The sequence below is a fragment of the Lysobacter sp. Soil_N_23 genome (genome assembly GCF_057656135.1).
Genome location: NZ_JBDGKY010000012.1, coordinates 1 through 57671, shown reverse-complemented (window position 1 = coordinate 57671; position 57671 = coordinate 1). Strand labels below are relative to the sequence as shown.

Sequence of the window (57671 nt, the reverse complement as noted above, 5' to 3'; positions counted from 1 at the left end):
TCTACTGGTGCCACATGCACGCGGACGCCGTCCCGGGCCGTCGCGCCTGCTTCTCGATGGACCTGGTCGACGACATCATCCAGTACCAGCGTGGCCTGGCTGATCGCTTTCGCGCCGCCGCAGGCAGCACCCTGCCGCACGTGGTCCTGGCCTCCGATGCCGATGCCTTCAACCTCGGCGGCGACCTGGACCTGTTCTGCCGCCTGATCCGTGCCGGCGACCGCGACGGCCTGCTGACCTACGCCCGCCAATGCGTGCGCGGCGTGCACGCCTTCCACGACGGACTGGGCGCCGGCGCGCACAGCATCGCCCTGCTCCAGGGTGACGCGCTGGGCGGTGGCTTCGAAGCTGCGTTGAGCTGCCACACCATCGTTGCCGAAGAAGATGTGCTGATGGGCCTGCCGGAAGTCCTGTTCGATCTGTTCCCGGGCATGGGCGCCTATTCGTTCCTGTGCAAGCGCGTCACCCCGCACGTGGCCGAGAAGCTGATGCTGGAAGGCAACATGTTCAGCAGCCAGGAAATGCACAAGATGGGCCTGGTCGACGTGCTGGTCCCGCGCGGTGAAGGCGTAGCGGCAGTCGAAGACGTGATCCGCGCCAACCGTCGCATCCCGCACGCACGCGCCGCCATGCACCAGGTGCGCCAGATGACCCAGGCGGTAACCCTGGACGAGATGATGCGCATTACCGAAGTCTGGGTGGACACCGCGCTGCAACTGGGCGACAAGTCGCTGCGAACGATGGACCGGCTGGTGCGTGCGCAGGAGCGGCGTGCCGCGAATGGGGCCGCCTGAGCCCGGACAAGCAAGCCGCACGGCAATGACTGACTGGGGAAATGCAGGAGCATCAGGCATGCCCGCACCCGCCTGACGAGTAATACCGCAAAACCAAGGGGAACCAGCGCCCGCAGGAGGGGAAATCCGGCGGGCCGGATCCGCATTGAGCCCAGCTCCCTCTCCCCTGGAGTTGGAGGCAGTTCCGTGCCGACCAGGCGCGACTGCGCAACGAACGGGACAGTCGCCGGGCAGCAGCCCGCAATGGACGTCCGGATTCGTCAGTTCGCGCGCCCCTTGGTCCGCGACTCGGGTAGGACAGATGCTGAGGAGCGCGTAGTTGCGACCCCGTTTGCATGTAAGTGCCTTGTGGACAATGAACGTCGCGTGCTGCAATCACCCGAGCCATCAAAGGTCTCAAGGACGACGTGGGAACGAAGCAACCGATGCTCCTTGTCGCAATCGCGGCATCGGCACTCCTGGCAACCTGGTTCTACCACCTGCCGCCCCATGCGGGCTCTGAACAGGACGAGGTAGTACAAGCAACCAGTCCTGTATCGATGCCCGGTGCGCCGGTCGTCGCCACTCGCCACAGTGCGACCTTGCGGACTGCATCGATTCCAACAGGACGCGAGCTCCTGCCTGATCAGTTTGCTCATTCCAGCGACCTGTACGGATTCGTCTCGAACCTCCATGGGTTGTCGCAACAAGGAAACGGTGAAGCCACCCGCTGGATTGCGCGGGCGTACTCCGAGTGCTGGACCTACGCTCTCGATCCCGAGGGCTTCAGGAACTCCGCCCAGGCCTTTGTGAAGGACGCGGGAAGTGATGCTGCCGACGTTGTCGCTGCGTTTGACCGCGTGTCATTCCGTTGTCGGCGCTTTGCGGGCGACAGCATTGGCCCCCAGGCGATCATGGAGCTGAAGGTCAAAGCCGCGTCACAGGGCGATCTGGCTTCAGAGATTGAAGTTTTCGCACAAGCCGCCCCCACTCATCTCGACAGCCCTTCGTTCTCAAATGAACGAATAACCCTTCTCATGCAACGTGCGCTGGCTTCAGGCGACCCTGCCGTAATCGCCGCGCTGGCGTCGCTCATGGGGCCAGCCGCTCGCCCCGGTTCCGCGGGGACGATGCCTTCCGGCTCGGTACGTTCTGAGGCGGCGTGGAACCTGGCCGCCTGCCAGTTGGGCATGGACTGCGGCCCCACCAGCAATCTGGTTGTGTATGCCTGCGCATTCGGCGGCATCTGCGGGTTCAACAGTGTCCGGGACCTCTATGTCCGCGGACTCCTTCCGCCGAGTGATATCCCGTACCTCGACAAAGAGATTTCCTTGATCGTGAATGGAGCTGGACAACATGGGGTTGAGCAATGAAGTCAGTCTGGACTGGAAGCGCAAGAACGTTCTTGCCATAGGTCTCGCGATCGCCAGCGGAATCGCAATCGCCGGAGCGATTGTCATCGATGGAGGTGCGGCACCCTACAAAGACTTGAGCAATGTCAACGGAACCACCATTAACGCGATGGCGGCGATCCGAATGGCAGGTATGACGCAAGCCGCTGCCAAATATCGTCAGCTCAACGGCAGGAGTACGCTGCCTGCCAACAGCACATTCACCATGAAATGGGCCGACGGTTCGTCTGAGGGAGCGTACGTCACTTCGCCCGCTTCATCCGTTGGCGCAGGTCCGCTTCCAGGCACGCAACGCGCGCGTGGCGGGTCCTTGGATTGCAAGAAGTGCCACAACCCGGCTGGTTCGTGGTGATGATGCACGCGAGCCGAATCCCAACTTGATCACAGACGGTACTGATACCGGCCGAACAGGTCGGTATCAGCCGGGCTTCCGACCAACTCAAGGCATCCGGACCCTCGACTTGATTACGGAGAACGCTCACCTTCTCCGCGCGAGGTCCGCTGCCGCTCGCGCGCGTCGAGCGCGGCCTTGCCCTGCGCCATGCGTTCGCCGAGGCCGTTGAGCCGGGCCTGCCATTCGCGTGCCAGCTGCCAGTCCGGCAGCCGCATGATCTCGCCGCTGACCGCGGCCAGCTTGTTCAGGCCCAGGTTGCTGGCCACGCCCTTGAGCGCGTGTGCCTGCTCGCGGGCATGCTCCCAGTCGGCCTGCTCGCCGGCCTGGCGCAACTCGACCATGCAGCCATCGGCATCGCGCAGGCACTGGGCGATGAACTCGCGCTCGAAGCCGGCGCCCATGCCGAGCGCACCGAGCTCGTCCAGCACCGAGCTGTCGAAGGTGCCATCACCCGTGGGCAGTTCGCTGCGCAGCGCGACCAGCGGCGCGCCAAAGCGGGCGTTGGCCGCGATTTCGGCCAGGGTGTCGAGCAGCCGCACCGTCGACACCGGCTTGGCCAGGAAGGCGCGCGCGCCGGCCTGTTCGCAGGCGCGAATGGATTCCGGAGTGACGTCGGCGCTGAGGATCAGCACCGGCGTACGGCGCCCGCCGCCGGCCTCCATGACCCGCAACTGGCGCAGCAGGTCCAGGCCGCTGACGTCGGGCATGTGCAGATCGGCAATGACCGCATCGTAATCGGAGCCGGAAACCGCATCGAGTGCATCGCCGCCGCCATCGACGCAGGTGACGCGATGGCCGGCTTTCTGCAGCAGCCGCTGCAGCACCATCCGGTTGGCGACGTGATCGTCGGCGACCAGGATGCCCAGGCTGCGCACGCGGGCACGGTGGCGCAGGAACGGGTCGGAGAAGGCAATGACGTTAGCGGAGTTGGCACCCTCCCCGTCGGCCTGCACGCCGCCATCCAGCGCGACCGCCCCGGCCATGGTCGCTTCATCGACGACGCGTTCGAACGGCAGCTCTACCCAGAAGCGGCTGCCGCGCTGCTCCACGCTCTCGAAGCCGATGCTGCCACCCATCGCCTCGGTCAAGCCCTTGGCAATGGTGGTGCCCAAGCCGGTGCCGCCATAGCGACGCGCAAGGCTGACATCGGCCTGTTCGAAGGCCTCGAACAGGCGCTGGCGCATCGCCAGCGGCACGCCGATGCCGGTGTCGGTCACGGCAAAGCGCAGTCGCACCTGGGCCGAACCCTGGTCGACGACGGTCACGTCGAGGCGGACCGAGCCCTTGTCGGTGAACTTGATGGCGTTGCCGGCCAGGTTGATCAGCACCTGGCGCAGGTGCACAACGTCGCCGCACAGGCTGCCGGGTACGTCGGCGGCGATCGCCGCCTCGTAGCGCAGCTCCTTGGCGCGTGCCTGCGGCTGCAGGATCAGGCCGATGCTGTCGACCAGTTCCTGCGGGATGAACTCGACCAGGTCCAGCTTGACCTTGCCGGCCTCGATCGCGGAGATGTCGAGCACGTCCTCGACCAGCGCCAGCAGGCTGCGCGTGGAGGCCTGGATGGTACTCAGGCACTCGCGCTGTTCGGCGTCCAGTCGCGTGGTCGCCAGCAACTCGCTCATGCCGGCCAGGCCGTTGAGCGGCGTGCGGAACTCGTGGCTCATGTTGGCCAGGAAGCGGCTCTTGGCCTCGTTGGCCTTGCGCGCATCGTCGACCGCCCGGGTCAGGGCGTTGAGCAGCGAGTCGAAGTACAGCGGCACCGCGCCCAGGCCCAGCAGCAGGCCCCAGGCCAGGTACGGGTTGCTGCGCCAGTACGGCGAGATCAGGGTCACCGCCAGGAACGAAGCGGTGGCCAGTGCCGTGGCGATGCGCAGGTAACGGCTGCCATAGCGCATGCCGTTGCCGATCGTCACCCACAGGTACACGGCATACAGCGGCGCGGCGGGCTCGCCCTGCAGGCACATGATCGCGCCCATCGCCGTGTAGTCGGTGAGCATGCCGATCCAGCGCCGCACGTGCGACACGCCGGGCTCGAGCAGGATCGCGGCCATCAGGCCCAGTGCCACCAGCAGCTCGCCGAGCAGGATCATCCACGTCAGCGGCAGGGTGTTGTCGGCGCCGTCCAGGTGCAGGAAGCGCCACCCCAGGTAGGTCGAGAACAGCGCCGTGATGACGATGCGGACCAGGTCCTGGGCGTGTTCGCTGTCGGGCCGTGCGGCCAGGCGCGTCTTCAGCTTGTTCAGGACCGAAACCATGGCTACTCCATGCCGGGGCGTGCGGAAACCGTCGAAAAGCGGTTGCAGATGTCCTCGAGCCGCTCGCGACTGCGGATCAGGGCGTCGACGCAGCGCGGGTCGAACAAGCGTCCGCGCTGCGCGTACAGGTAGCCAAGCGCCGCATCCGCGTCCCAGGCCTTCTTGTACGGCCGTGGCGAGATCAGCGCATCGAAGACATCCGCGACGGCCACTATCCTGGCTTCCAACGGAATTTCCTCGCCTATCAGGCCGTCAGGATAGCCGCTGCCGTCGTAACGTTCGTGATGGCGCAGGGCGATCAGCGCGCCGGCCTGGATGAAACGGTTCTGGCTGCCGCTGAGCAGTTCGTAGCCGATGCGCGGGTGACGGCGCATGACCGCGGTCTCGTCTTCCGTCAGCGGTCCGGATTTCATCAGCACCGCATCGGGGATGGCGATCTTGCCGATGTCGTGCAGCGGCGCGGCCATTTCGATGACGCGCACTTCGTCCTCGAACATGCCCAGCTGTTCGGCGATCAGGCCGGCGACATGGGCCATGCGCTCCAGGTACGCGCTGGTGCCGGCATCGCGGTACTCGATCGCGCGCGCCAGTCGCGACAGCGTCTCGCGCTCGCGCTCCTCGACCTCGTGCATGCTCGACAGCAGGCGCTGTTCCAGTGACAGCGCACGCTGCTTGACGTTCTCCGACTGCTGGCGCAACTGCAGCAGGTTGCGGCAACGCGCGCGCAGTTCGCGCGGGCGCACCGGCTTGACCAGGAAATCGATGACGCCCGCTTCCAGCGCGGCTTGCCGTACCGGCTCGTCGCCGACCACGGTCACCAGGATGATCGGGATGTCGCGGTGCATCGGCAGGCGCCGGAAACGCCGGGCGAACTCGAGCCCGTCCAGGGCCGGCATGCGGTAGTCGAGCAGCAACAGGTCGGGCTGGTTGCTCTCGCACCAACCCAGGGCAGCTTCGGGATCTCCGAAGTCCGAAACCCTCAGTTCCGAGGAGATGTCCTCAATGATGTGGCGCAGCATGGTGCGCGCAGAGGTTTGATCATCAACGATGACGACGTTCACACCGGACATCCATTAGAGCCGCCACCCCCTGTGGTGGCCTCGGCACCGAGGATACCCCGCGGCGCGCTTGTCCGCAGGGTCCTGTGCACCGGGCCGGTAAGCCGGCGTTGTCGGTTCAGGCTCAGCCGCCCGTCTCGGGACGCATGTACGGGAACAGCAGCACGTCGCGGATCGAGGTCGAACCGGTCATCAGCATCACCAGGCGGTCGATGCCGATGCCCAGCCCGCCGGTGGGCGGCAGGCCGACCTCCAGGGCGCGGATGTAGTCGGCATCGAAGTGCATGGCCTCGTCGTCACCGCCCTCCTTGGCCTCGACCTGGGCGCGGAAGCGCTCGGCCTGGTCTTCGGGGTCGTTGAGCTCGGAGAAGCCGTTGGCCAGCTCCTTGCCGTTGATGAACAGCTCGAAGCGGTCGGTCAGTTCCGGGTCGCGGTCGCTGGCACGGGCCAGCGGGCTGACCTCGACCGGGTGGTCGACGATGAAGGTCGGCTGCACCAGGGTGTGCTCGACGGTCTTCTCGAAGATGTCCAGCAGCAGCTTGCCCCAGCCGTTGCCCGGCTTGGCCGGGATGCCCAGGCGGGCGCAATGCGCACGCATCTTCGCGACATCGCGCAGGTCCTCGCGGGCGATCTCCGGGTTGTGCTCGAGCACGGCGTCGGTCATCGACCAGCGGCGGAAGGCCGGGCCGACGTCGATGTCGTGGCCTTCCCAGTGCAACTGCGTGGTGCCCAGCACGCTCTGGGCGACGTCGCGGATCACGCCTTCGGTGAGGTCCATGATCTCGGTGTAGGTGGCATAGGCCTCGTACAGCTCGAGCATCGTGAACTCGGGGTTGTGCCGGGTCGACACGCCCTCGTTGCGGAAGTTGCGGTTGATCTCGTAGACGCGCTCCAGCCCGCCGACGACCAGGCGCTTGAGGTACAGCTCCGGCGCCACGCGCAGGAACAGTTGCAGGTCGAGCGCGTTGTGGTGGGTGACGAATGGTTTTGCCGCGGCGCCGCCGGGGATGTAATGCATCATCGGCGTCTCGACCTCGAGGAAGCGTCGGGCGTCGAGCCAGGCGCGCATCGCGCGGATGATCTTGGAGCGCTTGACGAAGACGTCGCGCGCCTCGGGCGTCACGATCAGATCGACGTAACGCTGGCGGTAGCGCTGCTCGACGTCGGCCATGCCATGGAACTTGTCCGGCAGCGGCCGCAGCGCCTTGGTCAGCAGCCGCAGGCTTTCGGCCTTGAGCGACAGCTCGCCGGTACGGGTGCGGGTGAGCTCGCCCTCGGCGGACACGATGTCGCCCAGGTCCAGGTCCTTGAACACCTCGTAGGCGTCGCCCAGCAGGTCCTTCTTCAGCCACAACTGCAGGCGGCCCGACTCGTCCTGGATCTGCGCGAAACCGGCCTTGCCCATGTCGCGCTTGAGCAGCACGCGGCCGGCGACGGCGACGCGGTGACGCTTGCCGTCCAGCACCTCGGCCGTCCACTGCCCGGCATCGGCGTAGGCATCCTGCAGGTCGCCGACGAAATCGGCACGGCGGAAATCGTTGGGGAACGCGATGCCCTGCCCGCGCAGCGCCGTGAGTTTGGCGCGACGCTCGGCGATGAGCCGGTTCTCGTCCGGGTGGCTCTCGTCGGTGGGCGTCTGCGGGGCTTGGGTCTGGTCGGTCATGGCTTGGCGTTGATTGGAAACTGAGGGGTCAACCCGTCATTCCCGCGAAGGCGGGAACCCAGTGTCTTTGTTCTCATGGGTGAAAGCAAAAGTCGCAGGGTTCCCGCCTTCGCGGGAATGACGGTTCATGGTGATCGGATGCCAATGCCCGGTTCCCGCCTGCGCGGGAACGACGGGCAAAGAATTCCGGTTCCCGCTTGCGCGGGGAACCGGTCGATCAAACTGCGTCGGCGCGCTTGGAGCCAGCTTCCAGCCCCGATTTCAGGCTCGCTTCGACGAACTCGTCGAGGTCGCCGTCGAGGACCTTCTGCGTGTCGCTGCGCTCGATGCCGGTGCGCAGGTCCTTGATGCGGCTCTGGTCGAGCACGTAGTTGCGGATCTGGCTGCCCCAGCCGATGTCGGACTTGGTCGCCTCGACCGCATCGCGCTCGGCGTTGCGCTTCTGGATCTCGAGTTCGTACAGCTTGGCGGCCAGCATCTTCATCGCGTTGTCGCGGTTCTGGTGCTGGCTGCGACCGGTCTGGCAGGCCACGACAATGCCGGACGGAATGTGCGTGATGCGCACCGCCGATTCGGTCTTGTTGACGTGCTGACCACCGGCGCCGGAGGAGCGGTAGACGTCGGTGCGCAGATCGGCCGGGTTGATGTCGATGTCGATGTTGTCGTCGACTTCCGGCGACACGAACACCGAAGTGAAGCTGGTGTGGCGGCGGTTGTCGGAGTCGAACGGCGACTTGCGCACCAGGCGGTGCACGCCGGTCTCGGTCTTGAGCCAGCCATAGGCGAAATCGCCCTCGACGCGCAGCGTGGCCGACTTGATGCCGGCGACGTCGCCGCCGCTGACTTCCATCAGCTCGGTCTTCCAGCCGCGCGACTCGCACCAGCGCAGGTACATGCGCAGCAGGATTTCGGCCCAGTCCTGGGCTTCGGTGCCACCGGCGCCGGCCTGGATGTCGACGAAGGCGTTGGCCGCGTCCATCTTGCCGGAGAACATGCGGCGGAACTCGAGCTTCTCGACTTCCTTGGCATAGCGTTCGACGTCGTCGACCACCGCCAATGCGGTGCCCTCGTCGTCTTCCATTTCCGCCAGCTCCAGCAGCTCGCCCGCGCCATTGAGGCCGTCGGTGAGGTTGCGGATGCCATCGACGACCTTTTCCAGGGAGGAGCGCTCACGGCCCAGGCCCTGGGCACGCTCGGAGTCGTTCCAGATGTCGGGGCTTTCGAGTTCGCGGTTCACTTCTTCGAGACGTTCGACTTTGCTGTCGTAGTCAAAGATACCCCCTAAGCGAATCCAGCCGACCGGTGAGGTCGGCGATGCGCTGGCGGACGGGATTGAGTTCGATCATGTCCGTGCGGTGCGGTCAAAGGAACCGCAAATTGTAGCAGCCGCGGGGCCGCCGGGGCCTGCCGGGACCCGCGCCCCTGCCCCCTGCCCCTGTGCAACGTGACCAGCGGTCAGCGGAACTTGAACGGTCCGGGGCGCCAGCTGTTGTCCGTGTAACGGCTGACCGGGCTGCCGTAGCCGCTGCTGGAGCCGTAGCCCTGGCCGAAGCCGCGGCCGGAATCGCGCCCGCGACGGCGATGCATGCGCTCCTGGAGCTCGTCGCGACGTCCCTGCAGCCAGTCGGCACGACCGACGGTTTCGGGCTTCAGGCCGCGCCGTTCGGCCTCGCGCTCGCGGAACTCGCAGAAGTCGTCGTAGGCCTCGATCTCGTGCGACAACTTGCGCGCGCACAGCTCGATCATGACCGCGTCGTCGAGGAAGCCGAACACCGGGATGTCATCGGGGATGATGTCGACCGGAGCTGCCAGATAGTTCAGGGCGGCACGCACCCGCAGAGCATCCTCGTCCGACAATGCCCAGGCATCGTCGCGCAGCATCGCAATCAGCGTGCCCAGGGCCGGCAGGCGCTGCTTGACGAAGGCCGGCGGATTGCCCTGCTGTGCCTTTTCAAGCAGCACGGTGGCGGCCGCCACGATCTCGTCGTTGCTTTTGCTGCCCGCGTCCTTTTTGGCGGATTCGATCTGGCTGGTGAACCTCTCCAGGTCCTCGTCCGACAGGTCGATCGTGAGGGTCAACGACATGGCTTGCTCCGTGGTCGGTGAAGGCGATCCACTCAGCCTAGGGACTTGTTTGTTGAATCCGCGTCAATGCCGGTCCCAGCGGTGGCCGGCCCGCGGCCGACTGCCCCCCTGCTCCGCCGTCGGCGGGAAGAGGCCTGAGCGGCAAGGCTGCCAGGCCATCCGTCGCCCGCCACGCCGGGTACGGGGCGCTGTCCGACTGCGCCGGCGGCCGGTGCTCGTGGTGCTGCCTGTACTCGCCGCCTGCCGGACAGTCCTATGCAGGTTCGCGGTGCACTACCACCAATTGCACGGCATCACCGCCACGGTAGTCATCGGGCTCGAGGCGATAGGCGATACGCAGGCGACCCGGCGGCGCATGGCCGAGCCAGCCGCCGAACTCGATTGCATTGAGTTGCACGCCGGCAAAGCCAAGCACCAGCTTGAGGTGGCGTTCGCCGACCACGCGCCAGCTCACCACGTCGAACTCGCCATCGAACTGTGGCTCCGCGAAGCCCTGTCCCCACGGACCGCCATCGCGCAGCACCTCGGCGCTCGCGCGATTGAAATCGGCAACGCCCAGCTCACCATCGCTGAGCACGTCGGCCTGCAACAACTCCGGGGTCAGCGCCGCTTGTGCGACCTGCTCGAAAGCGCTGGCGAATGCAGGATAAGCTTCGACGCGCAGGGACAGGCCTGCCGCCATTGCGTGGCCGCCGAAGCGTTCGATCAGCGTCGGATGGCGCGCCGCGACATCGGCCAGCGCATCGCGGATATGGAAGCCCGGGATCGATCGCGCCGAACCGCGCAGCGTGTCGCTCCCCGGTTCGGCCGGAGCGAACGCGATTATGGGACGATGCAGCCGCTCCTTCATCTTCGACGCCACCAGCCCGACCACGCCGGGATGCCACTGCGCGTCGTACAGGCAGACCGCACTGCGCGCGCTTTGCTCGATCACGCTCACGCGCGCCAGCGCCTGTTCGGCTTCGTCGGTCATCTGCTGCTGCACGGCGCGACGTTCGCTGTTGATCTCGTTCAACGTCGCGGCGATGTCGCGCGCTCGTGCCAGGTCGTCGGTCAACAGGCATTCGATGCCGAGCGCCATGTCCTCCAGGCGCCCGGCTGCATTGAGGCGCGGGGCCACGGCATAGCCGATGTCGGAGGCGGTCAGGCGACTGGCGTCGCGCTGGGCCACTTCGATCAGCGCGCGAAGGCCGACGCTGCCCTGCCCTGCGCGCAGTCGGCGCAGACCGGCGGCGACAAGCGCACGATTGTTCGCGTCCAGCGGCACCAGGTCGGCGACGGTGCCGACAGCGACCAGGTCGAGCAGCGTCGTCAGGTCCGGCCCCTGCCCGGAGAAAGCCCCTTGCGCGCGCAGGTGACGGCGCAGCGCCAGCAGCACGTAGAACATCACGCCGACGCCGGCCAGGACCTTGCTTGGGAACGGGTCGCCGTGCAGGTTCGGATCGACGATGGCATCGGCCGGCGGCAACTGCTCGCCGGGAAGGTGATGGTCGGTGACCAGCACCTTCCAGCCACGCGCCTTCGCCGCGGCGATGCCGGCATGGCAGGCGATGCCGTGATCGACCGTCACCAGCAGCTCGGGCTGCAACGCCGCCAGTTCCTCCACCAGCGCCGGCGACAGGCCATAACCGTGAACCATGCGATTGGGCACGGCGTGCGAGACGCGGCGTGCACCGAGCATGCGCAAGCCGCGCACGCCGACGGCGCAGGCGGTGGCGCCATCGCAATCGAAATCGCCGACCACGACGATGTGGCGATCCTCGGCTATCGCGACCGACAACAGCGCCACGGCGGCATCGAGGCCGCCCAGGTCGTCGGGTGCCAGGAGGTTGGCAAGGCGCGGCTGCGCCTGGTCGATGCTGGTCGCGCCACGCGCCGCGTACAGACGACGCAGCAGCGGCGACAAGGTGTCAGGCCATTGTCCGGCCTGCTCGCATTCGCGCCGGCGCAGCCTGGCTTGCGGCTTCATGCGGCGTTGCCGGCTGCGCCAGCAATGAACGAGCGCAGCGGCTTGCGCCAGAAGCGCCAGCGCTGGCTGCGCGACAGGGCGTAGCGGGCACCGTCGGCGAAGTCGAACTGCAGGCCGTCGACCTGGCCCTGCGCCAGCGCCAAGACCAGCGGAGCAAACCAGTCGCGCTCGAGCAATGCCAGGTCGCGCGCGTCGCGCAGATCGAACAGCGCGTCCTTGCCATTGCCGGGCCATGAAACTGGGCGTGCATCGACCTGCGCGCCAGACAGCGTGACCAGCGCTGTCAGCGCCTCGTCGTCGCTGGCGATGCGGGCGAAGCCGGTGCGGACATGGTCGGGCAGAATCCCGGCGCCCCAGAACCAGAGCGAGTTGACCGGTGCCAGCCCAGCTGCGGCGCGCTCGGCATTGAGCGGGTGGTTGTGAAGCACGACCTGGGCTTCGCTCAGCAAGGCGCGCCAGCGGCGACCTTCATTGCCTTCCGGCAACTGGTCGAACATGTCGGCGCCGAGCGCCTGCTCGGGTGAGGTGAACTCGGGGAGCTTGGCGCCGAGCGGAAGGCGCAGATACCAGCGCGACGGTACTGGCGCGTCGATCGGGAACCCGGCATCGCCGAAAAGCGGTTTGAGCGGACGCAACAGTGCCGCCGCGTCGGCTGCGGACAGGCCCAGGGCCTGCCCGTACGACAGCAACCGCGCACCGTTGATGTCCGGCTGCACGTAGGCCGGATCGGCGCGCAGCCAGACCGCGTTGGCGGCGTCGCCGGCGTCGCGCTGGCGCGCGGCAGCGGCGACCGGCCAGCCGCGCGGGAGCACGTCGAGCACGCGCGCCATCTGCGCGCGTCCGTCCTGGGAGGGATCTGCTGCCGCCTGGCTGCGGTCGGCGCGGGCCAGGGCCTTGCCCGTGGCGGGCGAGAGCCGCTGCCCGCCGAAGCGATCGCGTGCCGGCAGCAGCAGCGTGATCATCAGCCGGCGTAACTGACGCCGACGATCTCGTACTCGCGGATGCCGCCGGGCGCTTCGATGGTCACCGTATCGCCTTCGTGCTTGCCGATCAGCGCACGCGCCACCGGCGATGAAATGGCGATCAGGCCCTGCTTGATGTCCGCTTCCAGGTCGCCGACGATCTGGTAGCTGCGCTCCTCGTCGGTCTCGCTGTCGGCCAGCTCGACCTTGGCGCCGAACACGACCCGCGAACCGGCATTGAGCGATGTCACGTCGATGATCTGCGCATGCGACAGTTCGGCTTCGAGCTGCTTGATGCGGCCTTCGATGAAGCCCTGCTGCTCGCGCGCGGCGTGGTACTCGGCGTTCTCCTTGAGATCGCCATGGGCACGCGCCTCGGAGATCGCATTGATCACGGCCGGACGCTTGACCGACTTGAGCTCTTCAAGTTCGGCGCGCAGGCGCTGGGCGCCGTGCAGGGTGATGGGTGCTCGCATTGCTGTTTCCTTTGGATCCGGCCCAACGGCCGGCTACGGCTTCGATAGCCGATTCTCTATCAGATGGTATCAAGCCGTCATCCCCGCGAAGGCGGGGATCCAGCGACGTTGCTCATTTTTCCCGTCATTCCCGCGAAGGCGGGAACCCAGGGACGTTCGCTCTTGCCGGGAAACCCAAGTCGCTGGGTCCCCGCCTTCGCGGGGATGACGGTGACAGGCGCGGCCTCAGGCCGCGCCGTCGATTTCCTTGTGCAGCTCCTGCAGCGACCACACCGGGCCGGTGCCGCGGTACTCGAGCGAATTGACCAGCGCACGCGCGCCCGACACCGTCGTCGAATAGGTCACGCGATGCTGCAGCGCTTCGCGGCGGATCGAGAACGAGTCGTTGATCGCCTGGCGGCCTTCGGTGGTGTTGACGATGTAGACCAGCTCGCCGTTCTTGATCAGGTCGACCACGTGCGGACGGCCTTCGGTGACCTTGTTGATGCGCTCGCAGCTGATGCCCTGCGCAGTCAGGAAGGCATGCGTGCCCTCGGTGGCGACCAGGCTGTAGCCGCGCTTGACCAGGTCCTGCGCCACCGGCAGCACGCGGGTCTTGTCCGGATCGCGCACCGAGACGAACACCTTGCCGCCCTGCGGCAGCGCCTTGATGCCGCCGGCCTCCTGCGCGCGCGCCATCGCCGCGCCGAAGTTGCGGCCAACGCCCATCACTTCACCGGTGGAGCGCATCTCCGGCCCGAGGATCGGGTCGACACCCTGGAACTTGGCGAACGGGAAGATCGCTTCCTTGACCGAGTAGTACTCCGGGATGATCTCCCTGGTCGCGCCCTGCTCGGCCAGGGTCTGGCCGACCATGCAGCGCGCCGCGATCTTGGCCAGCGCCATGCCGGTCGCCTTGGACACGAACGGCACCGTGCGCGAGGCACGCGGGTTCACTTCGATCAGGTAGATGGTCTCGTCGCCCTTCTCGTCGAAGGTGATCGCGAACTGGGTGTTCATCAGACCGACGACCTTGAGCGACGTGGCCAGCGCCCGCACCTGGTCGCGCAGCTTGTCCTGCACGGCCGCGGTCAGCGAGTACGGCGGCAGCGAACACGAGGAGTCGCCCGAGTGCACGCCGGCTTCCTCGATGTGCTCCATCACGCCGCCGATCAGGACGTTGCCATCCTTGTCGGCGATGACATCGACGTCGACTTCCACGGCGTTGTCGAGGAAGCGGTCGAGCAGCACCGGCGAATCGTTGGACACCTTGACCGCGTCGCGGATGTAGCGCGTCAGGTCGGCGTCGCCGTAGACGATTTCCATCGCGCGGCCACCGAGCACGTAGCTCGGACGCACCACCAGCGGGTAGCCGATCTGCGAGGCCAGCAGCAACGCTTCTTCCGGGTTGCGTGCGGTGCGGTTGAGCGGCTGCGCCAGGCCCAGGTCCTGCACCAGCTTCTGGAAACGCTCGCGGTCCTCGGCCAGGTCGATGCTGTCCGGGGTGGTGCCGACGATCGGCACGCCGTTGGCTTCCAGTGCGCGCGCCAGCTTCAGCGGCGTCTGGCCGCCGTACTGGACGATCACGCCCTTGGGCTTCTCCAGGTCGGCGATCTCGAGCACGTCCTCAAGGGTGAGCGGCTCGAAGTACAGGCGGTCGGAGGTGTCGTAGTCGGTCGAAACCGTCTCCGGGTTGCAGTTGACCATGATGGTTTCATAGCCGTCCTCGCGCAGGGCGAGCGCGGCGTGCACGCAGCAGTAGTCGAACTCGATGCCCTGGCCGATGCGGTTGGGACCGCCGCCGAGCACGATGATCTTGTCGCGGTTGGTCGGGTTGGCTTCGCACTCGTCCTCGTAGGTCGAGTACATGTAGGCGGTGGTGGTGGCGAACTCGGCCGCGCAGGAGTCCACGCGCTTGTACACCGGGCGCACGCCGAAGGCGCGACGCAGGGTGCGCACGGCGGTCTCGTCGGTGCCGGTCAGCTGCGCCAGGCGCGCGTCGGAGAAGCCCATGCGCTTGAGTGCGCGCATGCGGTTCCTGTCGAGCGCGGACAGGCCGGCATCGGCGACCTGCTTCTCGGCGGCAATGAGTTCTTCGATCTGATCAAGGAACCACGGATCGACGAACGACAGCGCGTGCACGTCTTCCACGCTCATACCGGCGCGGAAGGCATCGCCGATGAAGAACATGCGCTCCGGGCCCGGCTCCTTCAGCTCGCGGCGCAGCGTTGCCAGGTCCTGCTCGCTGGCCAGGTCCAGGCCGGTGGGGTCGAGGCCGACCTTGCCGGTCTCCAGGCCGCGCAGGGCCTTGTGCAGCGATTCCTGGAAGGTGCGGCCCATCGCCATCACCTCGCCGACCGACTTCATCTGCGTGGTCAGGCGGGCGTCGGCCTGCGGGAACTTCTCGAAGGCGAAGCGCGGAATCTTGGTGACGACGTAGTCGATCGTCGGCTCGAACGAGGCCGGGGTGGCGCCGCCGGTGATCTCGTTGCGCAGCTCATCGAGGGTGTAGCCGATGGCAAGCTTGGCGGCGATCTTGGCGATCGGGAAGCCGGTGGCCTTGGATGCCAGCGCCGAGGAACGCGACACGCGCGGGTTCATCTCGATGACGACGACGCGACCGTCCTTGGCGTTGATGCCGAACTGCACGTTGGAGCCGCCGGTATCGACGCCGATCTTGCGCAGCACCGCGATGGAAGCATCGCGCAGGCGCTGGTATTCCTTGTCGGTGAGGGTCTGCGCCGGAGCCACCGTGATCGAGTCGCCGGTGTGCACGCCCATCGCGTCGAAGTTCTCGATCGAGCACACGATGATGCAGTTGTCCGCCTTGTCGCGGACCACTTCCATCTCGAACTCCTTCCAGCCCAGCACCGACTCCTCGACCAGGATCTCGTGCACGGGCGACAGCTCGAGGCCGCGCTTGGCGATCTCCTCGAACTCTTCCTTGTTGTAGGCGATGCCGCCGCCGGTGCCGCCGAGGGTGAACGACGGACGGATGATGGTCGGGTAGCCGACCCGGGTCTGGATGTCGACGGCCTGCTCGAAGCTGCGCGCGACCTCGGCCTTCGGGCACTCCAGGCCGATCTCGGCCATGGCGACGCGGAACAGCTCGCGGTCTTCGGCCATGCGGATCGCGTCGCGCGAGGCGCCGATCAGCTCGACGTTGTACTTCTCCAGCACGCCGTTGTCGGCCAGGTCGAGCGCGCAGTTCAGCGCGGTCTGGCCGCCCATCGTCGGCAGCAGCGCGTCCGGTCGTTCCTTGGCGATGATCTTCTCGACCGTCTGCCAGTTGATCGGCTCGATGTACACGGCGTCGGCCATGTTCGGGTCGGTCATGATGGTCGCGGGGTTGGAATTGACCAGCACCACGCGGTAACCCTCGTCACGCAGGGCCTTGCATGCCTGGGCGCCTGAGTAATCGAATTCGCAGGCCTGGCCGATCACGATCGGGCCAGCGCCGATGATCAGGACGGTCTTGATGTCGGTGCGCTTGGGCATGGTGTCCTCAGTAAAGTCGTTCCTGCCACGCGGGGGGCGCGAGCCAGGTGATCTGTCCGGGCGATCGCACACTCGAAAGAGGTGCTGCCATCGCTCCGTGGTTAACCGCAGCAAGCCGGCCCGACGAGGGCGTGACCTGCCGCATCGAATTGCAACTGCCCATCACGCCTTGGGCAACTCCACACCGCACTGCGACTGCACTTTCGCCGCCAGCGTTGCCTGCAGGTCCTGCGGCAGGTCCACTTCCGGGAAATCGCGCTTGAGCACGGCCGCCGCCGGACTGGACATGAACTTCGCCACGTCGTTCAGCTGCTCGGGCGTCAACCCGTCCATGAACGTTTCCGGCTCCGGGCGCGGTTGATTGCGCACGGTCGCGACGACGCCGCTGCGGACGAACTCCATGAAGCGCGCACCGCCCGGCGTCTGCGCGAAGCGCTCCCAGTCCTCGACCACCGCGGCATCGCCGAACAGGTCGCGGAAGGCGTTGTTCAGTGCACCGGCGAAGGCCGGCCGGACCAGTCCGCTGACGCAGGTGCGCTCGCGGTTGCTGTAATGGGACAGCTCCGGCGAGCGGTCGAACTTCTCGTCCATGGTCAGCGCGAACGCTTCGTCGAAACCCAGCAATTGCTGGACCCGCACCACCTGGCTGTCGGTCGGCACAGCTGCCGCGGCCACGACGGGCAGCAGCATCAGTGCGACCGCGGCCATGCGGCGCAGCGCCTGGGTCACTTGGCCTGCTCCATCATCGCCACGAAGCGATCGAACAGCGGAGCGACGTCGTGCGGGCCAGGGCTGGCTTCCGGATGTCCCTGGAAACTGAAGGCCGGGGCATCGGTCAGGGCGATGCCCTGGTTGGTGCCGTCGAACAGCGAGCGATGGGTCACGCGCACGTTGCCCGGGAGCGTGGGCTCATCGACCGCGAAGCCGTGGTTCTGCGAGGTGATCATCACCCGGCCGCTGTCGAGGTCCTGGACCGGATGGTTGGCGCCGTGGTGGCCGGTGCCCATCTTCATGGTCCTGGCGCCACTGGCCAGCGCCAGCAGCTGGTGGCCCAGGCAGATGCCGAAGGTCGGGATCCTGGCCTTGATGAATTCGCCGATCGCCTTGATCGCGTAGTCGCACGGCTCCGGGTCGCCCGGGCCGTTGGACAGGAACACACCGTCGGGCTTGAGCGCGAACACGTCCGCAGCCGGCGTCTGCGCCGGCACCACCGTCAGGCGGCAGCCGCGCTCGGCGAGCATGCGCAGGATGTTGTGCTTGACGCCGTAGTCGTAGGCGACGACGTGGAAACGCGGCGGCGCCTTGACGAACTCGTTGCGATCCAGGTCGAGCTGGCCGTCGGTCCACTCGTAGCTCTTGGCCGTGGTCACTTCCTTGGCCAGGTCCATGCCCTTGAGGCCGGGGAACTTGCGTGCGGCTTCCAGTGCCTTCTCGACATTGATCTCACCTGCCATCAGCGCACCGTTCTGCGCACCTTTCTCGCGCAGGATGCGGGTCAGCTTGCGCGTGTCGATGTCGGCGATGGCGACGATGCCGCGCTTGGCCAGCCACTCCGGCAGCGACACCTGGCTGCGCCAGTTGCTCGGGCGGCGCGGCACGTCGCGCACGATCAGGCCGGCAGCCCAGGCCTGCGCGGCCTCGTCGTCCTGGTCGGTGCAGCCGGTGTTGCCGATGTGCGGATACGTCAGCGTCACCATCTGGCGCGCGTACGAGGGGTCGGTGAGGATTTCCTGGTAGCCGGTAATGGCCGTGTTGAACACGACTTCGCCGACCGAAAGGCCGGGCGCGCCTACGGAAACGCCCTCGAAGATGGTGCCGTCTTCGAGTGCGAGGATTGCGGGTTGGGTCACGGGGATCGCCTTGGCTGCCGGGGGGTGCTGACACCCCCACCGCTGCGCAGATGCCGGAATGCCCGAGTCGGCAAAAACCGGCCTGCAGCAAAGCGCGGACGCGGTGCGGGACCGGTCCGACGGAAGGGGTTCAGGCGAGCGGGAATTCTAGCGGTCTGCGGCCCCGGACGCCAGCCTTGAATGAATGGCGGCCAGAGATTCTTCAGCCTCGCAGCGGCCTGGCGAGGGCCCGTAGCAGGGCTCGCGCCCCGTCAGGAGCGGTCACGCTCGCCAATGGCGGGTCAGAGCAAATCGCGCAGTCGGTACTGACCGGGCAGCTTCGCGGACAGTCTGGCCGCCGCATGCAGTGCCCCGCGGGCAAAGATGTCGCGGTTGGTCGCCCGGTGCACCAGCTCGATCCGCTCACCGGGCGCGGCGAACTGCACCAGGTGTTCGCCGACGATGTCGCCGGCGCGCAGCGATGCGTAGCGCGGCTGCGCCCCGCCCTGCTCCGCACTTGCGCCCAAAGCCAGGGCCGTGCCCGACGGCGCGTCCTTCTTGTGCACGTGGTGCGATTCGACGATGTCGCAGTCCCAACCGGGCAGCGCGGCCGCGGCCCGCTCGACCAGTTCGCTGAGCACCGCCACCCCGAGGCTGAAGTTCGCCGCCCACAGCAGCGCGATTCGCCCGGCCGCCGCGTCCAGGGCGTGGCGCTGTCCGTCTTCCAGACCGGTCGTTCCAGAGACCAGCGCCGCACCGCGGTGCGTGCACAGTTCGAGGATCGCGTCGAAACCCTGCGGCAAGCTGAAATCGATGGCGACGTCGAAAGGCGGCACCCCCGACAGTTCCGCCGCGGCGAAATGCGGCACGCCATCGACCACGCGCTGCGAAGGTTGCGAGCGCGAAACCGCTGCAACCACGACGACATCGTCGCGCTCGGCGGCAAGGCGAAGCAAAGCCTGGCCCATGCGGCCGGTGACGCCGTGGATCAGCACACGGACTGGCGGGTTCGGATCGCTCATGCGCGCAGGCTAATCGCGCATTCAACGCGCGACAAGGGCCGATCGTGGCCGAATAGAACTTCTGCTCGACCATCGGGCCCAGGCAATGGTGATGTCCTGGCCGCAGCCGGGCCTGCACTCGCGAGATGACAGCACGTAATCGTCGGCAACTTTACCGGCCCGCGAAGACGACTCGTTGTCGCTGACCACACGCCCCGGCAGCCCCCAAGCGCTCGACTTAGTAAGGGACAGGGCTGCCAATGTCGTTGAGGGTGGCGCGTGCACAGCCTTGCACCGCCAGTTGGAACCCCTTGATCACGTTGCCCGAGATTATCGAAGGTTGCGCATCGCAGAAGACGGCCCGGGAGGCCTCGCTGTAGACGTTGATCCCCAGGTCGTTGTCACGAATCGTAACCCTGGGTTCGACCGGGCCATTCATGCCGGGCTGCAGCGATCGGCCGACATAGATGCCGTTGGCGGAACCAACGGCGTTGCGGTCGTCGAGACCGCGGATCCGGTTTCGCATGATGGTTCCGGCGCTGCCATTGGTGCTGATACCGGTGACCGGGCCGTTCGCCGAAACGCCGGCGATGAGGTTGTCGGTGATATCGACCGAACCCACCGTTGATATGGCCGTCGCGCTGGTACCCGCTCCCGATGGCCGAGGGTCGCTGGTGTCGAGAATGATGTTACGGCGAATCACAGACCCATCACCGTAGACCTCGATTGCATTGTTGCGCATGCCCATCAGCCGATTGTCCTCCACGATATTCCCGCCGTAAGAGTCCATCAGCAAAATCCCCACGGAGAATCCCGTCAGCGCGCAGTTGCGGACGCTGACATGGCGATGCCCACCCATCGAAATACCTCGACTGAAGACGCTCGTGTCCGGGCGACCATCGATTCCGAAGTGCTTGCAATCGATCGTCACCCGATCGGAGTTGATGTCGATCGCGACACTGGCCACACCATTGGGGACGGCAACCGGAGGAACCGCCAGGTTGCCCTTGAGGCAGTAGACGCCAGCAGTGTGAATCGAGATCGGCAACTGGGTGATGAAAGCGCTGCAGTCATCAAAGCTGTCGGCAGCCCTCGCAGGCGGGAACATGCTCCAGATCAGCAGGCAGCAGAATGTCAGTCGCATCAGCATGGTCGTCGCTCCGGGGATCAACGCAGGAACGGGGAGGTCATTGCCACCTCCCCGTTGCTCCTGCATCAAGGGCTGACATCGTTGCCGCCGGCGTCGCCACAGTTGCTCATCGCGGTGGTGAAGCCGGAGATGACGTTGTTGCGGGCACGGCTGTTCGCACCGTGGCAACCCAGGCCGACACTGGAAGCGAACCCGTTTCCGATCAGGTCATTGCCCTGGACGGTGATTCGCCCCGAATTGGTCGTCTGCAGGGCCCGCACCGCTCCGGTGCCTGCCTTCAGGACCTGGCGGACACGGTTGCCGGAGATGCTGCCGCCCAGATTGTCAGTGGCGTAAAGACCATAGGTTGAGCCGTTCAGTCCAGCACGCACGAACACCGTCGAGACGGTGTTGTCCAGAAGATCCAGCGTGAAGCGCGTATAGATGCCGAACGAACCTGCACCCGCGGATCCGCCGGTGTCGGTGACGATATTGCGGCGCACGACCGAGCCATCGCCCTCAACCCGCATGCCGATATAGCGATTCACGTCGAAGCGGTTGTCTTCGATCAAATGGCCGCCGCCATTCTCACCGTACAGGAACATGCCGATGTAGTAGCCACGCACCATGCAGTGGCGGACGGTGACATTCTGTCGGTCCGCGCCACGGATGCCGTACATCTGCGTGTCCACACCGGCATTGGCGCCGTCGATCTTGAAGCCATTGCAGTCCAGCGTCACATCGTTGGCATTGATCGTGATGGCCGCCCCACTCAGCGTGGCGGTCGTCAGGTCCTGCTTGAGGCACCACGTCCCGGACTTGGTGATCGTCGCCGGCAGCGCGGTGATCACGTTGGTGCAGCTATCGTAGCTTTCCGCAGCTGCCGCCTTTCCCGGCAGAGCAAGGAAGGCTGCCGCGAAAAGCACCCAGATCACGTTCCTGATTCCCATCGTTCCCCCGTTTCCCTTTGAGACGTTTCGTTGAGGCGGCCCGCGGTGCGGGTTCCGTTCTACCTGGTGATGTCGTTGCGACCGGCCGACGTGCATCTGTCGAGCGCCACGTCGAAACCGTTGATGACGTTGCCCGAAACTGCGCCGGTAGACGCCCAGCACATGATCGCGTGGGACCGTTCCGGGTTCTCGATGGACAGTTCGTTGTCCCGGATGACCGCCCTGGAATCGTCGACGTCAAAGGAGCGATTCGACACGTAGATACCGTAAGCGTGATCGGTGCCGGATCGATACAATTTGCGGATGCGGTTACGCGCCACCAGACCGCGGCTGTCCTGCACCGAGATTGCGGAGACGCTGTTCCCGGGCCCGGAAGTCACGTTGGACACGAGGTTGTCGAGTACGTCGACCGACCCGATGGCGGAGATCGCGGACGCGCCGTTGGCCGTGATGCCGCCGATGTCGCGAATGATGTTGCGCTGTATCACCGAACCATCGCCGACCACTTGGATCGCCTGGTAGCGAAGCTTTTCGAAAATGTTGTCTTCGACGACGTGAAGACCCGGAAAGCCGATTTCATTTCCGGAGATCATCAGGCCAAACTCGAAATTTCGCACCGTGCAATTGCGCACCACAAGGTGCCGGGTGTTGGCGGAAATGCCCCAGGTTTGTGCGTTGGGACCACCAGCCGCGCCATCGATGCCGAAGTTCTTACAGTCGATGGTGACATCGTTGGCCCAAACCGAGATCGCCGACTGCTCGGTGATCGCCGTTTGCAGGTTGCCCTTCAGGCAATACACGCCAGGCTGTTCTATGCGCACCGGCAACTGGGTAATGAAATACTTGCACTGGTCAAAGCTTTCGGCCGCGTGCGCAGGCACGGCAAGACTTCCGGCCAGGACGACGAGCGCCCACCATCCCCGAAAAAGCATGCATCCCCCAATGAATGGCCGGGCTCTGGGTACCCAGACGTTTCCTTGCCTCGAAACCGGAACTCGATCACATTTCCGGTTTTGCACCTTCCCCGAAAGGTGCTCCACCGGCCCGATCTTATGCACCTGCCCTTCCTTCGGCAAGCAGGGGGAGACTTTGTCTCAGTTGGTCATTCGATCCCAAAAGCCTTTCACGCCATCGAGGAAGGTCGAGGCGCGCGGCGAATGGCGGCGCGCACCTTCGCCGACGAAGGTGGCCTCGAACTTCTCCAGCAGCTCGCGCTGCTCGGGGGTCAGGTTGACGGGCGTTTCGACCACGATCCGGCAATACAGGTCGCCGGGCACCCGGCTGCGCACCGACTTGACGCCCTTGTCGCGCAGGCGGAACAGTTTTCCGGTCTGGCTCTCGGCCGGGATGCGCAGCTCGACGTCGCCGTCCAGGGTAGGCACCCGTATCGTGTCGCCCAGGGCAGCCTGCGAGATACGCACCGGCACTTCGCAGTGCAGGTCGTCGCCGTCGCGCTGGAAGATCTCGTGCTCGCGCACGCGCACGTCGACGTACAGATCGCCCGGCGGCGAACCGGCCGGTCCGGCCTCGCCCTCGCCGGTGAGGCGGATGCGATCGCCGTTGTCGACACCGGCGGGAATCTTCACCTGCAGGGTCTTGGTGCGCTCCACGCGTCCCTGGCCGTTGCAGTCGCCACACGGATTGGCGATGGTCTTGCCGCGGCCGCCGCAGTGCGGGCAGGCCTGCTGCATCGAGAAGATGCCGCGCTGGAACCGCACCTGGCCACGGCCCTGGCAGGTCGAGCAGGTCTCCAGGTTGCCGTCGGCCGAGCCGGTGCCGTCGCAGGTGTCGCATTCGTCGAGGGTCGGGATCTCGATGGTCTTCTCGATGCCGCCCACCGCCTCTTCCAGCGTCAGCTCCATCACGTAGCCGATGTCGGCACCGCGACGCGGGCCGCGCGCACCGCCGCCTCCGCCAAAGATGTTGCCGAAGATGTCACCGAAGATGTCGCCCATGTCGGCGTAGCCGGCACCGCCACCACCACCGCCCATGCCGTGCTCGAAGGCGGCGTGGCCGTGCTGGTCGTAGGCGCGACGGCGATTGCCGTCGGTCAGGACCTCGTAGGCTTCCTTGCACTCCTTGAACGTCGCCTCGGCGGCGGCGTCTCCCGGATTGCGGTCCGGGTGGTGCTTCATCGCGCAGCGGCGATAGGCCTTCTTCAGGTCTTCGTCGCTGGCGTCACGGGCCACGCCCAGGACTTCGTAGTAATCGCGCTTGCTCATTTGCCGGGGTTGACTCGGTGACTCGGTAAGGGGGAATCGTCAAAGCGAAGGACCACAGGGTCCACGAACACGAGAAAAGGGAACCGGTTGCGGAAGCACTGCCGATGGCTGCGCTGTCCTCAATCCGGCTCCCCGTCTCCTGCTCCCGCCTTACTTCTTGTCGTCCTTGACTTCAGTGAACTCCGCGTCCACGACGTCATCAGACTTGGGCGCGCTGCCACCGGCATCCTGGCCCGGCTGCGACGCGGCGGCGGCAGCGGCGAACAGCGACTGCGCAGCTTCCTCCAGCACCTTCGACTTGGCCTCGATCTGGCCCTTGTCGTCGCCCTTCATCGCCGTCTCGAGCTCGGCGATCGCGCCTTCGGTGCGGCCGATCACGTCGCCGGCTACCTTGTCGCCGTTGTCCTTGATCGCGCTGCGGGCGTTGTGGATCAACGCGTCGGCGTGGTTGCGGGCCTGCACCAGCTCGTGGAACTTCTGGTCTTCCTCGCGGTTGGCTTCCGCGTCGGCGACCATCTTGGCGATCTCGTCCTCGGACAGGCCGGAACCGGCCTTGATCTCGACCTTCTGTTCCTTGTTGGTCTTCTTGTCCTTGGCCGACACGTGCAGGATGCCGTTGGCGTCGATGTCGAACGAAACTTCCACCTGCGGCATGCCGCGCGGCGCGGCCTCGATGCCGGTCAGGTCGAAGCGGGCCAGCGACTTGTTGTAGCGGGCCTGCTCGCGCTCACCCTGCAGCACGTGCACGGTCACCGCGGACTGGTTGTCCTCGGCGGTGCTGAAGGTCTGCGAGGCCTTGGTCGGGATGGTGGTGTTCTTCTCGATGATCTTGGTGAATACGCCGCCCAGGGTTTCGATGCCCAGCGACAGCGGGGTCACGTCGAGCAGCAGCACGTCCTTGACGTCGCCGGCCAGCACGCCGCCCTGGATCGCGGCACCCACGGCCACGGCCTCGTCGGGGTTGACGTCCTTGCGCGGTTCCTTGCCGAAGAACTCGGCCACGGCCTGCTGCACCTTCGGCATGCGGGTCTGGCCGCCGACCAGGATCACTTCGCTGATCTCGCTGGCACGCAGGCCGGCGTCGTTCAGGGCGATGCGGCACGGCTCGATGGTGCGCTTGACCAGGTCCTCGACCAGGGCTTCGAGCTTGGCGCGGGTCAGCTTGATGTTGAGGTGCTTCGGGCCGGAGGCGTCGGCGGTGACGTACGGCAGGTTGACCTCGGTCTGCTGCGCGCTCGACAGCTCGATCTTGGCGCGCTCGGCCGCGTCCTTCAGGCGCTGCAGGGCCAGCGGGTCCTTGCGCAGGTCGATGCCCTGGTCCTTGAGGAACTCCTCCACCAGGTAATCGATGACGCGCTTGTCGAAGTCTTCGCCGCCCAGGAAGGTGTCGCCGTTGGTGGCCAGCACCTCGACCTGCATCTCGCCGTCGACCGAAGCAATCTCGATGATCGACACGTCGAACGTGCCGCCGCCGAGGTCGTAGACCGCGACCTTGCGGTCGCCGCCCTTCTTGTCCATGCCATAGGCCAGCGCGGCTGCGGTCGGCTCGTTGATGATGCGCTTGACGTCGAGGCCGGCGATCTTGCCGGCGTCCTTGGTCGCCTGGCGCTGGCTGTCGTTGAAGTAGGCCGGCACGGTGATCACCGCCTCGGTGACCGTCTCGCCCAGGTAGGCCTCGGCGGTCTTCTTCATCTTCGCCAGCACTTCAGCGGAAATCTGCTGCGGCGCCATGTTCTTGCCGTCGGCCGTGGCGACCCAGGCGTCGCCGTTCTCGTGCGCGGCAATCGAGTACGGCACCAGGTCGAGGTCCTTCTGGACTTCGGCGTCGGTGAACTTGCGGCCGATCAGACGCTTGACCGCGAAAAAGGTGTTCTTGGGGTTGGTGACGGCCTGGCGCTTGGCCGAGGCGCCGACCAGGACTTCGCCGTCCTTGGTGAAGGCCACGATCGAAGGCGTGGTGCGGTCGCCTTCGGCGTTTTCGATGACCTTGGCCTTGCCGCCTTCCATGATCGCGACGCACGAATTGGTCGTGCCCAGATCGATACCGATGATCTTGCCCATGTGTATAGCTCCCTCGCTAATGCTTGAAATGGTGTGGCGCCGAATCTGTGGTGGCGCCGATGTGCGTTATCTGGGGGTCGGCGGCGTGCTCTTCAAGTTCACGCTCTTCAAGCGATCACGCGCCTTGAGCGGAGCCCTGCCCCGATCGTTCAGTCGTGCTTGGCCACCACCACCAGCGCAGGGCGCAACAGGCGGTCGTTGAGCAGCCAGCCCTTCTGGTAGACCTGGACCACGTCGCCCGGCGCGTGCCCGGCACTCTCGACCATGCTCATCGCCTGGTGGTGCTCCGGGTTGAAGGCCTTGCCGGCCGGATCGATCGCGACCAGGCCGTTGTCGGTGACGACCTTGAGCAGCTGGCGCAGGGTCAGCTCCATGCCTTCGCGCAGGTGCTGGGCGGTGTCGGCCTGGATGGTGAGGCCGGCCTCGAGGCTGTCGATCACCGGCAGCAGGTCGCCGAGCACACGCTCGTTGGCGAACTTGCGCGCCATGTCGATGTCGCGGGCCATGCGCTTGCGCTGGTTCTCCAGTTCGGCGCGTTCGCGCAGCGAGTCCTCACGCAGTTGCGCCAGTTCGGCGCGGGCGGCCTGCAGTTGCGCGGCCAGCGAATCGCCGCCATCGGCGTCGTTGGCGAGTCCCAGGTCGCTGCCGGGGGTGTCGTTGTCGGGGGTGTCTTGCGGATCGATCTGGGTCATGCGGTGCTCCATCCCTGCGCCAAGGGCGCCAAACAATTCGGAAATCCGCGCTCGAGGCGCGACAGGGCAGCAATGGGGCCGCCCTGCGAGGTTTCAAGACGAACTGCGCCGTGGGCGACGGCCAGGTGCCTTCCCGGCCGGCCAGAGGGTGTTCCCGGTTTCAGCGGCGGTTGCCGCAGCCCGACCCGTCAGGACTCGGAATGGATCGCAGCCCCAAGCGCGTCGGCGGCGGCCTGAACCACCGGAATCACCCGCTCGTAAGCCATCCGGGTCGGCCCTATGACCCCCAGGACCCCCAGCACCTGCCCGCTACCCCCGCCGGCAACGTAAGGTGCGGTGACCAGCGACATCCCCTCCAGCGGCGCCAGCCCGGTCTCCTCGCCAATGAAAATGCGAACGCCGGGGGCCTGCACGGTACGTTCGAGCAGCTGCAGGATCTCGCGCTTGCGGGCGAAAGCGTCGAACAGGTCGCGCAGGCGGTCCAGGTCGGCCAGCTCCTGCACCCCCATCAGGCGGGTCTGCCCGGCCAGGACCATGTCGTCGCCGCCGGGAGCCAGGGCCTGCTCGGCCAGCTCGACCGACTGCGTCAGCAGCGACTGCATCTCGGTCTGGGCAGTGCGCAGCTCGCGCAGCAGGGTGGCGCGGATGTCGGCCACGGTGCGCCCGGCGAAATGGGCATTCAGGTAGTTGGCGACGCGCTCGAGTTCGCTGCTGTCGAACGGGCGACGGGTCTGCACGATCCGGTTCTGCACTTCGTTGTCGGCGAACACCAGGATCGCCAGCACGCGCGCGCCGTCGAGCGGAACGAAATCGATGCGGCGGAAGGCGAACTGCTCGCGCCGCGGCACGCTGACCACGCCGACGAAGTGGGTCATCGCCGACAGCAGCTCCGAGGCGCTGCCGAGCAGGGCCTGGGTGCCGGAGCCGGCCGGCAGTTCGCCGCGCAGGCGGGCCAGGTCGGTGTCCGGCAGCGGCCGCACCTGCAGCAGCGAGTCGACGAACAGGCGATAGCCCTGCGCCGTCGGGACGCGGCCGGCCGAGCTGTGCGGCGCGCTGAGCAGGCCGGCGTCTTCCAGGTCGGCCAGGATGTTGCGGATGGTCGCCGCGCTGACGTCCAGCCCGGCGTGCCGCGCCAGCGTCTGCGAGCCGATCGGCTCGCCGCTGTTGATATAGCGGCCGATCAGGGTGCGCAACAGCTGCCGTGCACGCGGGTCGAGGCTGGGATCGGCAGGTTTGCGGCTCATGACCGGGATATTGATAGGGCGCGGCCCGATCCGGTGCAAGGGTTTTCGGTGCACGCCATTCCAGACCAGGCTGCCGATCTGAACCTGCGAGACGCTTCCCCGCTATCACGCCGCAACCCACACAGGGCACAATCGCGCTCCATGCTCGTCCATCTCTCCCTCAAGCAGTTCGCCGTGGTCAGTGAAGCCGAGCTCGGCTTCGGCCCCGGCCTGACCGTCATCTCCGGCGAGACCGGCGCCGGCAAGTCGTTGCTGGTCGATGCGCTGGGCCTGATCTCGGGCCTGCGTGCCGACAGCGGCGTGGTCCGCCATGGCGCCGACCGCGCCGAACTGGTCGCCGGCTTCAGCCTCGACGACGTCCCGCTGGCCCGCGCCTGGCTGCGCGACAACGAATTGGATGAAGACGACGCCTGCCAGATCCGCCGCGTGATCCGCGCCGACGGCGGCTCGCGCGCCTGGGTCAACGGCCGCCCCGTCACCCTGGGCCAGCTCAGCGAGCTGTCCACCCTGCTGGTCGAGATCCATGGCCAGCACGAGCACCAGGCGCTGCTGTCGCGCCCCAGCCAGCTGGCGTTGCTGGATGCCTTTGGCCGTACCCAGACCGAACTGGGCGCCGTCGGCGCCGCGGCGGCACGCTGGAGTGCGCTACTGGCCGAGCGCGATGCGCTGTCGGCGCAGGGCGACGTCTCCGACCGCATCGGCTGGCTCGAACACCAGCATGGCGAACTGGATCGCGAAGACCTGGAGGCCGAGGCAATCGCGCGCCTGCAGGACGACCATCGCCGCCATGCCCATGCCGCCGACCTGATCGCCGCCTGCGAAGGTGCCTTCGCCCGCCTCGGCGGCGAGGAAGGCCCGTCGCTTTCGCGCAGCCTGCAACAGGTTCGCAGCGACCTGCAACGCGTGCTCGAACACGAGCCGCGCCTGGGCGATGTCGACGGCATGCTCGATGCCGCCGCGATCCAGGTCGACGAGGCCCTCGCCCTGCTCGACCGGGTTCGTAGCGATCTCGATCTCGACCCGTCGGCGCTGGAAGCCATCGAGCAGCGCCTGACCCGCATCCACGAACTGGCACGCAAGCACCGCGTGCCACCCGAGCAGTTGGGCGCGCAGCGCGATGCGATCGCGGCCGAACTGGAATCGCTGCAAGGCGCCGGCGTGCGCCTGGCCCGCCTCGACACCGAGATCGAAGCCGCGCGTCACGACTGGCGCCAGGCCGCCGACGCGCTCGGCCGCCTGCGCCGTGATGCCGCAGCCAACTTGTCTGCCAGCACCAGCGCGCTGATTTCCGAACTAGGCATGGGCGGCGGCCGCTTCGACGTCCAGATCGAGCCGGTCGAAACCGATCGACCCGACCCGCAGGGTGGCGAGCGCGTGGAGTTCCTGGTCGCCGCCAACCCGGGCCAGCCGGCGCGGGCGCTGCGCAAGGTCGCCTCCGGCGGCGAGCTGTCGCGCATCTCGCTGGCGATCGAGGTCGCTGCGCTGGGACTGGATGCGGTGCCGACGATGGTCTTCGACGAAGTCGACACCGGCATCGGCGGCGCCGTGGCCGAGATCGTCGGCCAGAAGCTGCGCGCACTGGGCGCCAGCCGCCAGGTGCTGTGCGTGACCCACCTGCCGCAGGTCGCCGCGCAGGGCCATGCCCATTACCGGGTCAGCAAGGCGGCCAGCGAGGGTGTCACCCAGAGCGCGGTGCAACTGCTCAATGCCAGGCAGCGCGAGGAAGAACTGGCGCGCATGCTCGGCGGCGTCGAACTCACGCGTGAAGCACGGGCCGCCGCCAAGCGTTTGCTGGCCGACGTCTGACGTCGACGTAGGAGCGAGCTTGCTCGCGATCATGCGCCCGGGTCGCGAGCAAGCTCGCTCCTACCGGCAACTTTTGCACCCGGTCGCGAGCAAGCTCGCTCCTACGTCGGCGGGTTGGCGTCTTCGGCTGCCTTCTTGCGCAACGTCGTCTGCAGCACCGCCACCAGCAGCGCCACCGACCAGCCCGCCAGCAGCACGCCGACCAGGCTTTGCAGTGCACCGACCAGGCGCCATTCCGGCGGCAGCAGCACATCGCCGTAACCGAGCGTGGCATAGCTGACCACCGAGAAATACAGCGCGGTGTTCCAGGTCCACTCGGCGTTCTTCCACTCGTAGAACCACGCCCAGACGACGGTTTCGGCGCTGTGCAGCAGGATCAGCTCGATCACCACACGGACCAGGAAGAAATGCAGGTAGCGGCCTTCGCGCGGCCGCTGCGCCTTGGCGATCTGTTTGATCGTGATGGCGCTGTAACCGCTGTGCATCACCACGCAGATCGCGGTCAGCAGCAACGACCAGAGCAACTGGTTAAGCATGGCGTTCGTCCTTGTGGTTGGCCGTCACTCCACGATCCAATGCGACACGATCGGATGCGGCGGCGGTGCTTGCTCTTCAGGCCTGCCCTGGCCCGGACCTCACTTCTCAGCGCTTCTTGCGCACGTACAGCACCAGCGAGTGTTCTTCGATCTCGTAACCGTGCCTGGCAGCGATCTTGCGCTGCAGTTCCTCGATCTCCGGGCTTTCGAACTCGGTGATCTTGCCGGTGTCGACGTCGACCATGTGGTCGTGGTGGTGGCCACGGTCGAGCTCGTACACCGACTGCCCGGCCTCGAAATTGTGCTTGAGCACGAGCCCGGCGGCCTCGAACTGGGTCAGCACGCGGTAGACCGTGGCCAGGCCGATGTCCTCGCCATGCTCGAGCAGGTGGCGATAGATGTCTTCGGCGGTCATGTGGCGCGGCTTGGCCTGCTCCAGCAGTTCCAGGATCCGCAGGCGCGGGTGCGTGACCTTCAGTCCGACATTGCGCAGGTCTTGCGATTCCATCTGGATTCCTCGGGTCAAGCGTCGCCGGACGGGCGCGGCGGCCATGGCGGCGGCTGGTGCCGGGCGCCGGAACGCCCGATGAACGCTGTCGGGCCGCCGCCGCCTGCCTCCGCGCTTGGTGGATGCGGGCTTCAGTGTATCATCGCCGCGTTATCCGCCTGTCGTAGACACCGATGCCGAAGCACACGATGCACAAGCTCCTGTTGGTCCTTTCCATCGCCGTGGCCACCGGCGGGTGCGGCATCCTCTACAAGCAGCCGATCTACCAGGGGAACCTGCTGGAAAAGGCCAATGTCGACCAGCTGCAGGCCGGCATGAGCAAGCAACAGGTGTCCCTGCTGCTGGGCTCGCCGTCGATCGAGGACCCGTTCCACCACAACCGTTGGGACTACACCTCGACCCAGCGCGCCGACCGCGTTGGCCATACCGAGATCAAGAACCTCACCCTGTGGTTCGAGAACGACGCCCTGGCCAAGTGGGAAGGCGACTACTTCCCCGAGCAGGACGAAGAGCTGGCCAAGTCCGCGCCGAAACAGTTCGGCCGCAACCTGCCCAAGGAAAAGGACAAGCGCCGCGGGCGCTGAGTCCGGTCGTAGCGCGGCACCCGCGCTGACCTGCCCCACCATCCCTTCGAGCTACTTGCGCGGCACCTGCTGCGCGCGCCGGCGGCGTGACTCTTTCGGGTCCGCCTGCAGCGGCCTGAGCAGTTCCAGCCGGTCGCCATCGCGCAGCCGCGTGTCGACCGCCACGCGCACGCCGAACACCGCATAGCCGGTCGTTTCCGGATCGTCCGCCAGCCCGCTGGCCCGGAGCGCGTCTTCCACGCAAGCGTCCTCGTCCAACTCCAGCGCTACCGCTTCGAATCGGCGAGGCCACGCGCGGACGACTTCGACCTTCATGCTTCCTCGCCGCGGTCGGCCACCTTGATGAAGTCGTCGACCATGCGATCGGCCAGGCCCTGGAAGCCGATCGCCATCGCCGGACCCAGCAGCTTGACCTTCGGTTCGAACGTCAGCGTCAGCGTGACCTTGCAGGCCGACTCGTCCAGCGCATGGAACTCCCAGCGCCCGCCGAGACTGCGAAACGGACCGTCGACCAGCTTGAGCTCGATGTGGTGTGGCGGCGACATCATGTTCTCGGTGGTGAACCAGGTGCGCAGCGCGCCAAAGCCGATATCGAGGCGGGCGACGATGCGACCGTCCCCGGCCTCCAGCACCTGCGCGGCCTCGCACCAATCGAAGCGGCGCGGATAGGCGGCCACATCGTTGACCAGCGCGAACATGCGCGCGGCGGAGTGTTCGACAAGGGCGGTGCGGCGGATGGTCTGCATGGTCTGGGCTGGGCGTCGCGCCTGGGCTCTAGGGCCTGGTATCGCCCAGGCCCCGGTTCGGGGACAATGGCGCGATGTCCAAGAATTCCAACAAGAAGACCGGCAAGGATAAGGGAAAGGGCGGCGCCGGCGGCACCATCGCGCTCAACAAGCGCGCCCGCCACGACTACCTCCTCGAGCAGAAGTTCGAGGCCGGGCTGTCCCTGCAGGGCTGGGAGCTGAAGGCGATCCGCGCCGGCCGCGCCAACATCGTCGAAGGCTACGCGGTGGTGCGTAACGGCGAGATGTTCCTGCACGGCGTGCAGATCACCCCGCTGATCTCGGCCTCGACCCACGTCGTCCCCGAAGAGCGCCGCACCCGCAAGCTGCTGATGCACCGCCACGAGATCGACAACCTGATCGGCCGCATCCAGCGCGACGGCTACACCGTCGTCCCGACCGCACTGTACTGGAAGGGCAACAAGGTCAAGTGCGAGGTCGCCCTGGCCAAGGGCAAGCAGGCCCACGACAAGCGCCAGGCCAGCAAGGAACAGGACTGGCAGCGCGAGAAGCAGCGCGTAATGCGCGGGCACAACAAGAACGCGTAGCGGCGCCGTACACAGCCCCTACCCGTCATTCCGGCGAAAGCCGGAATCCAGGCCTGCGACGCATCAGCTCACTCACCGTCATCCCGGCGCACGCCGGGATCCAGTGACGAAGCGTCAACATCGAAGTGGCCGGAGTCGGTGCAACAACCGTCAGAAGTTGCCAGCCTGGATCCCGGCGTTCGCCGGGATGACGAGATGGCAAAGGGTCAGGTCGCGGGCCTCAGTCGATCAGCTTCTCGCGCGGCAGCGTGAACCAGAACGTCGCACCGCGGCCCACCTCGCCCTCGGCGCGAATCGTGCCGCCGTGGCGCTCGACGATGCGCTTGACCGAAGCCAGGCCGATGCCGTGGCCGGCGAAGTCCTCGTTCTGGTGCAGGCGCTGGAACGGCCGGAACAGCTTGTCGACATACTCCTGCGAGAACCCGGCGCCGTTGTCGCGGACGAAGTACTCCGGGCCTGCCTCGCGCTGCACGGCACCGAACTCGATCTGCGCACCGACGCGGTCGCGGGTGAACTTCCAGGCATTGCCCAGCAGGTTGCCGAGCAGGTTGCGCAGCAGGGTCGCATCGCCGATCACGAACAGCTCCGGCTCGATCTGGATGTCGACCTGGCGCTTGCCGTCGCCGATCCTGAGCTCTTCCAGCACTTCGCTGGCCAGGCGACTGAGATCGACACGCTCGAGTTTCAGTTCGCCACGACTCAGGCGCGACATCTTCAGCAGCGCGTCGATCAGCTCGCCCATGCGCGCGGCGGCGCGGCGAACGCGCACCAGATACCCCTTGCCGGCATCGTCGAGCCCGGTGGAATGGCGTTCGACCAGGATCCGGCTGAAACCATCGATCGCCCGCAACGGCGCGCGCAAGTCGTGCGAGATGCTGTAGGCGAACGCCTCCAGCTCCTGGTTGGCCTGGCTCAGTTCGCGCGTGCGCAACGCCACGCGCGCTTCCAGCGTGCGGTTGAGCGCATGCACGCGCGCCTCGGCGCGCAGGCGTTCGGTGACGTCCTCGACCTGCACCAGGCCGGCGATATCCTGGCCGATATTGCCCGGCACCGGTGAGTAGGTCAGCTGCGCCTGGCGCGGCTCGCCACCCTCGCGGTGCAGGCGCCGGGTGGCACGGTGAATGCCCTGCGCGTCGGTGCTGCCGCTGGCGTGCGCGATCATTTCCGGTTCGTCGCTTTCGAACAGCGAATCAAAACGCACGCCGACCAGGGCTTGCGGCGTCAAGCCAACGATCGTCGCCAGTGCCGGGTTGGCTTCGACGATGTGCCCCTCGCTGTCGAGCAACGCCTTGCCGATCGCCGAATACAGCATGGCGCTGCGAAAACGCATCTCGCTGCGGCGGAAGTCCTCGGTCATGCGCACCGCGATCCGGTACGCCTGCGCTTCGGTGCGCGCCAGCATCCAGGCGATGGCATACAGCAGCAGCGACGAGAACAATCCCAGCGCGAGCAGGTTCTGCAATCCCTGCAGGCGCGGCGCGGCCACTGCCAACGGCGCCGACTCGAAATCCACGCGCCAGCGGCGACCGTACTGGTTGAAGCGTTCGCTGTGGCGGAACGCCGGCGGGCGCTTGTCGCCGGCGACGGGCGTGGCGAACAGCACGCTTTCCTCGCCGCCCTCGTCGACGACGCGGAACCGGGCACTGCCATGCACCGCCCCGAGCGCGTTGCGCACGAACCCGTCCACTCGCAACGGCACGTACGCCCAGCCCTGGATCTCGGCCCGGCGCAGCCCGGTCGTCGCCGGCCGGCTGCCGCCTCGATAGACCGGCAGGTACAGCAGCAGTCCGGTGCCCTGCAGCGGGCCGTCCTGGATCAGGTGCACGGGACCGGTCAGGTAGGTGTTGCCGGTGTCCATGGCGGCGGTCATCGCCGCCCGCCGCACCGGCTCGGAGAACATGTCGAAGCCGACCGCGGCGACGTTGGCCGGCGTCTTCGGCTCCAGGTAGAGGATCGGTCCGTAGTCGGCGCGCTCACCGCGCGGCCACACCTCGAGCATGCCGTAGCCCAGGTCGCGCCATTCCAGCTGCACCTCCGGTAGACGGGTGGCCGTCACGTACTCGGCGAAGCCGAGCCCGACCATGCCGGCGAAGCGCTCCTGGATGTCCATGCCGTCGACATAGGCCTTCCACTGCGCCGGCGTCGGCCGCGCCCGCGTCACCGATGCGAACATCGACACGCCACCGCGGGCGACCAGTTCGTACTTGATCATGCCCTGGCGCAGCAGTTCGGTGACTTCCGCGCTCTTGCTGATGAACTCCGCCTCGGCCGCGCGCAGTTCGCGCTCGCGCGCCGCCCGCCAGGCGGTGAACACCAGCACCAGCGAACCGACCAGCACGATCAGCGCCAGCAGGTAGCCCCGCCGCGGCGACAGCTCCGCGAGCTCGGGGGAACGGGGGCCGGCGGCTTCGGTCATTGCGCCAAGCATACAAAGCCCGGGCGTCGAGCGGAGCATCGCCCCCGGGGGCCGGCCGTGCCCGTTCCCACGCCCGTTGCTTGAATGCCACCTGCCCGACAGACCAGGACAGCGCTTGTGCCAGCGCGATGCGCCCCTATACTGGCTGGGTCAGCGAACAGCTGTCCCCGGGGGTGCACTGGCTTCGACGGGGGTTGCGAAATCGCCTGGCGCATGCCGAGGGGGTAGCTTTCCTCGTAAATCCAGCTGCAAACTTCTAGTTGCCAACGACGACAACTACGCTCTCGCCGCTTAAGGCGTAAGCCCCGAAACTGCTTGTGTCCGTGCTCGCAGTGTAGGGTCATCATCACGGAATCGCCGGGGACGGTTGCCTGTCAGTCCCTGGTCAACTCAAAACAGGCTGGTTCCCGGATGCGCTTTGCGCGCCGTGCTGTTCGGGGACGAGATCCAACGGAGCGCTAAGCATGTAGTGCCGGGGATGGAGTGCCTTCGGACGGGGGTTCAATTCCCCCCACCTCCACCATTCAAGCAAAAGCCCGCCATGTGCGGGCTTTTTGCTTTAGTCGGCCGTGCCGGCGACGACCGCTGCGGCATCGATGCTGTCAGATTCCGGCGCTGGGCCGTTGCTCCATCTCAACGCCACCATCCGCAGCGGGCTGAAGCGGAACGTGAGCCGTCCCGACCCAGCCGGGACGCAAACACCCCGGAACATCGCGTTGGCGCGCAGCAGCGGCAGCTCCTGCCCATCGACCTCTGCCCACCAGCCGGGTGCGTCGATCTCGTTGAGCACGATCCAGGCCGGTGACGGCGCGCGATAGTCGATCTCGACGCGATTGGCGCCATAGGAGACAGGCACGACCTGCGCGACTCCACCTTGCTGGCGCGGGCACGAAATGCCTTCGAGCGCCGACTCGGGCAACCAGGCCTCGTTGTTGAAATCTGTTTCCTGGAACGCCGCCGCAGGCGGCAACGAACCCTGGTGCCCGCGCACGGAGGTCGGATTGAGAATGCGCGGAAGCACGGATTCGCGCAGCTTCCAGTGCACGCCGTTGGACTCGACGCTGCCCTGCAGCGATTCGCGTGAGACGACCACGCGCAGACCGAGCAGGTCGAACGCCGGCGAGTCGTAGCCCGGTGCCAGCTCGGTGAAAACCCGTTCCGACAGCGTTCCAACGTAGGTGGACGAACCGAACGCGGAAGCGTACGGCGCGTACAGCATGGGGTTGTAGCCGCCGGTCATCGCCACGCCGCGCACGCCGATGGCGTTGACCAGGGCATTGACCCCGATGATCTCGGCGCGCTCGGGAATGATGCTGCTGCGGACCATGCCATGGACGCGATTGAGGATCGGCGCGGTAGCCGATATCCCGTCCGCCGGGAGGTGCGTGCCCTGGTACAGCTTTCTCACCTCGCCGCTACCGCCGTAATAGCGGTTGCGCACGTTGTGGACCCCGAGGTCCAGCGCGAACAGCACCAGCAGCATTGCCAGCGTCAGCGGGCCGATGGGGCGATTCTCGCGAAGGGCCCAGATGGCGGCGGCAGAAATGATTGCCGTCACGACCAGCGGCAGCAGGGAACGCACTCCACCCAGGTGCGTTGTTCCATGCCAGACGGCGTAGGCGCCCAGACCGCCCAGGATTGCCAAACCTGCCCAGTTCGGGCGCCACTGCGCCCCTCGCAGGCGCGACTCCAGCGCCAGGGCAGCCAGCAGCGCGGCAGGCGGGACGAACAGGAACAGCGCATCGGCCGGCCGGCGAAACAGCGAAACCCCGGGCAGCCATTCGTACAGCCATGCGTACACGGGAGTTCGCAATCCAAGCACGTAGACGGTCGCCAGGGCGACGCAACACATTGCACCGAGTACCAGGTGCCGGTATTGCGGCAGTGTCGAGCGGCCCCAGGCAGCCCAGACCGCAAGCGGCACTGCCCCCAGATAGAGGTAGTTCGCGGTCAGGTCACCGCCGCCCACGTACCTGCCGCGAGCCCATAGAAGATCGGCGCCCAGCAGGGTGCCCAGCGCGGGCCAGGTCAGGCTGCCGCCGAGCGCATCGTCGAGGAGCAGTCGCCCGCGGTTCGTATCCGGCAGGAAAGCAAAGGTCGCCAACAATTGTGGCAGGGAGACCACGACTGCGAGGGCTCCAGCCAGGGCCAGGCAACTTGCGTAGCGCAAGCGATCTTCTGGCGCGACGCGGGCGGCGAGCAGATACACGCCGTATGCAATCGCGGCCAAACCCATGAGATAGGTGACCTGGGTCATCTGCAAGGCGCACAAGCCTCCGAACAGACCGGCGAGCGCCGCTGTCGCCGGCTTCGGTCGTTGCGACAGCCGTCGCAGCCCCCACCACAGCCAGGGCAGCCAGGCATAGCTCACGATCATCGGCACGTGCTGCATGCGCGAAGCCGCGACCCCGCCGAACATCACCGTAAGCGCGAACAGCAGCCTGGAGGCCGGATGCAGGCCATAACTGCGGGCCACGACCAGCGCACCCAGTCCGGCCAGCAGGACATGCAAAAGCACGACCACGGTGAACCAGCTCATCGACGGCAGCGGCGACAGCAGCATCGGCAGCACGACCGTCGGCTGGAACGTCATCGCCTGCGGGTCGGCGAACTGCGGATAGCCGCCAAACAGCAGCGGATTCCACCACGGACCGTCCAGGTTGCGCAGTTGTTGAACGGTGAATGCGACAGACGGATAGAACTGTTGTGCGGCGTCGTAGGGAAGTACGCGGCTGCCGAAGAGCCACGGCGCGCACAGCAACGCCCACAGTACGGTCAGGAAGAACGCTGGGCGCGCCAGTGCCGCATCTGCGGCGTGGCGAAGAGAAGGTCGTGACATTCGATGGCGGCCCAACTGCAGATGCGTCGGACCCATGAGTCCTGTGGTATGTCCCTGTCACACCCGCCGCAGGCGGGGCAACTTCCATTTGCCGGCGAGCTTATTCGTACCGGACCGGGCTGCCAAGCCCGCGTCTGGCCGGTTCCCGGGAAGGCGCCAGAATGGCCGCAATCGCACATGGTTGAGGCAGCCACGGCGAACTTGAGCCGCGCAGAGCACGGTGGCACGATCGCGCACGTGACTGGCAGACCCTCCGATGCGGTGCACCTGCGCGATCTTGCGCGGCTTCGCCGCGTGCGCGACCGGATCGACCGCGAGTTCGCGCAGCCACTGGACGTGGAGGCACTCGCCAGCGGCGTGCACATGTCGGCCGGGCATCTCAGCCGCCAGTTCCGGCTGGCCTATGGCGAGTCGCCCTACTCCTACCTGATGACCCGGCGCATCGAGCGCGCAATGGCGCTGCTGCGCGGTGGCGAGCTCAGCGTCACCGAGGTCTGCTTCGCGGTCGGTTGCTCGTCGCTGGGCACGTTCAGCACCCGCTTCACCGAACTTGTCGGCGTACCGCCCAGCGTCTACCGGCGCCAAGTGGCGGATGCAGCGCCAGGGATTCCGTCCTGCATCGAGAAGCAGGTGACCCGACCGGTCAGGAATCGAGAAGCGAAGGCCACCGACCCGGACCTAGCATGACCGCTCCAACCACCAGGGACGACTGCAATGAACATCACCATCCACGCGAGCTTTCTCCCCCACAACGACCCGGACGCCGCGCTGGCCTTCTACCGCGACACCCTCGGCTTCGAGGTCCGCAAGGACGTCGGCTACAACGGCCTGCGCTGGATCACGGTCGGCCCGCCCGGCCAGCCTGAGACCTCCATCGTGCTGCACCCGCCGGCCGCCACTCCCGGCATCACCGAGGAGGAACGCCGCACCATCGCCGAGATGATGGCCAAGGGCACGTACGGCATCATCCTGCTGGCCACCCGGGACCTCGACGGCGCCTTCGAGAAGCTGCAGGCCAGCGGTGCCGAGATCGTCCAGGAGCCGACCGACCAGCCGTACGGCGTGCGCGACTGCGCGGTCCGCGACCCGTCGGGCAACATGATGCGGATCCAGCAGCTGGGCTGACGTGGCTGCAGGTTCCAGAGCAACGTCGCTGGGTCCTCGCCTTCGCGCGGATGACGGTCTTCCAAGACGGTAGAAAGCCCCTCTCCCGCTTGCGGGAGAGGGGTTGGGGTGAGGGCCGCCGAAGACCAGGCAACGAAATACCGAAGCGTCGTCCGCCGGAATCCGGGGCACGCCGTGATCCCGGCGTAACGCGGTGCGAGCGCAGAATGGCGCCTCCCCACGCAAGGACGGCGACGATGGCCGACGAAATCGACGATACCGGCACCCTCCAGGCCCTGCTCGAACGGCTGATCAATTTCCGGCTGCCACGCACGCTGGCGATCAAGAAACGCGTCGACGCCGGCGAGCGCCTGACCGACGCAGACATCGCCTTCCTCAAGAGCGCACTGGAAGATGCGCAGCGCGGCCAGCAGGTGTGGGCGCGAAATCCGGAGATGCACAAGATTGGCGTGCAGATCGTCGAACTCTACGACGACATCATCAGCAAGGCGGTCGAGAACGAGAAGAAGGCGTAACCCTGCCCGGAGCAAGCACCATGAAGTCCGACAATAGTCACGACCCGTCGCCCGCCGAACCGGAAAGGATGAAGCGCAAGGAGTACGAGGCGGAGCTGGAGAAGCTGCACGTCGAACTGGTCAAGCTGCAGATGTGGCTGGTGGCGAAGAAGATGAAGGTCTGCGTCGTGTTCGAAGGGCGCGACACCGCCGGCAAGGGCGGGACGATCAAGGCGATCACCGAGCGGGTCAGCCCGCGCGTATTCCGCGTGGTGGCCCTGCCGGCGCCGACCGACCGCGAGAAGAGCCAGATGTACTTCCAGCGCTACATGCGCCACCTGCCGGCGGCCGGTGAGTTCGTGATCTTCGACCGCAGCTGGTACAACCGCGCCGGCGTGGAACGGGTGATGGGGTTCACCTCGGAAACGAAGGTGCGCAAGTTCCTGCGGACCACGCCGCTGGTGGAGGCGGCGATCGTGCAGTCGGGGATCATCCTGCTCAAGTACTGGCTGGAGGTCAGCGACGAGGAGCAGACCCGGCGGCTGAAGGAACGCGCCACCGACGGACGCAAGCTGTGGAAGCTCTCGCCGATGGACCTCAAGTCGTACGGCCGCTGGTACGACTATTCGCGCGCACGCGACGACATGTTCACAGCCACCGACTCGCCGCAGGCACCGTGGTACGTGGCACGCACCGACGACAAACGCCGTGGGCGCCTCAACATCATCCGTCACATGCTCGACAAGATTCCCTACGACGAGCTGCCGCGCGAGAAGTTCAGCCTGCCAAAGCGGCAGAAGCGCGGCGACTATGTCGAGCCGGACTATCCTTTCAAGTTCATCAAGGAGCAGTACTGACACCGTTGCCCGAGCGGAATGATCGCCCAGGCATGACGAAGCCACGACAGGGAGCTAGTGGATGAACGGCTGGATGCGTTGGCTGCCCGGATTGCAGATCATCAGGCGCTACGAAGCGGCCTGGCTGCCGAACGACCTGATGGCCGGGCTGGTGCTGACCACGATGCTGGTGCCGGTTGGCATCGCCTACGCCGTGGCCTCGGGCGTTCCGGGCATCTACGGCCTGTACGCCACCATCGTCCCCCTGCTCGCCTACGCCCTGTTCGGCCCGAGCCGCATCCTGGTGCTGGGACCGGATTCCTCGCTGGCCGCAGTGATCCTCGCGGTCGTGTTGCCCCTGTCGGCAGGCGACCCGACGCGCGCCGTGGTCGTGGCAAGCCTGATGGCCGTGGTGTCGGGGCTGGTGTGCATCCTTATCGGCGTGCTGCGCCTGGGATTCGTCACCGAGCTGCTGTCCAAGCCGATCCGCTACGGCTACATGAACGGCATCGCGCTGACGGTGCTGGTCAGCCAGTTGCCGAAACTGTTCGGGTTTTCGATCGACAGCGCCGGGCCGCTGCGCGATCTGACCCGCACCACCCAGGCGATCCTCGGTGGCCAGGCCAACTGGACCGCGTTCGCCGTCGGCGCCGGCACCCTGGTGCTGATCCTGCTGCTCAAGCCGTACAAGCAGATCCCCGGCCTGCTGATCGCCGTGGTCGCTGCCACTTTCGTGGTCGGTGCGCTCGCCCTGGATGAAACCGCCGGGGTCAAAGTGCTCGGACAACTCCCGCAGGGCCTGCCGTCGTTGGCCCTGCCGTGGATCGAACCGGCCCACCTCGGCCAGGTGGTGATCGGCGGTTGCGCGGTCGCGATGGTGGCGTTCGCCGACACCAGCGTGTTGTCGCGCACGTATGCAGCCAAGACCGGCACCTACGTCGACCCGAACCAGGAGATGGTCGGCCTAGGCGCGGCCAACCTCGCCGCCGGCTTGTTCCAGGGGTTCCCGATCAGCAGCAGTTCCTCGCGCACGCCAGTGGCCGAAGCCGCCGGAGCCAGGACCCAGCTCACCGGCGTGGTCGGCGCCGTGGCGGTGGCCCTGCTGCTGGTCTTCGCGCCCAATCTGCTCGAGCACCTGCCCAGCAGCGCGTTGGCGGCGGTCGTCATCGCCGCGGCGATCGGCCTGTTCGAGTTTGCCGACCTGCACCGCATCTATCGCATCCAGCAATGGGAGTTCTGGCTGTCGGTCGCCTGCTTCGTCGGTGTCGCGGTACTGGGCGTGATCCCCGGCATCGGCATCGCCATCCTCATCGCCGTGATCGAGTTCCTCTGGGACGGCTGGCGGCCGCACCACGCCGTCATGGGGCGCGTCGACGGCATCCGCGGCTTCCATGACATCCGGCGTTATCCGCAGGCGCGACTGGTGCCGGGCCTGGTGCTGTTCCGCTGGGACGCGCCGCTGTTCTTCGCCAATGCCGAGCTGTTCCACCAGCGCGTGCTCGAAGCCGTCGCGCAGTCGCCCACGCCGGCGCGGCGGATCATCGTCGCCGCCGAACCAGTGACCAGCATCGACGTGACCTCGGCCGACATGCTCGCCGAACTGGAACGGTCGCTGCGCGAATCCGGCGTCGAGTTCCGGTTTGCCGAGCTGAAGGATCCGGTCAAGGACAAGCTCAGGCGCTTCGAGATCCTTGAGCGCTTCGGACCGATGTATCCGACCATCGGCGCCGCCGTCGATGCGTACCTCGAGGAGCATGCGGTGGACTGGCACTGGGAAGACGAAGAAAGCGACTGACCTCAGCCGCCGTTGCGGTGGGCCGCTTTTGTAGGAGCGAGCTTGCTCGCGATCCTGCGTGTCCGCCGTTGCCAGGTTCGCGAGCAAGCTCGCTCCTACGCGACGAGCGCTGGTCAGCGGAAGTCGCGCGAACTCGTATCCAGCTCGCCGAGCAGCTCGGCGTAGTTCTCCAGCCGCTGCGCGATCACGTGCTGAACACCGTCGACGCGCTCCAGGCGTCCTTCCACCACCAGCAACTGCGACTCCAGCAGCACCCGCCGCTGGCGCTCGGCCAGGTGCTTCCAGACCACGACGTTGATCGTTCCCGACTCGTCTTCCAGCGTCACGAAGATCACGCCGCTGGCGGTCTGCGGCTGCTGGCGGCCGCGCACCAGGCCGGCGGTGCGCACGCTGCGGCCATGGGCGACCTGGTCGAGCTCGGTCGATCCCTTGCAGCGGCGCGCGGCCAGCGCCTTGCGCAGATACGACAGCGGATGGCGTCCGAGCGTGGTGCCGGTCAGGGCGTAATCGGCGCGCAGGTCCTCGTCGGGGGTCGGCATCGGCAGGCGGATCTGCGTTTCCTTGCCGGACACGGTCGCATCCAGCAGCGGCAGCTGGCGTTCGACGCCGGTGATCGCCCAGCGTGCGCGATGGCGATGGCCGGCCAGTGACTTCAGCGCACCGGCGTCGGCTAGCAGGCCTTGCTGGCGGCGATCGAGCGCGGCGCGTTCGCACAGGTCGGCGACGTCGTCGAACGCACGCCGTGCCCGCGCCGCCTCGATGCGCTCGGCGGTGACGTTGTCGAAGCCCTGGATCATGCGCAGACCGAGCCGGATCGCCGGATCCATCTGGTCGTGGAGCCCGGGCTGGTCGCGCAGCCCGGCTTGGCCGCGCAAGTGCTCCAGGCTGCAGTCCCAGTCGCTGAAACGCACGTCCACCGGCAACACGCGCACGCCATGGCGACGCACGTCCTGCAGGATCTGGTCGGGTGTGTAGAAACCCATCGGCCAGCTGTTGATCAGGCTGCAGGCGAAGGCCGCCGGCTCGTGCCGCTTGAGCCAGCAGGTGACGTAGGTGATCAGGGCGAAGCTGGCCGCGTGCGACTCGGGGAAGCCGTAACTGCCGAAGCCCTTGATCTGCTCGAAGATGCGCTCGGCAAATTCAAGCGTGTAGCCGTTGTCGAGCATGCGCGTGGTCAGCCGTTCGCGATGGTGCTCCAGCCCGCCGTGGCGCTTCCATGCCGCCATCGAGCGGCGCAGCTCGTCGGCTTCGCCGGGCGTGTAATCGGCGGCCTGGATCGCCAGCTGCATCACCTGCTCCTGGAACAGCGGCACGCCCAGGGTGCGTTCGAACACCTCGCGCAGGCGCGGCGGGTACTCGACCGGCTCCTGGCCGTTGCGACGACGCAGGTAGGGATGGACCATGTCGCCCTGGATCGGCCCCGGCCGCACGATCGCCACCTCGATCACCAGGTCGTAGAAGTTCTTCGGCCGCAGCCGCGGCAGCATCGCCATCTGTGCGCGCGACTCGATCTGGAACACGCCGACGGTGTCGGCGCGGCCGATCATTTCGTAGGTCTCGCGGTCGTCGGCCGGGATGTCGGCCATGGTCATGTCGCGACGCCCGTGCCGGCGCAGCTGGTCGAGGGTCTTGCGCACCGCGGTCAGCATGCCCAGGGCGAGGCAGTCGACCTTGGACACCTGCATGACGTCGAGGTCGTCCTTGTCCCACTGGATCACGGTGCGGCCGTCCATCGCCGCGTTCTCCACCGGTACCAGGTTATGCAGCGGCTGCTCGCTGATGACGAAGCCGCCGGGGTGCTGCGACAGGTGGCGCGGGAAGCCGATCAGCTCGGCGGTGAGCTGCATCAGCCGGCGCAGGATCGGCGCCTCCGGGTCGAAGCCGCGCTCGCGCAGGTATTCCGGCATCGGCAGTTCGCCGCTCCAGCGTTCCATGGTCGCGGCCAGCTCGTTGACCTGGTCCGGTGGCAGCCCCAGTGCCTTGGCGACGTCGCGGATCGCGCTCTTGCCGCGGTAGCTGATCGCCACCGTCACCAGCGCCGCGCGTTCGCGGCCGTAGCGCTCGAACACGTACTGCAGCACCTCCTCGCGGCGCTCGTGCTCGAAATCGATGTCGATGTCCGGCGGCTCGTTGCGCTCGCGCGAGAGGAAGCGCTCGAACAGCATGTTCATCGCCGCGGGGTCGAGCTCGGTCACGCCCAGCGCGTAGCACACCGCCGAATTGGCGGCCGAGCCGCGGCCCTGGCACAGGATCGCGCGGCTGCGGGCGAAGCGGACGATGTCGTGCACGGTCAGGAAGTAGGACTCGTAGCGCAGCTCGGAGATCAGCGCCAGCTCGTGCTCGATCTGGTCGCGGGCCTTGTCCGGCGTGCCGTTCGGCCAGCGCCAGCGCGCGCCCTCCTCGGTCAATTGGCGCAGCCAGGTCGCGGCGGTATGGCCTTCGGGCACCAGTTCGCGTGGGTATTCGTAGCGCAGCTGGTCGAGGGTGAAGCGGCAGCGTTCGGCGATGCGCAGGGTTTCGGCCAGCAGGTCGGCCGGGTAGATCGCCGACAGCGCCCGGCGCGTGCGCAGGTGACGCTCGCCGTTGGGGAACAGCAATGCGCCGGCCTCGACCACGGTGGTGCGGTGGCGGATCGCGGTCAGCGTGTCCTGCAGCACCCGGCGCGAACGCACGTGCATGTGCGCATCGCCGGCGGCTACCAATGGCAGGGCGTGGCGATGGCCGAGATCGCGCAGTGCCTGCAGGCGTTCGTCATCGTCTGGTCCGCGGTGGAGTTCGACCGCGATCCACAGCCGCTCCGGGAACACCGACTTCAGCCAGTCGACCTCTCTGTCGTGGCCGTCGGCCGGCAGCCACAATGCCAGCAGGCCGGCGGGAAGTCCGCCGAAGTCCTCGCGCAACAGGCGGTAGCGGCCCTTCTCGGCGCGACGCCGGGCGACGGTGATCATGCGGCACAGCGCGGCGTAGCCCTCCAGGTCTGCCACCAGCAGCACCACGGCCGGGCCGCCCTCGATCCGCATCTCGCTGCCGACGATCAACGGCAGGCCGCTTTTCCGCGACGCCTCCAGCGCGCGCACGATACCGGCCAGCGAGCATTCGTCGGTGATCGCCAGAGCCTGGTAGCCCTGCTCTTTGGCGCGGTCGAACAACTCCTGCGCGACCGAGGCGCCGCGCTGGAAGCTGAAGGCCGACAGGCAATGCAGCTCGGCATAGTCCGGCGGCACGCTATTGGACAGCACGCTCATGCGAACCACCCGTGCAGCATGTACGGCCCGCACTCGCCGGCGACGCAATAGGCCCAGGCGCGCTGGCCGCTGGAGGTTTCGACTAGGTAGTAATCGCGGCGCACTTCGAAGCCGTCCCACCAGCCCGATTCGATGCGCTCGGGACCGGCCAGCACCGTCAGTGCGTGATCGCGCAGCGGGATCGGCTGATGCAGCAGCCAGCCCGGGCGCGGCAACGACGGCGCGGCTTCGTGGGTTCGAGCAACGCGCTCCGCCAGCGCTTCCACGCCCCAGGCACGCTCGGGCCGGTGGTCGCCACGCACGGCCAGGCCATGCACGGCGTCGTCGCCGAGACGCGCGCGCAGCCGTTCGCGCAATTGCGGCCACGGCATCGCCTGCTGCGAACGGGCATCGAACAGGTCGCGACTGGCCGGCACGAACGGCGGCAGTTCCTGCGCAAGCAGGCGCAGGCCGCGCACGGGCGCCGGTACCCTCGCCTGCTCAAGCCGGCCGCGAGTGAGTTCGAACAAGGTCGCCGCCGCGCGTTCGGGCGCGAGCAGGCCGACCGTGACCTCGCTGTCGTCGCAACGTTCGTGCTCGAGCACCAGCACGAAGCGCTGCACGCCGCCGTCGCGGCCGGCCAGGAACGTGGCCAGATCGGCGGTCAGGCGGCGCAGCGGGAACAGCAGCGCCTGGCTGGATTCGATCTCGTGGTCGAACTCCATGCGCTGGTCGAACACGTCCGGCGGCCGGTACAGGGCCAACGGCAGCGTCATCTCGCCGCGCAGGGCATCCAGGTACGGCAGCACCGTCTTCGGAAAGCGCCGGGTGATGCTGTCGCGCGGCAGTTCGAAGACCTGGCTCAGGCGGCGCAGACCCATGCGCGACAGCGACACGGCGGTCTCGCGATCAAGCCCGGCACGTTCCACCGGGATCTGCCCCAGACCGGTCAGCAGGCTTTCGTCGGTCAGCCCGATGCCGTCGTGGACATTGGCCAGCACCCGCGCGGCATGCGGATTGGGCGCGGCGACGAGGCGATGGCGGAAGCCCATCTCGCGCAGTTCCTCGCGCATCTGCGCTTCCAGCCGCGGCCACGGCCCGAACAGCTTCAGGCTGCGGCCGATCTCCAGCACGATCGCATGGGCGAACTGCGTGCTGACCTGCGAACTGAAACGGTAGGCCCAGGCCGCGACCAGGTCACGCCAATGCGCCGCGTCCTTCGCATCAAAGGCGACGCTGGTGAAGCCGGCATTGATCGCCTGCGCCGCCGCCAGCGATTGCCCCGGCCGCAGGCCGAGCGCGCGCGCGGCCGGATTGACCGAGTGCAGCACGCGCCGCTGCACCGGCCCATCGATCAGCGCCAATGCCTGATCGGGCATCGGTTGCCGGCGCAGGACACCGTCCAACGCCAGTTGCGGCAACAGCAGGCAGACCCAGCGCATGACGGTCCTGCCTCACTGCCAGTCGAAGGCAATGGGCCGCGTCGGCGCCAGCCCACCGCGGCACTTGAGCACGCGCAGTTGCTGCGGGTCGGTGTCGATGGCGATGCGCAGCGCCGCCGGCGAAGGATTGCGCGCGGCCTTGGCCGGACGGATCGCGAAGCCCAGGCAACGCCCGCTCTCGGCCGCCACCTGCAACCGCCGCAGCGCGCGATCGTCGGCATGCAGCGGCCAGCACAGCACCGCCGCGCACGCACCCGAACGCAGGCACTGCTCGGCCGCCCACAGCGCATCGCGCGGCGGCGTGTCGATCACCTGCAACTGCGACAGGCGCACACCGGCGCTCTGCCACGCCGGCGCGAACGGCACATACGGTGGCGCGACTACGACTATCGTTCCATCCTGCTGCGACAGCCGCGCCAGTGTCGGCCACAGCAGGCGCAGCTCACCGACGCCATCGGCCGGGATCAGCAGTTCGGTCAATGCACCGTCGGGCCAGCCGCCCGAAGGCAGCGCCGCATCGAGCATCGCGTGCCCGCTCGGCTGCGGACTGGCGGGCAGCACATGGCGCTGCTGGCCTTTCCATAGCCGGCGCTGGTCCAGCAGGCTGTCGATGGCGACGACCGCGCCCATGCCCTGCCCTCAGCCCTGCCGGATCAGACCGCAGAAAATGCCTTCAATGGCGAAGTCCTGGCCGCGCTCGACCACGATGGGCGAATGCGCCGGGTTGCGCGGCAACAGGCGGATGCCATCGCCATCGTGTTCCAGTCGCTTGATGGTGATCTCGCCATCGACCCGTGCGACGACCACCTGGCCATCGCGCGCCGCGTTGCTGCGATGCACGCCGACCAGATCGCCGTCGAGAATGCCATCGTCGATCATCGAATCGCCCTGCACCTTGAGCAGGTAATCGGGCGCATGCGCGAACAGGCGGCGATCGAGCCGCAAGCGCGGAGCGTCCTCGACGATGTCGGCACCAATCGGCACACCGGCCGCGACCCGCCCCAGCACCGGCAGGCTGACCAGCTCGCCCGGCGCGTCGCGACCAAGCAGGCGGATGCCACGGCGCTGGTTCGGCACCAGCTCGATCTGGCCAGCATCGGCCAGTGCCTGCACATGCTTCTTGGCCGCGGTGACCGAAGCGAAACCGAAGGCCTGCGCGATCTCCGCCAGGCTCGGCGGCTGCCCTTCCTCGATCCTTTCGCGGATGAAGGCCAGGACGGCGGTACGTTTCGGGGAAGGGCTGGCCATGGTGCATATATTTACACCCAGGCGTTCCGGTTGAACAGATCCGCCTGCCATCTCTGCAAAAGCAGTGTTGTATCGCCCCGCTTTATACGCGCCACTGCCCTCAATTGATTCAACTATTTACCGATTATTGTTGAAGTCCAAACGAGCCGAGTGAAAGCAACGCCCAGGGATCCCCGCCATCGCGGGGATGACGGTCTTCTTTAGCCCCTCTCCCGCTTGCGGGAGAGGGGTTGGGGTGAGGGCCACCGAAGACCATGCAATGAATTGCCGAAGCGTCGTCCGCCGGGCCGGGGATTGCTCCGCAGTGGGCCATGGATGGCCCACGCCCCGCCTTCGGACAGGATGTCCGACGAAGGGGCGGAGCAATCCCCGGCCCGGCGGACGACGCCACTCCGAAGACGACGATGCCACTCCGGAAACAGAACCTGGCGCCCCCAACGACGACACAAAAGAAAAGAGCCACCCGAAGGCAGCTCTTTCCGACTCACAACACCAACGCCGGATCAGGACTCGATCGGCACCAGCGTGATCTCGACGCGGCGGTTCTGCGCGCGACCGGACTCGGAATCGTTGCTGGCCACCGGGCGGGTCTCGCCGGCGCCGACCACAATGAAACGATCGCGGTTGAGGCCACGGCCGGTCAGGTAACCCGACACCGCATCGGCACGCTGCTCCGACAGCTTCTGGTTGTAGGCATCGCTGCCGACACTGTCGGTGTGACCGGCCACCTCGACGATGGTCTGGTTGTACTCCTGCAGCGTGCGCGCAACGTTGTCGAGCACCGGATAGAACTCCGGCTTCAGATTGGACTTGTCGAAGTCGAAGGTGATGCCGCTGGGCATGTTGAGCGTGATGTTGTTGCCGTCGCGCACCACGTCGACGCCGGTACCGGCCATCTGCTCGCGCAGCGCACGCTCCTGGCGGTCCTGGTAGTTGCCGATCGCGGCACCGGCGAGGCCGCCGACACCGGCACCGACCAGCGCACGCTGGCGACGCTCGGTGGCATCGTCACCGCTGAGCAGGCCGGCAGCGACGCCGGCCAGCGCACCAATCAGCGCGCCCTTGCCGGTCTTGCTCATGCCCTGCTGCTGCCCCTGCTGCGGCGGAGCGCTCTGGGGATACTGACCCTGCGGGTATTGCTGGCCGTAATACGGTTGGCTGGTGGCGCAACCGGCGAGCACGGCGGCCATCGCCAGTGCGACGAATGCGATCTTGATATGGGTCTTCATCGGGCGGTCCTTCTGGGAAGATCGGTTGAACAGTGGTGCAAGCTAATCACGTCCGCACGCAGCGGAAGCGACAAGCGGTCACACCTATTCAGTTTCCGGCAGGGAACATGGCTTCCGCCGCAACGGCATCGAGCGTGTGCTCCCAGCTTCCCATCAAGGACAGATACAGCAGCTTCTCGAATTCGGCACCGAACCGGCCGATCACCGCGTCCGGATCCGGAATCAAACGGCCATCGGCAATCAGGCCGAAATGGACGCGGCCGTTGTAGCTGAGGATCGAAATGCCGATGCCAATCGAACCGGTCTGCGGCACCCAGAACATCATTTCCCGCAGCATGCAGCCGGCCAGGTACAACGGCTGCTGCGGTCCGGGCACGTTGGTCGCCACCGCCGTCGCCTTGCGGCTGAAGAGCTCCAGTGCCAGCCCCTGCATGGCCGCCGGCGCCATGCCGAGAGCGGCCAACAAGCCATACGCAACAATGGCTTGTCTTGAGTTCTTCAAGTTTCGCATGCATTCGGCCACGCGCTCCAGACGACGGATCGGATTGCCCTCGCCGACCGGCAGGTCGAGGAACACCAGGCCGAAGTGGTTGCCCAGCTTGCGCGCGTGCTCGAGCGGACGCAGGTTGACCGGCACGGTCGCGCGCAGCGTCATGCCGTCGACCCGCTCGCCGCGCTCGATCATGTAGCTGCGCAGCGCGCCGGCAGCAGTTGCCATCAGCACGTCGTTGACGGTGCAGTCGCAGGCGCGACCGACCGCCTTTACTTCTTCCAGGTCCAGCGGCTCGGCCCAGGCCACGCGCTTGCTCACGCCCAGGCGTCCACGCAGCAGCGATGGCGGATCGTCGGACAAGGCCAGCGCGTGCAACAGCTCGCGCGCGATCTCGCCGCCCTCCTTCGCCAGCACTGCGGCAAGCCCCGGGTCGCGATAGAAATCCAAGCCCTTCTCGACGACCTTGCTGCCCAGCTGCATGTAGCGGTCGACGGCGCCGACGCGACGGGCGACGTCGGCATGGTCCTGCTTGAGCCAGGTGCGCGGCAGCTCGCTGGCGTTGCCGGCATCGGGCTGGGTATCGGTCAGCGACAGCAGCACCTGCACCAGCGCGATGCCGTCGGCGTAGCTGTGGTGGATGCGCGCGATCAGCGCCGAGCCACCGTTGTAGTGCTCGACCAGGTGGAACTGCCACAGCGGCCGGTCATGGCTCAACGGCGACGACGCCAGCTGGCTGACGAAACGCTCCAGCGCACGCTTGTCGCCACGGCCCGGCAGCGCCGCCGGCTGCACGTGCCAGTCGAGGTTGAAGTTGGGGTCGGTGCGCCAGGAAGCGCCGGCCGGCGTGTCCACGGCCTTCTGGCGGAAACGGCGATAGGCGAGGAAGCGCTGCTTGACCACGCGCTTGAGGCGCTCCAGCGACATCGGCTCGGCGAACATCAGCACGCCGGTGATCATCATCGGATTGGTAGGCCGCTCCATCCGCAACCAGGCGGTGTCCACGCGCGACATCGCCTCGCGGCGCGCGCGCTTGCGCGAAGTTGCCCGCTCTCCTGTCGTTGCCATGCGCCCTCCCAAGCCTTGCCGCGAGTGAATCACGCTGCCAAGAGCAGCGTCAACGCAATGTCCTGGCAGGTAGGAGCGAGCTTGCTCGCGATCGCCTTTTCCGTCGCCCGATCGCGAGCAAGCTCGCTCCTACCCGACGCGCAGCTGGCGGTAGGCCTTCAAGGCGCCGTCACGTCCTGCATACAGATCCACGAGCGGCCGCACCGGATAGCCCGGCGCCAGCCGTTGCGAGGTCGCCGGGTCCTGCCACGGCGCGAACCGCAACGGCAGCGGCAGCCCTGCCAGTTCGGGGAGCCAGCGGGCGATGTAGCGCCCTTCCGGGTCGAACTTCTGCGCCTGCGTCACCGGATTGAAGATGCGGAAGTACGGCGCGGCATCGGCGCCGGTGCCGGCCACCCACTGCCAGCCGAGCGTGTTGCTGGCCAGGTCGGCATCAACCAGCGTGTCCCAGAACCAGCGCGCGCCGTGGCGCCAGTGGTAACGCAGGTGCTTGGTCAGGTAACTGGCCACCACCATGCGAACGCGGTTGTGCATCCAGCCGGTGCTCCACAACTCGCGCATGCCGGCATCGACGATGGGCACGCCGGTGCGTCCGTGTTGCCAGGCCTGCAGATGCGAGGGCGATACCTGCGCCCAGTCGAATGCGTTGAACTTCGGGTCGAAGTTCAAATCGGGCGTTTGCGGAAAGTGATGCAGCAGGTGGTAGCCGAACTCGCGCCAACCCAGTTCCCGCCTGGCCGCGTCGATGTCGATGTCGGCCATCGAACCGCGCAGGCGTTCCAATGCCGCAACCACGCGCCAGGGTGCGATCTCGCCGAAATGCAGATGCGGCGACAGGCGCGAAGTACCCATGCAGTCGGGGCGGTCGCGTTGTTCCGCATAACCATGCAGCGCGCCATCGGTGAACGCCTCCAGCGCCTGCAGCGCGCCCTCCTCGCCGGGTGTCCACGTGCTCCGGGAGGCGCCGCTCCAGGAGGCGCTGCTCCAGAAAGCGCTGTCCCAGCCGCGCGCCGGCGCCAGCCGCAACGCCTGCAACGGCACGCCTTCCGGCCCCTCGCCACTGTCGGGCAATCGGGCTGGTGCATCCACGCATGGCTCCAGGCGCCAGTTCGCCAATGCCGAGCGCCAGAACGGGGTGAACACGCGGAATGGCTTGCCCTCCTGGGTCTTCAGCATCCACGGCTCGAACAGCAGGGCACTGTTGAAGCTCCCGGCATGCACGCCCTGCCCGCGCAGCACCTGCTTGATGCGGGCATCGCGCTGCTCGAACGCCGGTTCGTAGCGGCGATTCCAGAACACCGCCTCGGCACCGGTGGTGGCGACCAGCGACTGCAGCGTCGCCAGGCTGGGGCCGAAGAAACGTCGCAGATGCGAACCGCGCTGGCGCAGACGGCCATCGAGCGCATCGAGCGAGCGATGCCGCCAGGCATCGGACGCCGCACCCGGTCGCCAGTCGCCGGCTTCGTCCGGGGCATGGATGTAGACCGGGATCGGGGTGTAGCCGCCATTGAGCGCGGCCTGCAGCGCCGGGTTGTCGGCCAGGCGCAGGTCGTTGCGGAACCAGACCAGCGCTGGCGGCCCCGGACTCGCAACGGTTGCGGGCATCGCCCCTCCAGAGGTTGGACGGGCGCAGTATGCCGGCTACGGCCCGCTGCGGTACTCGCGCGGAATCCGGTCGTTGAGGCCGACCAGGATCTCGTAGGGAATCACGCCGGCCCGCTGCGCCAATGCTTCGACGCTGATGGCGTTGTCGCCCTGCAAACCGACCAGCACCACTTCGTCTTCGTTGAAGGCGCTGTCCTGGCCGATGTCGACCATGAACTGGTCCATGCACACCCGGCCCACGATCGGGTAGCGCCGGCCACGGATCAGCACTTCACCTCGCGAGGACAACGCCCTCGGGAAACCATCGCCGTAGCCGATCGGAACCGTCACCACGCGCGTGTCGCGTTCCGGCGCCCAGGTCGCGCCATAGCTGACAGGATTGCCGGCCTTGACCACCTTGAAGTAGACGACCCGCGAGGCCAGCGACATCACCGGCTTGAGGTCGACGGTGTGGCGCGAGGCCGGATCGGGCTGGACGCCGTAGAGCATGATTCCCGGACGGACCATGTCGAGCCAGGTCTCGGGGAAGTGCAGCACGCCGCCGGAGTTGGCCAGGTGCCGGATCGGCATCGGCGCGCCGATGCGCTCGATGTGCGCGCACGCCTCGAGGAACCGCTCCAGTTGCTGCGCACTCATCGGCGAGAACGGGTCATCCGAGCACGCCAGGTGCGAATAGATGCCCTTGAGCACGCACCACGGCGACGCCACCGCCGCCTCGATGAAAGGGCGCGCGGAGTAGCTGTGCACCCCGATGCGCTCCATGCCGGTGTCGATCTTGACCTGAATGACCGCCTTGCGGCCCAGCGCCTGCGCCGCGGCCTCGACCAGGCGCAGCTTGTCCAGCGAGGAAACGGTGATCTCCAGGTCATGGGCGATGAACTGCGTCACCTGGCGACCGAAGATGCCGCCCATCACCAGCACCGGCGCGGTCACGCCAGCCTGGCGCAGGGCGATGCCCTCTTCCAGGAACGCCACGCCCAGTTGCTCGACGCCCTGCGCCTGCAGATGCAGCGCGACCGGGACCAGGCCATGGCCGTAGGCATTGGCCTTGACGATGCCCATCACCGGCACGCCGACATGGGCACGGATGCTGCGCAGGTTGAAGGCCAAGTGGTCGAGATCGACCACGATACGGGTGGGCCGCTCGCTGACGGCCGGGGGCATGCCTGCTGACTGGTGCACTTGGGTCCCGGTGGGTGATCCGCTGGGTGGTCACTCGCAGGGAATTGTACTGTCGTCCCGAACGCAGTGAAGGACCTGCTGGTGCTGGTGCTGTTGCGTGTTGGGCTTGCATCCTCGGAACGGCGTCGTCCGCCGGGCCGGGGATTGCTCCGCCCCTTAGTCGGACATCCTGTCCGAATGCGGGGCGTGGGCCATCCATGGCCCACTGCTGCGCAATCCCCGGCCCGGCGGACGACGCTTTGGTGTTTCGTTGCATGGTCTTCGGCGGCGCCCGAGAAACGCTGAAACCCGTCATCCCCGCGAAGGCGGGGACCCAGCGACTTTCGCCCTCACTGCGTTCGGGACGGCAGGACGGCAGATCAGTCGCAGCGGCGCTCGGTCACCTTGCCCGCGCTTATTCGAAGCTGCCCACCGAGTCGTGCGAGAGGTTGTCGAAGCGGGTGTACTCACCGAAGAACTTGAGCTTCATCGACCCGGTCGGACCGGAGCGCTGTTTGCCGATGATGATTTCGGCCAGGCCCTTGTCGGGCGAGTTTTCCTTGTTGTAGTAGTCGTCGCGGTAGATGAACACGATCATGTCGGCGTCCTGCTCGATAGCGCCCGATTCGCGAAGGTCGGCCATCACCGGGCGCTTGTCGGTTCGCGTTTCCAGCGAGCGGTTGAGCTGCGACAGGGCGATGATCGGCACCTGCAGTTCCTTGGCCAGGCCCTTGAGCGAGCGCGAGATCTCCGAGATCTCGGTCGCGCGGTTCTCGCTGTTGCCGGGCACCGACATCAGCTGCAGGTAGTCGATGACGATCAGGCCCAGGCCGCCGTGCTCGCGCTTGAGGCGGCGCGCCTTGGCGGCGAGCTTGACCGGCGACAGGCCGGGCTCGTCGTCGATGAAGATCTTGACCTCGCGCAGCTGCCGGATCGCGCTGGTGACGCGGCTCCAGTCCTCGTCCTCGAGCTGGCCGGTACGCAGGCGCTGGGCGTTGACGCGGCCGACCGAGGAGATCAGGCGCATCGCCAGCTGCGAGGCCGACATTTCCATCGAGAACACCGCCACCGGCAGCTTGCTGCGGAACGCGGCGTACTCGGCCATGTTCAGCGCCAGGGTCGTGTTGTGGACGCAGATGTCATTGGCGATGAAATTATGGGTATCGGGAACGGTGAGGTCGAACACCTGCTGCTCGCCGGTGGCGACAATCGACTCGATGCGGTCCCAGACGACGTCGCTGCCTGCCAGCTGGGCCAGATGGGCGTCATCGAGCACCATGGCGATGCGCGCAAGGCGCTCGCGCGATATGGCACGCTTGCCGACATGGCTGTTGGAGTCGCTGTAGCCGGTGCGCCGGGCCAGCTCGGCCCACGACATGTCGCCCTTGGCCTGGCCGATGTAGTCCCAGATCCCGGCCGGGATGTGGTCGACATTGCTGTGCGGACGGCGCGCGTCCACGGCCGCCAGCAGGGCATCCACTGCAGCGGCCTTGCCCTTGATCCCGATCTGCGTGGCGAACGTGCGGATCGAGCCGGCGTCGGTGATGTCGATCTGCCAGCTGCAGCGACGTGCATCGCGGTAGCGCACCCAGCGCTGGCGCAGCTTGGCGACGATGCCAAAGCGCAGCAGCAGGTGCTGGACCTGCCGTGCCAGGCGTTCGCTGACGCTGGCGTAACCCAGTTGCGCCTGGCCCGAGGCGAGCACCGTGGCCCAGCCATCGGTGGCGAACAGACGGTTGAGGAACAAGGCCAGTTGCTGCTGCGGCAACCGGAACACCGGCGCCGGCACGAACTTGCCGTGCGCACCGTGGCCCATCAACCCCAGTTCGCGCAACCAGGCCGTCAGCGGATTGGGACCGTTGTGGCGGGCCGCGGCCAGCCCGGACGGTGCCAGCTGTGCCGGCCGGACTTCCAGGACGGTGCACAAGCGACCGAACTGCTCGGGTCCCGGGACGGTCTTGCCGCGACGCCGATTCGATACGGTCGCGGGGCTGACCGCCAGCGCGCGCGCCACACCCTGTGCCGAACGGCCGCCCTCGCAGAGCGCGGCATCGAGCGCGGTGGCGAATGCGTCGCGACCTCGGGCCACCGCCACGGTGTCTGCCGCCACGGCCCACGAAGACGCGTAGCCGGGACGATGCTCGACCTGGTGGGCGGCGATGCCATCAAACGCGGCCACGGCGCCGAGGAAATCCTCGACCACCTCGGCATTGGTCGCCGTGAAGCGCGGCAGGCTCCCGGTCAGACCACCGTCGCCGATCAGGTAGGCCAGCAAGGTCACCTCGCACTCGCGCATCGCCTGGTCGCCGAACACCGGCAACCGGCGCGGCACGGCGACATGATCGCCTTCGCGCAATTCCAGCAGGGGCTTCCAGCCGTCGAGCGTCAGGAACGGGTGCGGCGCCGTGGTCTGCACGCGTCGCCCGAGCCTGGTGGTGACCTCGAACGTGGGCTTGATTCCGTCGTCGACGAAATCGGAAGGGGCCTGGCGATCGAGCCGGAAGTCATCGCGCAGGGTACCGATGCGGCCCGAGCGCGCCTGGCAGATCGATTCGATCGTGACCACCGAGCCGTCGTCCAGCACCAGCTCGGCATCGGCGCTCAGGCATTTGCCCATCGCCGGACGTGCCGCCAGGATGATCAGGTCGGTCTTCTGCAGGCCGGCGGTCATCATGTCGAACTCGGTGTAGCCGGTCGCCAGGCCGGTGACGCCGCTGCCGTTGGTGTAGCGCGTCTGCAGCAGGTCGAAGGCTTCCGACAGCGCCTTGGTCACCGCGGTGAAGTCGGTCTTGCCGGTGCTGTTGGCCTGGGCGATGGCCAGGACCTGACGCTCGGCCTCTTCCAGGATCTCGCTGCTCTCGCGGCCGTCGGGCTGGAAGCCGTCGTTGACGATGCCGGTGCCGACGTCGATCAGCTGGCGCAGGATCGCCTTGTCGCGGACGATCTCCGCATAAGCGGTGATGTTGGCGGCCGAAGGCGTGGTGCTGGCCAGCTCGATCAGATAGGCGCCACCGGCGACCGTTTCCGCCAGGCCCATCGACTCGAACCACTCGCCCAGGGTGACCGCGTCGAACGGCCGGTTCTTCTCGGCCAGTTCGCGGATCGCGCGATAGATCAGCTGGTGGTCGCGCCGGTAGAAGTCGCTGTCGCTGAGCTGGTCGGCGATGCGGTCGTAGGAATCGGGAACCAGCATGAGGCCGCCGAGCACCGCCTGCTCGGCTTCGATCGACTGCGGAGGTACACGCAGCTGGTCCAGGCGCTGCTCATTGCGCGTCTCGAACCGCTTCTCGCCGCGAAACCCTGGACGTGCGCTCATGCCGTTTGTTTGCCCCTTCCGTGCGCCGTCAGTTGCGGCAGTGTTTGTGTGACGGGTCGGGCATCGTAGTCGCCGATGCCGTCGAGGGGTTGCAGATAACTCTGTGGATATCGCGTGGATAGAATCCGTGCGGATGGATCCGGCGTGGATAGATTCCGCGTGGATAGATGGCATGGCACCGTCTCAGCACCTGAGACAGCAGCCGTTGACCGCCCATCGCTTGCACTTTGCAGGCGACGCCCCATCGGCAGTATCGCTTGTCTGGCCGGCTTAGTGAGGCGGCGGCAGTGATTGCGTCGTGACGGCGCCCTGCTCTGCCAGGTGCACCTGCTCCGCCAAGTGCCTGTGCACCTCAGCCAGCAGCGGCTGCGACAGCATGCCCATGAGCGCGTCGATCGCCTCCCCCGCCCACCTTCCGGTGCGCGCAGGCGGCAGCGTGTCGGCCAGGTGCAGGTCGAGGATCCTTGCCATCAGCCAGAACGCGCGATCGCTGTCACGCTTGTCCTGGCAGACTGCACGCAGGCTGGCGGCGATCAAGTCGACCAGCTCGGGCGGCACCGCAGCGCTGCCAGTGGCGCCGGCCACCGGCGCCATGCACAGGGACCGGGACGGGCCGCCGCAGTGGGAGTCGACCAACGGGCCGACCGGCTCGACATCGCTGACAGCAGGGGGTTGCCGGGTGTCCATGGGATGGCTGCTGCCTCGAGGGAAAGAGCCATCTACCGCGATGGCAGGCGCAACTGTGTCATCCCAAGTCCCGGATCCATATAGGATCTGTCTGAGATTTGACTAGCCCTTCTCCCACGTAAGGGAAAGGGGCTGGGGTGATGGCAAACGGGCTGCGACGCCTTCCGCATCTTTTATCTTTTGCGCGCGTGGTCGGCGGGGGGAGGGGGTGGGGTGTATTCCGCGAACCTCCGCTTCGCTCCGTTAACTGTTCGCGAAATACACCCCACCCCCTCCT

General features: G+C 67.0%; 46 protein-coding genes and 1 other RNA gene (1 of these 47 running past the window's edge). 12 read left to right on the top strand and 35 right to left on the bottom strand.

Annotation, left to right across the window (positions count from 1 at the left end):
- The 3 genes from AC3A3X_RS10700 to AC3A3X_RS10690 form a co-directional block, all read left to right on the top strand.
- Positions 1 to 794, top strand: partial view of a crotonase/enoyl-CoA hydratase family protein gene (locus AC3A3X_RS10700; RefSeq protein ID WP_487583008.1) — the 3' portion only. Its footprint begins 76 nt before the window's first position; 794 of the gene's 870 nt are visible here — the last part of the coding sequence; the start codon falls outside the window, past its left edge; its stop codon occupies positions 792 to 794.
- Positions 795 to 1219: 425 nt separating this feature from the next.
- Entirely contained in the window at positions 1220 to 2146 is a 927-nt protein-coding gene (locus AC3A3X_RS10695; protein ID WP_487583007.1) for a hypothetical protein, read from the top strand.
- Complete coding sequence (locus tag AC3A3X_RS10690) at positions 2115 to 2537, top strand: hypothetical protein (RefSeq protein WP_487583006.1); 423 nt, start codon at positions 2115 to 2117, stop codon at positions 2535 to 2537. The genes AC3A3X_RS10695 and AC3A3X_RS10690 overlap by 32 nt, the downstream gene beginning before the upstream one ends.
- A 113-nt stretch (positions 2538 to 2650) precedes the next feature.
- On the opposite strand, the gene AC3A3X_RS10685 is transcribed toward AC3A3X_RS10690, so the two are convergent.
- The 19 genes from AC3A3X_RS10685 to hrcA form a co-directional block, all read right to left on the bottom strand.
- Complete coding sequence (locus AC3A3X_RS10685; RefSeq protein WP_487583005.1) at positions 2651 to 4834, bottom strand: ATP-binding protein; 2184 nt, start codon at positions 4832 to 4834, stop codon at positions 2651 to 2653.
- Positions 4835 to 4836: 2 nt separating this feature from the next.
- A complete protein-coding gene (gene rpfG / locus AC3A3X_RS10680; RefSeq protein ID WP_487583004.1) occupies positions 4837 to 5904 on the bottom strand; it encodes a cyclic di-GMP phosphodiesterase response regulator RpfG in 1068 nt (355 codons plus the stop codon).
- Between the two features lie 112 nt (positions 5905 to 6016).
- Complete coding sequence (gene lysS, locus AC3A3X_RS10675; RefSeq protein WP_487583003.1) at positions 6017 to 7555, bottom strand: lysine--tRNA ligase; 1539 nt, start codon at positions 7553 to 7555, stop codon at positions 6017 to 6019.
- 217 nt (positions 7556 to 7772) lie between these two features.
- Positions 7773 to 8901 (bottom strand): peptide chain release factor 2 gene (gene prfB / locus AC3A3X_RS10670; RefSeq protein ID WP_487583002.1). Its coding sequence is split into 2 segments (ribosomal slippage): positions 7773 to 8825 and positions 8827 to 8901, totalling 1128 coding nucleotides; the frame shifts between segments, so codons are not numbered across the junction.
- 109 nt (positions 8902 to 9010) lie between these two features.
- Entirely contained in the window at positions 9011 to 9640 is a 630-nt protein-coding gene (locus AC3A3X_RS10665; protein WP_487583001.1) for a YkvA family protein, read from the bottom strand.
- A gap of 253 nt (positions 9641 to 9893) precedes the next feature.
- Positions 9894 to 11609: a single-stranded-DNA-specific exonuclease RecJ gene (gene recJ / locus AC3A3X_RS10660; RefSeq protein ID WP_487583000.1), complete on the bottom strand. Its 1716-nt coding sequence runs from the start codon at positions 11607 to 11609 to the stop codon at positions 9894 to 9896.
- Complete coding sequence (locus tag AC3A3X_RS10655; protein WP_487582999.1) at positions 11606 to 12571, bottom strand: phosphoglycerate mutase; 966 nt, start codon at positions 12569 to 12571, stop codon at positions 11606 to 11608. Before AC3A3X_RS10655 ends, recJ begins: the two co-directional genes overlap by 4 nt.
- Positions 12571 to 13047 (bottom strand): transcription elongation factor GreA, encoded by a 477-nt coding sequence (greA, locus tag AC3A3X_RS10650; RefSeq protein ID WP_487582998.1) that lies wholly within the window; start codon positions 13045 to 13047, stop codon positions 12571 to 12573. Before greA ends, AC3A3X_RS10655 begins: the two co-directional genes overlap by 1 nt.
- A gap of 225 nt (positions 13048 to 13272) precedes the next feature.
- Positions 13273 to 16524 (bottom strand): carbamoyl-phosphate synthase large subunit, encoded by a 3252-nt coding sequence (gene carB, locus AC3A3X_RS10645; protein WP_487582997.1) that lies wholly within the window; start codon positions 16522 to 16524, stop codon positions 13273 to 13275.
- A gap of 162 nt (positions 16525 to 16686) precedes the next feature.
- Complete coding sequence (locus tag AC3A3X_RS10640; RefSeq protein WP_487582996.1) at positions 16687 to 17253, bottom strand: hypothetical protein; 567 nt, start codon at positions 17251 to 17253, stop codon at positions 16687 to 16689.
- Positions 17250 to 18374: a glutamine-hydrolyzing carbamoyl-phosphate synthase small subunit gene (carA, locus tag AC3A3X_RS10635; RefSeq protein ID WP_487582995.1), complete on the bottom strand. Its 1125-nt coding sequence runs from the start codon at positions 18372 to 18374 to the stop codon at positions 17250 to 17252. The genes AC3A3X_RS10640 and carA overlap by 4 nt, the downstream gene beginning before the upstream one ends.
- Positions 18375 to 18655: 281 nt before the next feature.
- Positions 18656 to 19375, bottom strand: coding sequence for a 4-hydroxy-tetrahydrodipicolinate reductase (gene dapB, locus AC3A3X_RS10630; RefSeq protein WP_487582994.1), 720 nt, complete (start codon positions 19373 to 19375; stop codon positions 18656 to 18658).
- Between the two features lie 217 nt (positions 19376 to 19592).
- Complete coding sequence (locus tag AC3A3X_RS10625) at positions 19593 to 20504, bottom strand: right-handed parallel beta-helix repeat-containing protein (protein WP_487582993.1); 912 nt, start codon at positions 20502 to 20504, stop codon at positions 19593 to 19595.
- Between the two features lie 65 nt (positions 20505 to 20569).
- Positions 20570 to 21418, bottom strand: coding sequence for a right-handed parallel beta-helix repeat-containing protein (locus AC3A3X_RS10620; protein ID WP_487582992.1), 849 nt, complete (start codon positions 21416 to 21418; stop codon positions 20570 to 20572).
- Between the two features lie 74 nt (positions 21419 to 21492).
- The gene (locus AC3A3X_RS10615; protein ID WP_487582991.1) at positions 21493 to 22365 is read right to left on the bottom strand and encodes a right-handed parallel beta-helix repeat-containing protein; all 873 of its coding nucleotides are present in this window, start codon (positions 22363 to 22365) and stop codon (positions 21493 to 21495) included.
- Positions 22366 to 22527: 162 nt separating this feature from the next.
- Positions 22528 to 23655, bottom strand: a complete 1128-nt coding sequence (dnaJ, locus tag AC3A3X_RS10610; RefSeq protein ID WP_487582990.1) for a molecular chaperone DnaJ — start codon at positions 23653 to 23655, stop codon at positions 22528 to 22530.
- A 150-nt stretch (positions 23656 to 23805) separates the two neighbouring features.
- Complete coding sequence (gene dnaK / locus AC3A3X_RS10605) at positions 23806 to 25716, bottom strand: molecular chaperone DnaK (RefSeq protein WP_487582989.1); 1911 nt, start codon at positions 25714 to 25716, stop codon at positions 23806 to 23808.
- 149 nt (positions 25717 to 25865) lie between these two features.
- Positions 25866 to 26408, bottom strand: a complete 543-nt coding sequence (gene grpE / locus AC3A3X_RS10600) for a nucleotide exchange factor GrpE (RefSeq protein WP_487582988.1) — start codon at positions 26406 to 26408, stop codon at positions 25866 to 25868.
- A 188-nt stretch (positions 26409 to 26596) separates the two neighbouring features.
- On the bottom strand, positions 26597 to 27652 hold the full coding sequence (gene hrcA / locus AC3A3X_RS10595; RefSeq protein ID WP_487582987.1) for a heat-inducible transcriptional repressor HrcA: 1056 nt from the start codon (positions 27650 to 27652) through the stop codon (positions 26597 to 26599).
- Between the two features lie 141 nt (positions 27653 to 27793).
- On the opposite strand from hrcA, the gene recN reads away from it, so the two are divergent.
- Positions 27794 to 29458: a DNA repair protein RecN gene (gene recN, locus AC3A3X_RS10590; RefSeq protein ID WP_487582986.1), complete on the top strand. Its 1665-nt coding sequence runs from the start codon at positions 27794 to 27796 to the stop codon at positions 29456 to 29458.
- 101 nt (positions 29459 to 29559) lie between these two features.
- Here recN and AC3A3X_RS10585 read toward each other — a convergent pair whose 3' ends face one another.
- Both AC3A3X_RS10585 and fur read right to left on the bottom strand, forming a co-directional pair.
- Positions 29560 to 29994, bottom strand: coding sequence for a potassium channel family protein (locus AC3A3X_RS10585; protein WP_487582985.1), 435 nt, complete (start codon positions 29992 to 29994; stop codon positions 29560 to 29562).
- A 106-nt stretch (positions 29995 to 30100) separates the two neighbouring features.
- Positions 30101 to 30502 carry a ferric iron uptake transcriptional regulator gene (gene fur / locus AC3A3X_RS10580; RefSeq protein WP_487582984.1) on the bottom strand — a complete coding sequence of 134 codons (402 nt, stop codon included), beginning with the start codon at positions 30500 to 30502 and terminating at the stop codon, positions 30101 to 30103.
- Between the two features lie 188 nt (positions 30503 to 30690).
- Here fur and AC3A3X_RS10575 point away from each other — a divergent pair, with 188 nt between their 5' ends.
- On the top strand, positions 30691 to 31086 hold the full coding sequence (locus AC3A3X_RS10575; protein WP_487582983.1) for an outer membrane protein assembly factor BamE: 396 nt from the start codon (positions 30691 to 30693) through the stop codon (positions 31084 to 31086).
- A 51-nt stretch (positions 31087 to 31137) separates the two neighbouring features.
- Here the strand turns inward: AC3A3X_RS10575 and AC3A3X_RS10570 are convergent, their stop codons facing one another.
- Both AC3A3X_RS10570 and AC3A3X_RS10565 read right to left on the bottom strand, forming a co-directional pair.
- On the bottom strand, positions 31138 to 31401 hold the full coding sequence (locus AC3A3X_RS10570) for an RnfH family protein (RefSeq protein ID WP_487582982.1): 264 nt from the start codon (positions 31399 to 31401) through the stop codon (positions 31138 to 31140).
- Positions 31398 to 31832 (bottom strand): type II toxin-antitoxin system RatA family toxin, encoded by a 435-nt coding sequence (locus AC3A3X_RS10565; protein ID WP_487582981.1) that lies wholly within the window; start codon positions 31830 to 31832, stop codon positions 31398 to 31400. The genes AC3A3X_RS10570 and AC3A3X_RS10565 overlap by 4 nt, the downstream gene beginning before the upstream one ends.
- Before the next feature lie 74 nt (positions 31833 to 31906).
- Here AC3A3X_RS10565 and smpB point away from each other — a divergent pair, with 74 nt between their 5' ends.
- Positions 31907 to 32419: an SsrA-binding protein SmpB gene (gene smpB / locus AC3A3X_RS10560; protein WP_487582980.1), complete on the top strand. Its 513-nt coding sequence runs from the start codon at positions 31907 to 31909 to the stop codon at positions 32417 to 32419.
- 220 nt (positions 32420 to 32639) lie between these two features.
- Here the strand turns inward: smpB and AC3A3X_RS10555 are convergent, their stop codons facing one another.
- A complete protein-coding gene (locus AC3A3X_RS10555) occupies positions 32640 to 34835 on the bottom strand; it encodes a CHASE domain-containing protein (protein WP_487582979.1) in 2196 nt (731 codons plus the stop codon).
- 169 nt (positions 34836 to 35004) lie between these two features.
- On the opposite strand from AC3A3X_RS10555, the gene ssrA reads away from it, so the two are divergent.
- Positions 35005 to 35358: a transfer-messenger RNA gene (ssrA, locus tag AC3A3X_RS10550) on the top strand.
- A gap of 36 nt (positions 35359 to 35394) precedes the next feature.
- Here ssrA and AC3A3X_RS10545 read toward each other — a convergent pair.
- Positions 35395 to 37674 carry a hypothetical protein gene (locus AC3A3X_RS10545; RefSeq protein ID WP_487582978.1) on the bottom strand — a complete coding sequence of 760 codons (2280 nt, stop codon included), beginning with the start codon at positions 37672 to 37674 and terminating at the stop codon, positions 35395 to 35397.
- Between the two features lie 237 nt (positions 37675 to 37911).
- Between AC3A3X_RS10545 and AC3A3X_RS10540 the strand changes: the two genes are divergently transcribed.
- From AC3A3X_RS10540 to AC3A3X_RS10520, 5 genes are all read left to right on the top strand, one after another.
- Positions 37912 to 38361, top strand: a complete 450-nt coding sequence (locus tag AC3A3X_RS10540; protein ID WP_487582977.1) for a helix-turn-helix transcriptional regulator — start codon at positions 37912 to 37914, stop codon at positions 38359 to 38361.
- 27 nt (positions 38362 to 38388) lie between these two features.
- The gene (locus AC3A3X_RS10535) at positions 38389 to 38799 is read left to right on the top strand and encodes a VOC family protein (protein WP_200605092.1); all 411 of its coding nucleotides are present in this window, start codon (positions 38389 to 38391) and stop codon (positions 38797 to 38799) included.
- Positions 38800 to 39035: 236 nt separating this feature from the next.
- Complete coding sequence (locus AC3A3X_RS10530) at positions 39036 to 39314, top strand: hypothetical protein (RefSeq protein ID WP_487582976.1); 279 nt, start codon at positions 39036 to 39038, stop codon at positions 39312 to 39314.
- 20 nt (positions 39315 to 39334) lie between these two features.
- A complete protein-coding gene (ppk2, locus tag AC3A3X_RS10525) occupies positions 39335 to 40150 on the top strand; it encodes a polyphosphate kinase 2 (RefSeq protein WP_487582975.1) in 816 nt (271 codons plus the stop codon).
- Between the two features lie 61 nt (positions 40151 to 40211).
- Positions 40212 to 41924 (top strand): SulP family inorganic anion transporter, encoded by a 1713-nt coding sequence (locus tag AC3A3X_RS10520; RefSeq protein ID WP_487582974.1) that lies wholly within the window; start codon positions 40212 to 40214, stop codon positions 41922 to 41924.
- Between the two features lie 113 nt (positions 41925 to 42037).
- Here the strand turns inward: AC3A3X_RS10520 and AC3A3X_RS10515 are convergent, their stop codons facing one another.
- The 10 genes from AC3A3X_RS10515 to AC3A3X_RS10470 all read right to left on the bottom strand — a co-directional run bounded on the left by AC3A3X_RS10515 (position 42038) and on the right by AC3A3X_RS10470 (position 57394).
- Complete coding sequence (locus AC3A3X_RS10515; RefSeq protein ID WP_487582973.1) at positions 42038 to 45169, bottom strand: error-prone DNA polymerase; 3132 nt, start codon at positions 45167 to 45169, stop codon at positions 42038 to 42040.
- Positions 45166 to 46590 carry a Y-family DNA polymerase gene (locus AC3A3X_RS10510; protein WP_487582972.1) on the bottom strand — a complete coding sequence of 475 codons (1425 nt, stop codon included), beginning with the start codon at positions 46588 to 46590 and terminating at the stop codon, positions 45166 to 45168. The genes AC3A3X_RS10515 and AC3A3X_RS10510 overlap by 4 nt, the downstream gene beginning before the upstream one ends.
- A 12-nt stretch (positions 46591 to 46602) precedes the next feature.
- Complete coding sequence (gene imuA / locus AC3A3X_RS10505) at positions 46603 to 47220, bottom strand: translesion DNA synthesis-associated protein ImuA (RefSeq protein ID WP_487582971.1); 618 nt, start codon at positions 47218 to 47220, stop codon at positions 46603 to 46605.
- Between the two features lie 9 nt (positions 47221 to 47229).
- On the bottom strand, positions 47230 to 47838 hold the full coding sequence (lexA, locus tag AC3A3X_RS10500; RefSeq protein ID WP_487582970.1) for a transcriptional repressor LexA: 609 nt from the start codon (positions 47836 to 47838) through the stop codon (positions 47230 to 47232).
- Between the two features lie 503 nt (positions 47839 to 48341).
- Entirely contained in the window at positions 48342 to 49067 is a 726-nt protein-coding gene (locus AC3A3X_RS10495; RefSeq protein WP_487582969.1) for a YiaD family glycine zipper/OmpA-like lipoprotein, read from the bottom strand.
- A gap of 88 nt (positions 49068 to 49155) precedes the next feature.
- Positions 49156 to 50625 (bottom strand): WS/DGAT/MGAT family O-acyltransferase, encoded by a 1470-nt coding sequence (locus AC3A3X_RS10490; protein WP_487582968.1) that lies wholly within the window; start codon positions 50623 to 50625, stop codon positions 49156 to 49158.
- Between the two features lie 129 nt (positions 50626 to 50754).
- Positions 50755 to 52230 carry a cryptochrome/photolyase family protein gene (locus AC3A3X_RS10485; RefSeq protein ID WP_487582967.1) on the bottom strand — a complete coding sequence of 492 codons (1476 nt, stop codon included), beginning with the start codon at positions 52228 to 52230 and terminating at the stop codon, positions 50755 to 50757.
- 36 nt (positions 52231 to 52266) lie between these two features.
- The gene (alr, locus tag AC3A3X_RS10480; RefSeq protein ID WP_487582966.1) at positions 52267 to 53394 is read right to left on the bottom strand and encodes an alanine racemase; all 1128 of its coding nucleotides are present in this window, start codon (positions 53392 to 53394) and stop codon (positions 52267 to 52269) included.
- Between the two features lie 412 nt (positions 53395 to 53806).
- Complete coding sequence (dnaB, locus tag AC3A3X_RS10475) at positions 53807 to 56707, bottom strand: replicative DNA helicase (RefSeq protein WP_487582965.1); 2901 nt, start codon at positions 56705 to 56707, stop codon at positions 53807 to 53809.
- Positions 56708 to 56977: 270 nt separating this feature from the next.
- The gene (locus AC3A3X_RS10470; protein WP_487582964.1) at positions 56978 to 57394 is read right to left on the bottom strand and encodes a hypothetical protein; all 417 of its coding nucleotides are present in this window, start codon (positions 57392 to 57394) and stop codon (positions 56978 to 56980) included.
- Positions 57395 to 57671: the final 277 nt, after the last annotated feature.

Coding starts and splice junctions, on each gene's coding strand:
- AC3A3X_RS10695 (WP_487583007.1), top strand. CDS start 1,220: ATGCTCCTTGTCGCAATCGCGGCATCGGCACTCCTGGCAACCTGGTTC.
- AC3A3X_RS10690 (WP_487583006.1), top strand. CDS start 2,115: ATGGAGCTGGACAACATGGGGTTGAGCAATGAAGTCAGTCTGGACTGG.
- AC3A3X_RS10685 (WP_487583005.1), bottom strand. CDS start 4,834: ATGGTTTCGGTCCTGAACAAGCTGAAGACGCGCCTGGCCGCACGGCCC.
- rpfG (WP_487583004.1), bottom strand. CDS start 5,904: ATGTCCGGTGTGAACGTCGTCATCGTTGATGATCAAACCTCTGCGCGC.
- lysS (WP_487583003.1), bottom strand. CDS start 7,555: ATGACCGACCAGACCCAAGCCCCGCAGACGCCCACCGACGAGAGCCAC.
- AC3A3X_RS10665 (WP_487583001.1), bottom strand. CDS start 9,640: ATGTCGTTGACCCTCACGATCGACCTGTCGGACGAGGACCTGGAGAGG.
- recJ (WP_487583000.1), bottom strand. CDS start 11,609: ATGAAGCCGCAAGCCAGGCTGCGCCGGCGCGAATGCGAGCAGGCCGGA.
- AC3A3X_RS10655 (WP_487582999.1), bottom strand. CDS start 12,571: ATGATCACGCTGCTGCTGCCGGCACGCGATCGCTTCGGCGGGCAGCGG.
- greA (WP_487582998.1), bottom strand. CDS start 13,047: ATGCGAGCACCCATCACCCTGCACGGCGCCCAGCGCCTGCGCGCCGAA.
- carB (WP_487582997.1), bottom strand. CDS start 16,524: ATGCCCAAGCGCACCGACATCAAGACCGTCCTGATCATCGGCGCTGGC.
- dapB (WP_487582994.1), bottom strand. CDS start 19,375: ATGAGCGATCCGAACCCGCCAGTCCGTGTGCTGATCCACGGCGTCACC.
- AC3A3X_RS10625 (WP_487582993.1), bottom strand. CDS start 20,504: ATGCTGATGCGACTGACATTCTGCTGCCTGCTGATCTGGAGCATGTTC.
- AC3A3X_RS10615 (WP_487582991.1), bottom strand. CDS start 22,365: ATGCTTTTTCGGGGATGGTGGGCGCTCGTCGTCCTGGCCGGAAGTCTT.
- dnaJ (WP_487582990.1), bottom strand. CDS start 23,655: ATGAGCAAGCGCGATTACTACGAAGTCCTGGGCGTGGCCCGTGACGCC.
- dnaK (WP_487582989.1), bottom strand. CDS start 25,716: ATGGGCAAGATCATCGGTATCGATCTGGGCACGACCAATTCGTGCGTC.
- grpE (WP_487582988.1), bottom strand. CDS start 26,408: ATGACCCAGATCGATCCGCAAGACACCCCCGACAACGACACCCCCGGC.
- hrcA (WP_487582987.1), bottom strand. CDS start 27,652: ATGAGCCGCAAACCTGCCGATCCCAGCCTCGACCCGCGTGCACGGCAG.
- recN (WP_487582986.1), top strand. CDS start 27,794: ATGCTCGTCCATCTCTCCCTCAAGCAGTTCGCCGTGGTCAGTGAAGCC.
- AC3A3X_RS10585 (WP_487582985.1), bottom strand. CDS start 29,994: ATGCTTAACCAGTTGCTCTGGTCGTTGCTGCTGACCGCGATCTGCGTG.
- fur (WP_487582984.1), bottom strand. CDS start 30,502: ATGGAATCGCAAGACCTGCGCAATGTCGGACTGAAGGTCACGCACCCG.
- AC3A3X_RS10575 (WP_487582983.1), top strand. CDS start 30,691: ATGCACAAGCTCCTGTTGGTCCTTTCCATCGCCGTGGCCACCGGCGGG.
- AC3A3X_RS10570 (WP_487582982.1), bottom strand. CDS start 31,401: ATGAAGGTCGAAGTCGTCCGCGCGTGGCCTCGCCGATTCGAAGCGGTA.
- AC3A3X_RS10565 (WP_487582981.1), bottom strand. CDS start 31,832: ATGCAGACCATCCGCCGCACCGCCCTTGTCGAACACTCCGCCGCGCGC.
- smpB (WP_487582980.1), top strand. CDS start 31,907: ATGTCCAAGAATTCCAACAAGAAGACCGGCAAGGATAAGGGAAAGGGC.
- AC3A3X_RS10555 (WP_487582979.1), bottom strand. CDS start 34,835: ATGACCGAAGCCGCCGGCCCCCGTTCCCCCGAGCTCGCGGAGCTGTCG.
- AC3A3X_RS10545 (WP_487582978.1), bottom strand. CDS start 37,674: ATGTCACGACCTTCTCTTCGCCACGCCGCAGATGCGGCACTGGCGCGC.
- AC3A3X_RS10535 (WP_200605092.1), top strand. CDS start 38,389: ATGAACATCACCATCCACGCGAGCTTTCTCCCCCACAACGACCCGGAC.
- AC3A3X_RS10530 (WP_487582976.1), top strand. CDS start 39,036: ATGGCCGACGAAATCGACGATACCGGCACCCTCCAGGCCCTGCTCGAA.
- ppk2 (WP_487582975.1), top strand. CDS start 39,335: ATGAAGTCCGACAATAGTCACGACCCGTCGCCCGCCGAACCGGAAAGG.
- AC3A3X_RS10520 (WP_487582974.1), top strand. CDS start 40,212: ATGAACGGCTGGATGCGTTGGCTGCCCGGATTGCAGATCATCAGGCGC.
- AC3A3X_RS10515 (WP_487582973.1), bottom strand. CDS start 45,169: ATGAGCGTGCTGTCCAATAGCGTGCCGCCGGACTATGCCGAGCTGCAT.
- AC3A3X_RS10510 (WP_487582972.1), bottom strand. CDS start 46,590: ATGCGCTGGGTCTGCCTGCTGTTGCCGCAACTGGCGTTGGACGGTGTC.
- imuA (WP_487582971.1), bottom strand. CDS start 47,220: ATGGGCGCGGTCGTCGCCATCGACAGCCTGCTGGACCAGCGCCGGCTA.
- lexA (WP_487582970.1), bottom strand. CDS start 47,838: ATGGCCAGCCCTTCCCCGAAACGTACCGCCGTCCTGGCCTTCATCCGC.
- AC3A3X_RS10495 (WP_487582969.1), bottom strand. CDS start 49,067: ATGAAGACCCATATCAAGATCGCATTCGTCGCACTGGCGATGGCCGCC.
- AC3A3X_RS10490 (WP_487582968.1), bottom strand. CDS start 50,625: ATGGCAACGACAGGAGAGCGGGCAACTTCGCGCAAGCGCGCGCGCCGC.
- AC3A3X_RS10485 (WP_487582967.1), bottom strand. CDS start 52,230: ATGCCCGCAACCGTTGCGAGTCCGGGGCCGCCAGCGCTGGTCTGGTTC.
- alr (WP_487582966.1), bottom strand. CDS start 53,394: ATGCCCCCGGCCGTCAGCGAGCGGCCCACCCGTATCGTGGTCGATCTC.
- dnaB (WP_487582965.1), bottom strand. CDS start 56,707: ATGAGCGCACGTCCAGGGTTTCGCGGCGAGAAGCGGTTCGAGACGCGC.
- AC3A3X_RS10470 (WP_487582964.1), bottom strand. CDS start 57,394: ATGGACACCCGGCAACCCCCTGCTGTCAGCGATGTCGAGCCGGTCGGC.